The sequence below is a fragment of the Polyangium sp. 15x6 genome, from assembly GCF_029960785.1.
In the GTDB taxonomy this organism is placed as follows: domain Bacteria; phylum Myxococcota_A; class Polyangia; order Polyangiales; family Polyangiaceae; genus Polyangium.
In genome coordinates, this window is record NZ_JASBQE010000088.1 from 1 (window position 1) to 52488 (window position 52488).

Sequence of the window (52488 nt, forward strand, 5' to 3'; positions counted from 1 at the left end):
CTTCGCTCCGCAGTACGCCGACGTCGACCTCCACATCTCGCCCTGCTTCGGGGTTTGTCCACGGGACATGCCCCCCGCCTTACACCATCGCGCGATGGTTTGGTAGAGAAAAACACCAGCCATCTAGAGCCGCTCGGGGACCCACGTCTAGGCATTGCAGGGGCGGTAGGGGTCGTGGATGGGAAGCCCTTGTCGAAGCAGGAGGATCCGTATGCGTACGACGATCCTCCAGGGGGCGATGGGAAGAAATCGGGCGTGAGAGGTTCGATCGGTGCGGGGCCGGTGATGGTGCTGGGGGTGGCGTCATGGGCCCCTGCCTTTGGTGCGGCTATTTCTGGTAGTTTGCGATATCGCGCGCTATCGCTCGATGCTGATCTTCGCGCTGCATGGTTGGCATATCCCGTCGGCGGTGAACCCATTAGCGCCATGACCGTTGCGGGCTTGCTCGGCCTCTGCGCACACTGGCGGTGGTTATTCGGATGCGCGCTAGGGCACGTTGGAGTCATTCGCGCCGAGATTGCTGGGGACGCGTTCATCGGCTCAACGGAGTCGTTCTTTAAGCCCGGTCTCGGGGGGCGCGTGGGCGTCACGATGCCTGTTTATGAAGGTTTAGCGATACGCGCCTCCGCTGACGCTGTGGGCCTTGCCCGCGGAACCCAGCTACGGCTTGGGTCGAGAATCCTTGCCGATCAACCTCCGATTCTCATTGGTGCCACGCTGTCTGCGGTCTGGCAATTCTGAACCATCACGCAGGTTTGATATGAGCAACGTTTGGACTCGAAAGCGCCTGGCATATCTTGGGGTATCTGCCGGCTGTATGACTACGATTCTCGCGACTGCCTACGGTTGTTCGGCCCCCCCCGACGTAGGGCAGTGGTATTGCAACCCCGAGACAGGCTTCCCTAGCCCGCAGTGCATTCCGGACGCGGGGGCAGACGCCGACGCCAGCCCAGACGCCGAACCACAAGCGGCGTGCGAAGCGCAAGGCGGGGAATGCGTCAAGATTCCCGACGATCCCCAGGCCGGTTTCTGGAGCCCGGTTCCATGGGCCACCTGGTTCGGGCCGGCCTCGGACATGCCGAAGAAGTGCCCCTTCGTTGGCGGCGAGCAGTTCAGGCTCTACGCCGGCCTTACGGCTCCCCCCATGCAGTGCGACGCCTGCGAGTGCCGGGAAGCGACGGGGCAATGCAGCGGCGTCCCGGGGGAGATCACGATCGGGGCTGGTATGTGCGGCGCGGTGGGGGCGCCGTCGCTCCCTTTTGACGGTCCGGGGGGGTGGGATGGGAGCTGCACGAACGCGAACGCGTTGCCCGCGGGGGCGCAGTGTCCACCAGGAAGCGGCGTCCTGTGCGCGCAGTCGATCACGTTCTCCGCGCTTCCCCCTCCGGTAAACGAGAAGTGCGACGTCAAGCCATCGCCTATCATCAAGGTGGGCGGGACGAAGAGCACGGAATGGGAGACGGGCGCGCTCGCCTGTAGGTCGAGCCTTGACACGTCGCTCTGTGGTACGGGGGATCAACTATGCGTCCCGAAGGTACTCTATCCCCACCGTCAATGCATCTGGCGGCTCGGGAAGCACACCAAGTGCCCCAAGCCCTACGATTACGAGCTTCCCCGGACCATGTACCCATTTCAGCCCCAGGAATCGCGCGACTGCACAGCATGCACGTGTGGCGCGCCTCAAGGGGGCACGTGCGGTGCTACGTTGCGGTTGTTCGATGATGGCGCTTGCTCGTCGGAATTCATGAAGCGCCCGATCTCCTCCGTCGGGGGTGCATGCGATATCATTTTCCCCGCGGGCCGGGCGATGGGTGGGAAGGCGGTCACGGATCACGCGTACATCGCCGGCACGTGCGAGGCCGGCGGGGGGGAGCCCATCGGTGAGGCGGTCGAGGACGAAGAGAACGCGGTGACGTTCTGTTGTCGAGAATCGTACATTTTTGATTTTTGACGAGTAGGCATCGCGTACATGGCGGCAACTTGTACGGCGGCCATTCTTGGGTTCTTGGCGGGGCTGCGCCGTCGAGCATGGTTGCGTCGAGCGCCCCGAGGGCTGCGCCTTGCGCCTTGCGTCCCGCCGAGTGTCGAGAGCGCCCCGAGGGCTGCGCCGTCGAGCGCGACCGCGCCGAGCACCCCCGGGGCTGCGCCGAGCGCCGAGAGCACCCCGAGGGCTACGCCGAACGCCCCGCAAGGCTTCCGCCCGTGATCGGAGGGACCATGCAAATCCTGTTGAAGATCGCGCCGTTAGTCCTCACCATCGCCTCAAAAACGGTACACAAACAGATTTCGCTTGCCGCTCCCGCTCCCGCTCCTCTTGTTCCTACGAACACTCCTAAATGATGTGCAAGCCTCTCGACACTCCCTCCACGCGAAAATGCATTCCGTACACCACCCCACCGCCTTGTCATAAGCTCGTCACTTGCCAGCCCGCTCTTCCTGAGCAATAAGAGGTCGCCACCCCTCGCTGGAGATACCATGGTGAACAAATCGCACTTCCTTGCAATCGGTCTCCTCGCCGCCCTCTCCGTCCCCGCCTGCGCCGCGCAGGACTCTCCACTCCCCGAAGAAACGGAATCGGCCCCCTCCGCCGCCACGGCCACCCGCATCTATGCCTCCGAGGGCGACCTCGACTTCTCCTTCGAGACACTCGGCACCTTCGAAGAGCGCGACGGCGTCCGCGCCCTCATCTTCCGCGGCACCGCGAACCGCTACCTCCAAAACGTCTTCAGCTTCGTCCCCGATGACGCCTTCGCGCAAGCGAACATCATCAGCGAACGCCGACTCGAACTCGTGATCCACGAAGGCCACGAGCTGAATACCCTCCTCTCCGGCCTCCCCCTCTTCGTCTCCATCAACACCTTCACCGGCTCCCCAAACCAGTACACCGCCCGCGTCGAGATCTCCGCCCGCTTCTACGATTTCCTCGGAGCCAGCGACCTCTGGATCGACGAAGCCGTGCAGCCCTACTACGTCGTCAACAACATCGATAACATCGTCTATCGCGGCGGCGTCGACGTCGCCGGAAACCCCCTCACCGTCACGGCACCCGACGGCGCGCCCTCGGTCTTCCCCATTGACGCCGACAGCTACCGCCTCGACTGGTCGTACACCAATCTCCACAACGCCATCGATCCCCACACGCAAACCATCTCCTTCAGCGCGACGCGCCCCAACGGCACCGTCGCGAACAAGACCGCGCGCCTCGTCGCGCGCGTGACGGGCCTCGCCCTCACCTCCGGCGACCCTTACAACGTATGGCCGACGCCTCCGTGTGAGCCTGCGGTTTATGCCTGCTACCACAGCCAACCCGCCGGCACGACCGACTTCGCCGCGTGTGGCACCTACCGCCAGGTGCAGCGCTGCGTTTATGCGAACGCGTGCGACGTGGCCCAGGAGCCACTCTCGCTCTCCCCGATCGACGCCTCCTCCCTCGAACCGGCGCGCGCGGCTTGGAACCAGGGATCCAGCGGCTACAACTGGCGCAACATCCAGCCCATTGCCGCCTACGATACGCCGGAGTGCCCGGAGACGCCGGCCACGATCGCGAGCATCATCGACGAGATCGCCTCCGCCGATCAGAACCAGCCGCCCGCCGAATACGGCACATTCACCGATCGCGCCGGCCTCTCCTCCACCATGTTCTTCAGCTCGACCGGCGGCAGCGCCCTGCTCGCCGCAATCGACGCCTACGCGGGCGGCGGCGACATCGAGGCGTGGCACTACAGCGAGCAGGTGTCGTGCCACAACTGCACCGACAACATCGCGCGCATCGTGCTCTTCTACCCGCAGAGCGGCGTGGTCCTCGTCCTCGACGGCAATTACGGCTACGATTCCTGAGCCGAAATTCCGCTCGTAGCTGTCGCGCTCGGCATACCCGAAGACTGGACAGCCCACCCATTCCAGGCAAACGCCTGCGCGGCGCAAGAAAGACCGCCCCCGCCGCCCTTCCTCCGCAGAGGCCACCCCGACGCAGGGGCCCCCACCCCCCGAGCGAAGGAGCCCGCCGACCGAAGGACCCCGCGCACCGGATCGACCTCTGAGAGGTGCTGGGGCTTGGCCGCTCGTCGCCTCGCGTTTGCCTTGGGACGTTCACATGTTCGGGCTCACACGTGTCTCTGGCGGGTGCGTCGGAAGACCCCGACGACGGCTACGACGTAAACGAGGAGGAAGGGACGAGCGCAACCCTTCGACGCGGTCCTCGGGGCGCGAGGACCTCGCACGGCGCAGCCGAGCTCGCCTCGCCTCTTGCTTCGGAAGAATCAGCTCTTGCGAGGGCGGGACCCCTCCCGCCTGGCGTAGATGCTCGGTAACATGCCGTATACGAGCGGCACGAATGCATAGACCACAATACTAAGGACGGTGCTCAGGAACGAGAGCCCTACGGCGACCAAATAGATCAACGGTGTGGTGAGCGAGCGGCGTAGATGGATCTTGACGTCCTCTAGTTCAACGTCGGGATCGACCAGCCGCCGGTTCGTGGTCGCGTAACGCCACGTCGCATGGTGGACGAGGCTGATGGCGAGGAGGTGCGCGCCGTAGAGCACCACGACCGCCTGCTGCTCCAGGTACCGGCCGATCAGCGTCGTGGTGAAGGGGACGGTCGCGACGAGCATGAGGAACAGCATGGTCATCCACAAGAGGGCTTGATCGGCGCGCTTGATGAAATGAAATTGCTCGTGCTGCGCCACCCAGGACATCCCCAGCATGACGAAGCTCACGAAATAACCAAGGAAATTCGGCCACAAGCGGAGCAGCGCACGGGGTATGTCCAGGGCTGTGGGTTGCTCGATCTCCGGCACGGGTATCTCAAGGACGAGGATCGTCATCACGATGCCGAAGGCCGCATCGCTCAGGGCCTCGATCCGACTGGTCCGGAGGCTCGACGCGGATTCGTGCGGGACGGGTGGGAGCGCCATTGGATGGGATAAGCTTACCAGATGGGTGCGCACACGCGTAGCGGCGGTCTCGCCGTTTCGTGGCGGTGAGCCCTTCGCGCCCCGACGGCCTGGGCGGAGGCGTTCGGTGAACGGCTTGTCTTGGAGCGTCGCGATGCGGTCCCGACGTTCCCCGAACGTTACTGCATTCGAGCCGGACGCGCGCGCGAGGGGAGTGCGTTTTCGAGGATCTGTCTGGCCACGCTCGTGAGCTGCGCCCGGAAGCTACCGGTGTTGTAGCTCTGCCCGTACCGTTCGCAGATCGCGCGCACGCGCGGCGCGATCTCCGGGTAGCGGCAGGCGGGGAGATCGGGGAACAGGTGGTGTTCGATCTGGTGGCTGAGGTGGCCACTCAACACGTGGAACAGGCGACCTCCTTTGATGTTGGCCGACCCGTGGATCTGGCGCAGGTACCAGGCACCGCGTGGTTCGTCCTGGATTTCCTGCTCGTGGTACATGCGCACCCCTTCCGGGAAGTGCCCGCAGAAGATGATGGCGAAGGCCCACACGTTGCGGGTCCCATTGGCGATGAAGTTTCCGAGCGCGACCCGTGGCGCATTCGCCAGCGCCAATGCCGGAAAGAACACGTAGTCTTTGAACAGTTGTCGCGAGCCCTTGGCCAGGAACGGCCGCGCACGGGTCCACAGCACGGCGACGGACTGGCGGCCGGCGATGGTCTCGTCGAGGCGCAGCGCATGAGCCCCGATGCCCCACTGGAACAGGAATGCGAGCCCCACCGCCACGAATGGCTGGATGATATGGGCCGGATTCCACGGCTGTTCCGACGTCACCCGAAGAAAGCCGTAGCCGACGTCGCGGTCGCGACCGAGGATGTTGGTGAACGTGTGGTGCTCGAAGTTGTGGTACTCGCGCCACTGGTGGGCGGCGCAGGCCATGTCCCAATCGTAGGTTTCGCCGTCGAGCTCGGGATCGTGCGTCCAATCGTACTGGCCGTGCATCACGTTGTGCCCGATCTCCATGTTCTCGAGGATCTTGGCCAGGCCGAGTGCTCCGCTGCCGAGCGCGAAGGTGGCGGGATCGATCCCGACGTGGAGGAGCAACCGGCCGGCGGCCTCCGCGTAACGCATGGTGCGCACCACGCTGCGAATGTGATCGACATCGCGTTGTCCGCGCTGGTCGAGAACTTCTTGGCGGAGTGCATCGAGCTCGCGGCCGAAGGCGTCGATTTCGTGAGGGGTGAGGACGCGGTTCATCGGAGGTCCTGGATCAGAGGGCGAGCGTGAGATCAGAGCGGGCGACGGACACGCAAAGGCGGATGACGTCGTCGGGTTCGTTGGAGATCGCGCCGGTCAGGACGTTTTCGACCACCCCGCTCCGCTTGGCGCACCGGCAGGTGTTGCAGATGCCCATGCGGCAGCCGTATTCGAGGCGTTCACCGGCCTGCTCCAGCTCGTCGAGCAGTGTCCCGCGACCCGTGGTGGTGATGGATCGTTTCGAGCGACCGAGGTGAATCAGCGCTCCTGCGCCGGGCGCCGCTGCGGCAGGTTTGGCGACGACGAATCGCTCGTGATGCAACCGTCCTTCAAAACCCAGGAACGCGGGCGCGACGGCGTCCATCATGCCGGTCGGACCACAAAGGAACGTCTCGCGATGGGCGAGGTCGGGGACCAACACCCAGAGCTGTGTGGAATCGAGTCGTGGCGACTCGTCGTCGAGGTGGAGCACCACCCGGAGCCCGGGGTGCAACGACGAAAGGCGCGCGAGCTCGCGGGCGAAGAGTACGTCTCGTCGCGAACGCGCGGCATGGAGATAAGTCACGTCTTTTAGCGCGCGCCGATGGGCAAGGTCGCGGAGAATCGCGATCAGCGGTGTAGCCCCACTGCCGCCGCTCAGGAGGAGGAGTTTCGCGGGCGTGGCCTCGGGGAGGACGAAGTCGCCTGAGGGCGCGCCGAGGCGAACGAAGTCGCCTGCGTGCAGATGCGTATGCATCCAGTTCGAGACGCGGCCGCCGGGGACTCTCTTGACGGTGAGCTCGACGTGGGGGTCGTTCGGTGGCGAGGAGATCGAATAACAACGACGGAGGCGTATGCCGTCCACCTCGATCTCGACCGGTACCCATTGCCCTGGCAGGTGACCGGGCCATACCCGGGGTGCGAGCACGAACGTTTTCACGTCGTGGGTCACGTCGGCCACCGAAAGGACGCATGCGCGAAGCTCGGCACGCGAGGCGACCGGAGCGAGCTCGTCGACCCAGAACCGGAACGAACGGTCGAGGAGCAACGCGCGGCTGACTCGCTGCGCGGCCCGAAGGGCGAACGAAGCCGTACGCGCCACGCGCGGCGCGCTCGTCGCGAGCGTGTTCATCTGCAGTCCTCGATGGGCGCTGGTCCTACACGTCCACCCTGCCACCCTGCCGACAAACCTACGACGCCGCAGGTACGTGGACAAGATGCGATGCGTCACGATTCGTTCAGGAATGGGTCGAGCGCCTGTTTTCCTCGTGTGGCTCGGCCGCTCTGCCGGGCTACCCGCCACAGCGAGCGGCGCTCGTCGGCAAGCGGTGGGACGAGACGCAAACGGCAGGCGGCTCCGGGCTTCCCACGCTCGAAGCGCCCGAAAGGCTGCTGTCGATCGGTCATCAGGCGAGCCTCCTCCGCGAAGGAGCAGCCGGTCAGCGTCCGACGGATCCTCGGCGGTGCCGATCCATTCCCGGCCGAAGTCGGACAGTCACGGCGGCTTCGATATCTGGGAGATCCTGCATTCCGGGCCCCGCTGGTTGCGTTTGGCGAAAGCTCAACGATGCGGCCATTCGTCACCTCGACGCAGCCCATGGCCCAAACGACTTCCTGCTCGCCGCGATCGACGCCTTCGCGGGCGGCGGCGACATCGAGGCGTGGCACTACAGCGAGCAGGTGTCGTGCCACAACTGCACCGACAACATCGCGCGCATCGTGCTCTTCTACCCGCAGAGCGGCGTCGTCCTCGTCCTCGACGGCAATTACGGCTACGACTCCTGACCCGAAAGACCCCTCCCCAGGACGATCCGCCCCCCGCGCCCGCTCCCGCCCCCACTTCCGTTCCCGCACCCGCGTTTGTCATGTGAGCCGCGCCTCGCCTGTGGTAGGAAGTTGAGCCGTGTCGAGCCGAGGCCGCGCCGCGGGGCAAGAGCAGAGCGACCGGAACATCCCCGAGGGCGCCGCTCCCTCCACGACCCTGACGCACGCCGACGGCCAGGCCTCCACGAGAGGCACCGTCCGCCGCTTCCGCCTCACCGTCGTCGAGGGACCCGCGCGCGGACTCGCCTGGCAGTCCACGGGTGACCGCTGCTCGGTCGGCTCCCACCACCGCAACGACCTCATCGTCGACGACCCCACCGTCTCCCGGTTCCACTGCGAGATCGTGGTCGACGAGGGCGGCGTCCGCGTCCGCGACCTCAAGAGCCGCAACGGCACCGTGCTCGACGGCGTCGCGGTCCTGGAAGCGTTCCTGCGCGTCGGCAGCCTCCTCCGGCTCGGAAAGACCGTGATCCGCTTCGAGCTCGCCGCCGAGACGAACCGGCTCTCGGTCTCGCAGGAGACCCGCTTCGGCTCGCTCACGGGCGTCTCGCCGGCCATGCGCGCGACGTTCGCGATGCTCGCCCGCGCGGCGGAGAGCGACGTCACGGTGCTCCTCGAAGGCGAGACCGGCACGGGCAAGAGCCAGGCGGCGCACTCGGTTCACAAGAAGAGCGCCCGCAGCGAAGGGCCGTTCGTCATCGTCGATTGCGGCGCCATCCACGGAAATCTGCTCGAAAGCGAGCTCTTCGGGCACGAGAAAGGCGCGTTCACGGGGGCCACGGAGCGGCGCGTCGGCGCGTTCGAAGAGGCGTCGGGCGGGACGTTGTTCCTCGACGAGATCGGCGAACTGCCCGTCGACCTGCAACCGAAGCTGCTCCGCGCGCTCGAGGCGCGGGAGGTCCGCCGCGTGGGGTCGAACGCGTACCGGCCGGTCGACGTGCGCGTGATTGCCGCGACGAACCGCGATCTGCGGACGGACGTGAACGTCGGCCGATTCCGCGCCGATCTGTATTTCCGCCTCGCGGTCGTGACGATCGGAATGCCGCCCCTGCGCCGGCGGCCCGAGGACATCCCGGCGCTGGCCGAGGAGATCATCGCGTCCCTGCGCGCGCCCGAGGGCGCGGCCGAGCAGCTCCGCACGCCCGAGTTCATGGCGCAGCTCCGCAATGGTGCCTGGCCCGGCAACGTGCGCGAGCTGCGCAATTACGTCGAGCGTTGCTTGATTCTCCGCACGATCGAGCCGGCCGTCGAGACCACGGGCGCGACGGAGGAAGGGTTCGTCGTGGATCCGACGGCGCCGTACACCTCGGAGCGGGAGCGCGCCGTGGCCGATTTCGAGCGGCGGTATTTCACGGCGCTCTTGCGCCTGCACGATGGCAAGGTCGCGCGGGCCGCGGGCGCGGCGGGGATGGATCGGACGTATCTGTATCGGCTGCTCCGGCGCCACGGGATCGAGCCTTAGGGGACGGATCGCATGGAGGGCCATCCGGAGAGCCAGCGCGATCGCCCGGAGGATGCTTCGCCGAGGCAGCCGGAGGCCGATCCCGCGTTCGCCCGCACCGCGCGGGCCATGACCGGGCCCAATCCGGAGCCGCCCTCTCGCTCGACGCTCTCGGCGACGTCGCCGCCGATCGCCTTCGGCGCGCCCGCGATTCCGGTGGAGTCGCTCTCGCTCGGGTCGGGCAGCGTCATCAAGCAATACGAGATCATCCGCGAGCTCGGCCAGGGCGGCATGGGGCGGGTGTTTCTCGCGCGCGATACGAGGCTCGCGCGGCTCTGCGCGATCAAGCTGCTCGTGGGATACACGGGCAAACGCGCCGAGAGGTTCCTCGCCGAGGCGCGGGCCACGGCGCGCTGCAAGCACGAGAGCATCGTGGTCGTCTACGAGGTCGACGAGCTCCAGGGGTATCCCTACATGGTGCTCGAATACCTCGAAGGCCGCACGCTCCGGGCGTGGATGACGGAGCGCGAGCGCGCGAAAGGGGTCTCGCCGAGCGTCGCGGCGGAGATCATGGTCCCCGTCCTGCGCGCGCTCGTCTGCGCGCACGAAATGGGCATCGTGCACCGGGATCTCAAGCCGGAGAACATCCTCCTGACCGAAGGCGGGCAGGTGAAGGTGCTCGATTTCGGGATCGCCAAGCGCTTCACCCTCGACAATACCGGGACGATGACGATCGCGGCGCGGCGCCCGGGCGACGACGTCACGACGACGGAGGACGGGACCGTGGTCGGCACGCCGCCGTACATGTCGCCCGAGCAATGGCTGGGGCTCGACGTCGATCCGCAATGCGACGTCTGGGCCGCCGGGATCATCCTGCACGAGCTCGTCACGGGCGCGCACCCGCTCGCGCCGGTGAGCATGGCGCGGCTCGTCGGCGTGCAGGTCCTCGAATTGCCGATGCCGAGCGTGCTGGAATCACGCCCGGACCTCGGGGCCCTCGGCGCGCTCATCGATCGATGCCTGAAGAAACGCAAGACGGAGCGAATCGGTTCGGCGCGCGAGCTACTCACGGCGCTCGAATCCCTCGTCGACGAGCCGACCACGGTGGCGCTGTCCGACGACGACAATCCGTTCGCCGGCCTCTCGGCCTTTCAGGAGTCGGACGCCGCGCGGTTCTTCGGGCGCGAGCGCGACATCGCCGGCGTGCTCGGGCGCCTGCGCAACCAGCAGCTCGTGGTCGTGGCCGGGCCCTCCGGCGCGGGCAAATCGTCGTTCGTGCGGGCGGGGATCCTCCCTGCATTGAAGCGCTCGGGGGGCGCCTGGGAGGCGTTCATTCTGCGCCCGGGTCGAAAGCCGCTCACCGCGCTCGGCGATGTGCTGGTCCAGATCGCCGATCCGCCTACCGACATTCGAGGGAGCGTGCCCCCTGCCACCGACGCCGAGGAGCTCGCGGCGATGCTCCGCAGCCGCCCCGGCTATTTCGGCGCGCGGCTCCGCGCGCGGTGCCGCCGCGCGGGGCAGGACCATCACATTCTGCTGTTCGTCGATCAATTCGAGGAGCTTTATACCCTCGGCGCGAGCCAGGACGAATGGAAGGCGTTCATCGCCTGCCTCGAAGGCGCGGCCGACGACGCGTCCTCGCCGCTGCGCGTGCTCCTCGCCATGCGTTCGGATTTTCTGGATCGGCTCGTCGACAATCGCCCGTTCATGACCGAGGTGACGCGCGGGCTCGTCTTCTTGCCACAGCTCGGCCGCGAGGGGCTGCGCGCGGCGCTCACGAAGCCCATCGAGGCGGCGGGATATCGATTCGAGGGCGACGAGCTCGTCGAGCAGATGCTCGATACGCTGGAGAACACGCGGAGCGCTTTGCCGCTCTTGCAATTCACGGCGACGAAGCTGTGGGAGGCGCGGGATCGCGAGCACAAGCTCCTGTCCCGCGAGAGTTATCGCGCGCTCGGCGGGGTCGCGGGGGCGCTCTCCACGCACGCGGACGCGGTGCTCGCCACGCTCTCGGGGCCGGAGCAGGCGCTCGCCCGGTCGATTCTGCTGCGGCTCGTCACGCCCGAGCGCACGCGCGCGCTCGTGAGCCTGGCCGAGCTCCGCGAGCTCGCCGAGGGCGGGGAGGCCACGGAGCAGGTCGTGCAGCACCTCGCCGCCGCGCGGCTGCTCGTCATCGAGACGGGCGGCGATTGGGAGGGGTCGACGGTCGAGATCGTGCACGAATCGCTGGTCGAGCGGTGGGCGAAGCTCCGGCACTGGCTCGACGAGAACGAGAAGGACGCGCAATTCCTCTCGCGCCTGCGCGCCGCGGCCCAGCAATGGGACGCGAGCGCCGAGGCCGAGGGGCTCGTTTGGCGGGACAGAGCTGCCGAAGAAGCACGGCAATGGCTCGCGCGCCGCCGCGCCGCGCAGGGAGCAGGCGCGCCTTTCCGGCTCGGTCGGCGCGAGGAGCGATATCTCCTCGCCGTCGTGGCGCAGGCGGATCGCGAGCGGAGCTTGCGGCGGCGGGTGGCGATGGGCGCCATTGCGGCGCTCGGCGCAATCACGGTGGTCGTGTCGTACCTGGCCCTCCGCGCCGGGGAGCATGCGCGGCGCGCCGATCAGCAGGCCTCGCACGCGGACGCGGAGGCGGCGCGCGCGCAGGCCGAGGCGAGGCAGGCGCGGAATGCGACGCGTATCGCCGCGGCGCGCGAGCTCTCGGGGGATCCGACGACCGTGCTCGCGCTCCTGCGCGAAGTCGAGCCGCCCGAGGTGCCACGCGGCTGGCCGGAGCTCGCGCGCTGGGCGCTCCAGAGCGGGCCGGCCCGCGTGGTGCTCATGCATCCGGCCCTCGTCATGTCCGCGGCCTACAGCCCCGACGGCAAACGGATCGCGACCGCGTCGGAGGACGGAATCGTCCGCGTGTGGAATGCCGACGGCCGCGGCGAGCCTTTGCTGCTGCGGGGCCAGGAAAGCGTGCAATCGGTCGCGTGGAGCCCCGATGGCCGCCGCATCGCGGGCGCGTCGTGGGACAAGACCGTGCGGATCTGGAATGCGGACGGCTCGGGCCGCCCGATGATCCTTTCGGGTCACGAGGACGCGGTCCGAACCGTGACGTGGAGCCCCGATGGAACGCGGCTCGTCTCGGCGTCGCGGGACCGGACGGCGCGCATCTGGCGCAGCGACGGCACGGGCGAGCCCGTGATCCTCCGCGGGCACGAGCAAAGCTTGCGCTCCGCGGCCTTCAGCCCCGACGGCGCGCGTGTCGTCACGGCCTCCGAGGACAGGACGGCGCGGGTGTGGAATGCGGACGGCTCGGGCGAACCCGTGGTGTTTTGGGGCCACCTCGCGGCGGTCAATTCGGCGACGTTCCGGCCCGACGGCGAGCACATCGTCACGGCCTCGTGGGACAGGACCGTTCGGGTGTGGAATGCGGACGGCTCGGGCGAGCCCCAGGTGCTCACGGGCCATAAAGACGGCGTGTATTCGCTCGCGTTCACGTCCGAGGGCGAGCGGATCCTCACGGCCTTCCAGAATGAGGGCCTGCGCCTCATGACCGCGGAGAACTCGGGGGATCCCTTGGTGTTCCGTGGCCACGAAGACGCCATTCAAAGGGCCTCGTACAGCCCCGACGGCCAGTTCATCGTGACCGTCTCCTCGGACAAGACGGCGCGGGTCTGGAGCGCGGACGGCACGGGCAGGCCATTGCTGCTCAAAGGGCACCAGCGCATGGTCTACCGGGCGTCCTTCAGCCCCGACGGCCAGCATATCGTGACGGCCTCGTGGGACAACACGGCCCGGGTGTGGAATGCGGACGGCGCGGGCAAACCCCTGGTGTTGCGGGGCCATGAAAATGTGGTCCACTGGGCGGAATGGAGCCCGGACGGCAAGCGCATCGTCACGGCCTCCGAGGACAAGACGGCGCGGATCTGGAATGCCGACGGGAGCGGCGAGCCGCTCGTGCTTCGGGGCCATCTGGCCACGGTGAAATCCGCCTCCTGGAGCCCGGACGGCAAGCGCATCGTCACGGCCTCCGAGGACAAGACGGCGCGGATCTGGAATGCCGACGGGAGCGGCGCGCCGCTCGTTTTGCAGGGCCATCAGGCCGCGGTCAACGTGGCGTCGTGGAGCCCCGACGGCCAGCGCATCGTGACGGCGTCCCGCGACAAGGCCGTCCGGGTGTTTCACGCGGATGGAAGCGGCGAGCCGCTGCTCCTGCTCGATCACCAGGGGAATGTGCGGAGCGCGATGTTCAGCCCGGATGGGAAGCGGATCGTCACGGCCTCGCACGACCGGACGGCGCGAGTCTGGAATGCCGACGGGACGGGGACGCCGCTCGTGTTGGAAGGGCATCAGCACTGGGTCAATTCGGCGGAGTGGAGCCCGGACGGGAAACGGATCGTCACGGCCTCGCAGGACAAGACGATACGGATCTGGAACGCGGACGGGAGCGGCGAGCCGCTCGTTCTGCGAGGATCCGATTTCGTGCTGAATTCGGCGGTGTTCAGCCCCGACGGGAAGCGGCTCGTCACGGCGTCGGACGACAAGGCCGCGTGGGTGTGGACCGACCTCGAGCCGCTGGCCGGCGTCCTCGATCCCAAGTTATGGTCGGCGACGACGTACTGCATGTCGGTCGAGCGGCGAATCGCGCTCCTCAACGTGCCGGAAGCCACAGCGCGGGCCGAGCAAGAGGCCTGCGAGCGCCGCGTCTCCGGGGCGCCGCGCTGATCTGTCGACAACCCGTCCACACCTGTCGACGTCGGGTCCACGCCCGCGGGGGGCGCGGCGAGGAAGCGCCGCGATCGCGCGGGGAAACGGGGGTGGCACGATCGCTGCTGAGCGCCTCGCATCCGTCTCGACCGAGGTGTCCCAATGCGCAACGTTCTCGCCCCCCTCTCGCTTTTTTTTCTTCTCGGCTGTAGCAATGCCACGAGCTTCGTCCGGAGCGACACCACGCTCGGGCGTGTCGTCGTGTACCGCAATGGCGTCGCGTACTTCGAGCGGTACGCGGAGATCGACGGGGATTCGCTCCGTCTCAGCGTGCCCGACGACAAGGTCGACGATTTCTTGAAATCGCTCACCGTGATCGACGCGACCACGGGCAAACCCGCGCCGATCGCCTATCCGACCGTGGGCTCGGGATATGCCGGGCAGCAATATGACGGGCAGGGGGGAAACCTCGTCAACATGGAGATCCAGCTCCAGGGCGCGCGGCCGCACAAGCTCCGGCTCTCGTACGTGACCGAGGCGCCCTCGTGGAAGCCGAGTTATCGCATCGCCGTCAATAAGGACGGGAAGATGAAGGTCGATGCGTGGGCCGTCGTCGACAACACCTCGGGCGAGGACTGGAATCAGGTCAAGCTCGGGGTCGGCTCGAGCTCGGCGCTCTCGTTCCGCTTCGATCTGCGAACGATCCGCGTGGTCGAGCGAGAAACGTTGCAATCGGACGGCCTCTTCGCGCAAGCACCCCCGATGGGCGGGGCGACACACGGGGGGCAGCCGGGGCAGCCTGGGAAGCGCATTCTCGCGAACCTCGACGACACGAAGCTCGCGAATGTCGCGGGGAGTACGAGTCCCGGGAGTACGAGTCCCGAGAGTGGCTTCGTCGTCGACGGGCTGAGCGCGAGCGAGGAGGTCGTCGTGGCCGGGAGGCCGCCGACGATCGATGTGGGGAGCAGCCGCACCGCGGCCAGCTCGGATTTCACGAGGCGCATTCCCACCCGCTCGTTCGAGTCGCTCGTCGGCGTCGCGCCCGGGGCGCAGGGCGCACCGGCGCGGGAGCCCGCGCCGCCGCCGCCGCCGCCCCCGAAGACCCAGGAGCAGATCCAGATCGAGCAGCTCGCGAACAAGTATCGAAACAACCGCAGGCAGGTCGTCGTCGAGGGGTATGCCGACGCGAAGGACGGGGACAAACAAGTGGCCTCGCTCGACCGGGCGAACCGCGCGCGCGAGCAGCTCATTCGCGCGGGGCTGCCGGCCTCGCAGATCGTGGCCGTGGGCAATGGCTTCCAGGAGGGCCGCAAGGGCGGCGTGAGCATCGTGGAGGCGCCCGAGCCCGAATCCGCCATGCAAAGGACCGCGAGCCTCGATCCTGCCGCGGCGACGAGCGGCGAGCCGATCGGCACGGCGCATTTCGAGTCGACGATCCCGATGACCGTGCCGCGCACGACGAGCGCGATGGTCTCGATCCTGAGCACGGAGACCGAGGGCGGCTTCGTGTATTTCTACGACCCGGAGAGCACGCGCGGCAATGCGGCGTTCCCGTTCAAGGCGGTGCGCCTGAAGAACCCGACGGATTCGGTGCTGGAGAGCGGGCCGGTGACGGTGTTCGGTGAAGGTCGGTTCATCGGCGAGGGCATGAGTGATCCGATCCCGGCGCGTTCGTTCGCGTTCATTCCTTTCGCGCTCGACCGGCAAATCGTGGTGGAGCGCAAGGACGACGAGGCCGACGCGATCACGCGGATCCTCTCGGTGCAACGGGGCGTGTTTTCGACGGAGGTGAAGCACACGCGGCGGAAGACGCTCGTCATGACGAACCGGTCGCAGGACAAGGCGACGGTGTACGTGCGGCATACCGTGGCGAAGGGATATACATTGGCCAAGGCGCCGCCTTCGCAGGAGCGGATGGGCGAGTCGTATCTGTTCAAGGTGGAGATTGAGCCGGGCCAGAAGGTGGACGTCGATATCGACGAGGAGACGCCGGTCTTCCGGACGACGGATCTGCGCAACGAGGTGGGGATGGAGATGGTGCGGGTGTATCTGTCGGGCCCGGCGGCGAGCGGGAAGCTGAAGGAGAGCGTGGGGACGCTCCTGGATCTGCACAAGGAAATGGCGAACCTGGAGCAGCGGATCACGACGACCCGGGAACAGCTCGCCGAGTATCGGCAGCGACTCGACGAGCTGCACGCGCAGGTCGTGACGCTGAAGATGGTGAAGAGCGGGGGGCCCTTGATGCAGAACCTGGAGAAGAAGATGCAGGAGGTGAGTGATCGGATCTCGAAGGCGACGATTGATCTCGTGGCACTGCAAGAGAAGCTGATGCTCGCGAGGATAAGGTTCCAGGACGGGGTGGCAGAGCTGTCGCTTTAGCGAGAGCGTGAGCGCACCCAGAATTCCGGGAGACCAAACACCAGGAGTGAGCGTCAATCGTTTGTCGCCTCGCATTCGTCCCGCCCGCGCGGATCTCCTTTCTCGCCAGCATTGATCTCGGATACTGTACGTTGCCGAAGTCTGGCCCTATGCAGTGCCACCGAGAATGCTGGCCGGAGAGAGGACGAGCGTGAACGACGAGCCGACCTACGAAGCCCTACGAGCCGAGAACGCGGCCCTGCGCGCGCGGGTGAACGAGCTCGAGCGTGCGCTCACCGAGCGCGAGGTGCTGGAGGACACCCTCACCGAGCACGAGCGCCGCGTTCCGTATCGCAAGATCTTCGATGCCATCCCCGTGGGTCTGGGCGTCTATCGGCGGGATGGCCTGTCGGTTGCGATGAACCGCAATTCACTGGACGTCGTCGGGGGTGTGAAGGACGAGATCATCGGGAAGTTCAACATCCTGACCGATCCGGCATCGATTTCGATGGGGTTCGTCGCCAATTTCGAGCGGGCGGCTGCCGAGCGCGCGAACATCACGATGCCGCCGACTTCCTACGATACCTCGGGGGCCACCTTGGCGACCATCGACGATCGCGTGGTATGGACCGAGACCACCTACATCCCCATCCAGGGCGACGACGGTACCGAGTACGTGGTCGAGTTCAACATCGACGTCACCTCGCAGCAGCGGGCAAAGCACGCCATCGAGCAGACGCAGCGCGCCGAGGCCGAGAATGTGCGCCTCCAGGAGGAGATCATTCGCATGCAGGAGGAGACCCTGCGTGCCCTGTCGACGCCGCTCATCCCTATCGCCGAGAGTGTGGTGGTCATGCCGCTCATCGGTAACGTGAACAGTAAGCGTGCGCAGCAGGTCATCGAGACGCTGCTCGAGGGGGTGACGGCGCATCGGGCGGCGGTCGCCATCCTCGACGTGACCGGCGTCCCCGTGGTGGATGCGGAGGTCGCCAATGGGCTGCTCCAGGCCGCGCAGGCCGTTTCGCTCCTCGGAGCAGAGGTCGTGCTCACCGGCATCCGGCCAGAAATCGCGCGCACGCTCGTCGAGCTTGGCACCGATTTGCGTGGCCTCGTCACCCGTAGCACGCTGCAGAGCGGAGTCGAGCACGCGCTCCGGCGCAGCGCCGGGTCTCGCCTTTCGACGCTCGCAAGGAAAAGGTGATGATTGGATCTGGATTGCTGCGCAAAGCCCTCGCGATTGCCGGGCTCGCGGCCCCCCTCGCCGCCTCCACCCTCGCCCACGCCGCCCCGTCGTACACACTTTTTGAAAGCGGTCAAGTGCGTCCCCTCGCACTCTCGGCCGACGGCAAACACCTCTTCGCGGTCAATACCCCGGATGGTCGCCTGGAGATCTTCCGCGTCAAGACGAGCGGCCTATCACATATCGGCTCGGTCCCCGTGGGACTCGAGCCCGTCGCCGTCGCGGCGAGGAGCGATGACGAGGTATGGGTCGTCAATCACCTCTCGGACAGCGTCAGCGTCGTCGACGTGAGCGATCCGGCGCACGGGCGGGTGGTGCGCACGCTGCTCGTGGGGGACGAGCCTCGCGATATCGTCTTTGGCGGGCCGGGCCGCCGGCGCGCGTTCATCACGACGGCCCACCGCGGCCAGAATCGCCCGAGCGATCCCCAGCTCGCCACGCCCGGCGTCGGCCGCGCCGACGTCTGGGTATTCGATGCCAATGCACTGGGCGCGCCCCTCGGCGGAACGCCGCTCACCATCCTGACCCTCTTCAGCGATACGCCGCGCGCGCTCGCCGTCTCCCCCGACGGCTCCAAGGTATATGCGGCCGCCTTCCACTCCGGTAACCGCACCACGGTCGTCAGCGACCTCCTGGTGCCCGACGGAGGCGAATCGGCCGGCGGCGTGGCCGCGCCCAACACGAACTTCGAGGGCCTCCCGCAGCCCGAGACCAGCATCATCGTCAAGCACAACGGCGTGAGCTGGGTCGATTCGATCGGCCGCACCTGGGACGACGAGGTGCGCTTCTCGCTGCCCGACAAGGACGTCTTCGTCATCGACGCCCTCGCCAATCCCCCGGCACAACTGGCGGGCTCGTCGGGATTTCATACCGGCGTCGGCACCATTCTCTACAACATGATCGTCAACCCGGTGAGCGGGAAGGTCTACGTCACCAACACCGACGCGCAGAACGACAAGCGGTTCGAGGGCCCGGGGATCTATGCGGGCGAGACGCTGCGAGGACACCTGCACGAGAGCCGCATCACGGTGCTGGGTCCGGGCGGCGTGGCTCCGCGGCACCTCAACAAGCACGTCGATTACGCGACCTGCTGCGCGCCGTTACCCAATACGGAGAACGAGCGGAGCCTCGCGCTCCCGCAGGGCATGGCCATCACCAGCAACGGCGCGACGCTCTACGTGGCCGCCCTGGGCTCCAGCAAGATCGGCATTTTCAATACGACGGCCCTGGAGAACGACACGTTCACGCCTTCAGCGGCGGACCATATCGCCGTTTCGGGCGGCGGGCCCACGGGGCTCGTGCTCGACCAGGCGAACGGCCGCCTGTATGCGCTGACCTCCTTCGACAACGCAATCTCGATCATCGACACCGCTGCGCGCGCCGAGGTGGCCCACGTGTCGATGCACAACCCCGAGCCGCCCAGCATCACCCATGGCCGGAGGTTCCTCTACGACGCGAAACTCTCTTCCAGCCACGGAGACTCGTCCTGCGCGAGCTGCCACGTGTTCGGCGATTTCGATAGTCTGGCCTGGGACCTGGGCAACCCCGACGCGGTCACCGTCACGAACCCGGGGCCCTTCCTGGTCGAGGATCCCGGAAACCCCAACTATCGTCCGCTGAAGGGACCCATGACGACGCAGAGCCTGCGCGGCATGGCAAACCACGGCCCGATGCACTGGCGCGGCGACCGCACCGGCGGGAACGACGCGCCGTCCGTCCAGCCGGACAGCGGGATCTTCGACGAGGTCGCGGCATTCAAGAAGTTCAACCCCGCCTTCGTGGAGCTGCTCGGGCGCCACGCCGAGCTATCCGAGGCGGACATGGACGCATTCACAGATTTCGTCCTGCGCATCACCTATCCGCCGAACCCGATCCGCAACCTCGACAACTCCCTCACGCCGGACCAGCAAGCGGGAAAGGCGTTCTTCACCGGCCCCCTGTCCGACGTCACGCATAGCTGCGAGGGATGCCACACCCTCGATCCCTCGGGCAATCCGGGGAGTGAAGCGCCAGGTTTCTTCGGCACCGCGGGCCTGAGCACGTTCGAGGGGACGCCGCAGACGATGAAGGTCCCCCATTTCCGCAACCTTTACCAGAAGGTCGGGATGTTCGGGATGGCCGAGGCGCCCGGAATCGAGCCGGGCGACAATGGTTTCATGGGCGATCAGGTGCGCGGCTTCGGCTATCTGCACGACGGCATGATCGACACCATCTTCCGATTCATGCATTTCGGCTTCGGCGAGAGCGAATTCAACCCCGAGGGGTTCCCGGTCGGCCCGAGCGGCCAGCTTTTGCGCCGGCAGGTCGAGTCGTTCCTGCTCGCATTCGATTCCAACATGGCGCCGATCGTCGGGCAACAAGTGACGCTGTCCCACGCGAGCAACGCGGCCGTCCACGCCCGTCTCAACCTGCTGCGCAGCCGCGCGGAGGCCGGGGAATGTGATCTCGTCGTGAAGGGACACCTGCTCGGCAGCGAGGTCGGCTACCTGTACGCCGGCAGCGGTCTGTTCACGGGCAATCGCGCGGGCTCTCCCCCGATGGCAGACGCCACGCTCCGCCTCGTGTCCTTCCTGCTCGACCTGCCGCTGACCTATACCTGCACGCCGCCCGGCTCAGGCGAGCGCCTGGGTCTCGACCGCGACGAAGACGGCTTCCGCGACGGCGACGAACACGACGCAGGGAGCGACCCGGCGGATCCCAGCAGCACGCCTTGAGCGGGGCGGCTACCGCGTAGCGCCGCGCCGGGGTTTCACCCCGGGCCCCGACCAGGGGTTGTCCACCCCTGGACCCGGACCAGCGCAAGCGCTGGACCCGGGGTCGATGAACTGCGCGATGCGCAGTTCATCGAACAGGCCGAGGCAAGACCGGCGACGACCTTGCCCGTCGAAACCGCAGCGCCGACGTGCCTGCGCGAGCCTGAGGCAGCGCTGCTGTCTCGGCTGGCAACGTGATCCCTGGTCTTGCTCCTGTCCCGTCCGAGAAACCGCGCATCGCGCGGTTTCTCGGCCCTCGGTCCAGGCCGTGCCTGGTCCGGGGTGAAGGGGGCGGACAGTCCCCTTCTGGGGTCCGGGGCAACGCCCCGCGCTGGCCTCGCGTTAAGTCACTTGACTTCCTAAGTCGAGTGCCTTAGACCTGGACGCGGAGGTTGTCTTCCCATGAGCAGCGAAAGCAGCGATCAGGTCTTGGATTATCCCCTCCGTGCCCCGACGGCTCTGGAGCCGCCCGCGGAGTGGGATCGTTTGCGGCAGGGGTGCCCGGTGGCCCACGTCCGGCTGCCGAGTGGGGACAAGGCGGTGTTGCTCACGCGGTACAACGATGTCCGCCAGGTTCTCTCGGACCCGCGGTTCTCGCGCAACCTCGCGCAGGATGGCGCGGCGCGGATCACGACGAACGAGGGAGGTAGCGTCTTCGAGAATCCCGAGGCGGCGTCCTTGGCGGGCGGCGAATCGCATCAAAGGTGGCGGCGGCTCATCAACCGCGCGTTCACGGTGAAGCGGATTCAGGCGCTCCAGACGAAGATCGAGGCGATGGCCAACCACCTCGTCGACGAGATGGTCAAAAAAGGCCCGCCCGCGGATCTCGTGAGCGATTTCGCGTTCCCGCTCCCCGTCTGGGTCATCGCCGATCTGCTCGGCATCGCCGTGACCGACCGCGACAAACTCGCGTACTGGTCCAATGCGATGCTCACCATGACGCAGTTCACGCAGGAGGAGGTCAACCGGGCCCAGATGGAGTTTGCCCAATTCCTCATGGGCCACATCGCCGCGAAGCGGGCGAACCCCGGGGAAGATCTCTTGAGCGAGCTCATCACGGCCACCGACAAGGAGGACGTGCTCACCGAGCGCGAGCTGATGATGACGGCCCAGGGCATCCTGGTGGCCGGGCACGAGACGACCTCGAACATGATCGGGAAGATGATGTCGATGCTCCTCTCGGATCGGAGCCGCTGGGAGCGGCTCCTCGAGAATCCTTCGCTCATTCGCACGGCCGTGGAGGAGTCGCTGCGCTTCGACGCGAACATGGGCTTCGGTTTGCCCCGGTTCATCTCGGAGGACACCGAGGTCGCGGGCCAGCCGCTCCCGCGCGGGACGACCGTGATCTGCAGCATGTCCTCGGCGAACCGCGACGAGTCGTTCTTCGAAGGCGCGAGCGAAATGAAGCTCGATCGTACGCCGAACGCGCACATCACCTTCGGCGCGGGCGCGCATTCGTGCCTGGGGCAGGCGCTCGCGCGGACGGAGCTTCAAACGACGCTGCAGGTGCTCCTCAAGCGGCTGCCGACGCTCGATCTCGCGGTGAAACCGGAAGAACTGCCGCGGCGTGAGGGGCTTCTCGTCGGCGGGATCGAGAAGGTTCTGGTACGCTGGTGAGCATGGCCGGCTCGAGGGTGAGGCAGACGCACGGGAGCGAGACGCGAGAGGTCATCCTGGCCGCGGCGGAGAAGCTCTTTGCGGAGCACGGCGTGGCGGCGGTCTCGAATCGTCAGGTGAGCGAGGCGGCCGGACAGGCGAACAACTTCGCGGTCGGGTATCACTTCGGGACGAAGACCGACCTCCTGCTCGCGATCGTGCGTCGACATGCCCCATCCATCGAGCGGCGGCGCGAGGAGATGCTGGCGACGTTCAAGGGTTCACTCGAGCTCCGTGATGGGCTTGCTTGCCTCGTTTTGCCGATCACGGAGCACCTCGCGTCGCTGGGCAATGCGAGCTGGTATGCGAGGTTTCTCGCGCAGGTGACGACGGATCCGGCCTTGTGGAAGGTGGTGCACGACGAGACGGTCGCCTCGCCGTCGATGCGGGAGACGACGAAGGTCTTCGAGCGGCTCTTGCCGATCTTGCCCGTGGAGGTGCGCGAGGAGCGGGCCGACATGAGCCGGCAGATCATCGTGCACATGTGCGCAGAGCGGGAGCGGGCGCTCACCGCGGGGACCGCCACGCCGCGCGCCTCCTGGGAGGCCGCGGGCGTGGGGCTCGTGGACGCGCTCGTCGGGTTGTGGCTGGCTCCGTTCACGCCGGCGAAATGAGCGTTCGGACAGAAAACGAAGGAAGAAGGTTCGTCATGGGAATGCGCGTGCTCGTGGAATACGAAAAATGCTGTGGCGCGGGGCAGTGCGTGATGGTCGCGCCGAAGGTCTTCGATCAGCGTGACGACGGGATCGTGGTGCTGCTCGACGAGACGCCGCCGCCGGATCAATACAAGGCGGTGCAGGAAGCGGTCACCGTTTGTCCGGGCGCGGCGCTGCGGCTGGAGGAGAGCGCGTAACGCCGCCCGTCCTTTTCCTTGGCGTGGATGGCGATCCCGCTTGCACGGAGGGATTCGCCATTCACGCTCCGGCTCCCGGCGCCGAGGGCCGATCATGAAGTAAACGAGGAAACGCCATGAGCACCTTCCATCCCGACCTGGCCCTCGTCGCGCGCATCTTGCCCCGCATCACCGCCGGCCCTCGGCTTTTGAAGGTCGTGCGCCGGCTCGGCCGAGACACGGGCGCGCCGCGTAGCACGCCGAGCGTGCGCGCGTTCCTTCGTGACATTCCGGGGGCGCAGACGGCGCGCGTCTTCGTGCCCGAAGGCGTCACGCAGCTTATGCCGGCGATGCTGTGGATTCACGGCGGCGGCTTCATCATGGGCTCGCCCGCGCAGGACGACGAGGTGGCGACGACGTTCGCGCGTGAGCTCGGGATGACCGTCGTCGCTCCGTCGTATCGCCTCGCGCCGGAGCATCCCTTTCCCGCCGCCATGGACGACCTGTATGCGGCGCTCACGTGGCTCCACGCGAATGCCGCGGCCCTCGGCGTGCGTGCGGACCGCATCGTCATTGGGGGCGCGAGCGCCGGTGGTGGGCTCGCGGCCGGGCTCACGCTCCTCGCGCGCGACCGGAAGGAGATCCCTGTCGCATTCCAGCTCCTCGTGTATCCGATGCTCGACGATCGGACGGTGGGCAAGACCATTGACGGTACGAATCATCGGCTCTGGAACGAGGGGAGCAACCGCTTCGGATGGTCGTCGTATCTCGGACGCGAGCCCGGCGGGGCGGACGTGCCGGTATACGCCGCGCCCGCGCGCGCCGAATCCCTCGCAGGCCTGCCGCCCACCTGGATCGGCGTGGGGACCTTCGACCTCTTCCACGACGAGGACGTCGAATACGCGAAGCGACTCGAGGCCGCCGGCATCGCCGTCGAGCTCGAAATCGTCTCCGGCGCCTTTCACGGCTTCGATGTGCTTCGGCGCGCGAACGTCTCGAAGACGTTTCTCGCACGTCAAATCGCGGCGCTGCGCCGCGCGCTCGCCTGATCGTCACCCCGCGGCGACGCACCGGAGCGATTCCGGCAGCAGCTTCCCCTTTTCATCGAGCGCAAATCCAAGCGCGAAGTTCGAGCCGCCCTCCTCTTCGCCCTCCTTCGGCTCGGGCGCCTTGCGCACGCTTCCCGGGATGCTCCTCGGCAAATCGTGGTTACCAGGGGGACCCGGGGGCCCCTGACAGCACCGTCAGGGCACGGACAGCGCTGTCAGGGGGGAGGCCGTGGTCTTGATTCGGAAAAACCGCCGTCTTCTCGTGGGCACGCCTCGTGCAAAGCGGCGCGCGCATGGCATTGAAATCTCATCTTGGGCTTGCGATCATCGCAGTCGCGATCGTGATGGGTTGTGAGAGCGAGCCGGAAAAGGGCGTGGAAGGCGGGGCGGGCGGGGCCGATGGCTGCGCGACGCTGCCGGTGGCAGAGGAGGGGGAGCTCTGCGTCGCATCGTCCGCCTTTGGGGGGATTTACATCGAGCAAGCGGAGAAGCCCGACGGGTATTCGATCATTGGATTCGCGGAGCCGGATTCATGCTCGTACTTCCTCGAGGTGGAGAACGTGCTCGAGGAGAATGGCACGCCGGTCTCCTTCCTGAAGGTGGAGCTCCTGGGCGAGCTCCCCGGGACCTGCAAGATCAACCCCGGGCCCGATCTCCCGCCTGTCCCGCACGACGGGAGCTGCGTCGCCGTGGTGCGCACGCGGCGCTTCTCGGCGGCTGGCAAGGAAGATCTGATCGCGGCGAGCGGCGAGGTGATCGTCACGCAGGTCGATGCGTCGACGCTCGAGGCGCGTGTCGAGGCGACGATCGACGGTCGCGCCGTGAACCTCACGCTCGCGGCCCCGCATTGCCCGGTCATGTGCACGTGCGTGGCCAATCTCTCCGGCTGTCCTTGCTGATGACGGACGCCGGCCGGGCGATAGACTCGCCTTCGTGCACCCCCTCGCGCTGCCCGTCGACGCACGCATCACCTTCCTGACCGGCGCGGGCATCTCCGTCGCCTCGGGCCTCCGGCCGTACCGCGGGCCCGGCGGGCTCTGGAACGAGGTGGATGTCGCTGCGTGGGCCACCGCCGAGGCCCTCGCGCGGGATCCGATCGGCTGCTTTCGCGCGCATCGACACTTCGCCGCGCTCGCCGCCGCCGCCCAGCCGAACGCCGCGCACCACGCGATCGCCGCCTTCGCGCGCGCCCGGCCCGAAGGCCACGTCGTGGTGATCACGCAGAACGTCGACGGCTTGCACCAGCGCGCCGGCGCGCCGCATGTCGTCGAGATCCACGGCTCCCTCTTCCGGCTGCGTTGTCCCGAGGAACGTTGCGCCGCGCGGATCCCCGCGCCCGATCCCTCGGCGCGCGTGGACGAACCGCCGCCTTGCCCGCGATGCGGCGCGAAGCTCCGCCACGACATCGTGCTCTTCGACGAGTACCTCGATCCCGCGGACGAACGCGCCGCCAAGGAGGCGCTGCGCGCATGCCAGCTGTTCGTCGCCGCGGGCACGAGCGGCGTCGTGTTCCCCGCGGCGGCGTACGTGCGCGAGGCGGACTACGCCGGCGCGCGCACGATCCTCGTGAACCTCGAGCCGCCTTCGCCGCCGAACCCTTACTTCGACGACGTCGTCCTCGGGCGCGCCGAGGACGTCTTGCCCGCGCTGCTCGGCGCGGACCCGCTCACTTCTTGATGACGGTCTCGCCGCCGAACGTCATCGGGTAGGTGATCATCACCGTTCCGCCGCCGGCCGGGCGCGGGAACTTGACCGTCTTGAAGGCCTTGCGCACGCAGTCCTCGACCTTCGGGTTCTTCACGGTCGAGTTCTTCACGCTCGCCTCGTTCACCGTGCCGAGCGGACCGACGGTCGCTTGGATCGTGACCGTGCCGGCGAGCTTGCCTTCCTTGTCCACGCCGAGCGAGTAACAGCCGTCGAACGCCTTCACGTTCTCGTTCACCGCCGTCTGGATCTGCTCGTTCGTGAGCGTGCCCGAGAGCGGGACGGTGTCCGGGTCCGGGGCCTTCGATGTGCCCTCCGCCGGGCTCGCTTCCGCCGGCTTCGCTTCGGAGGATGCTTGTTCTCCCGTGGTCACGGGCCCAGTCGTGGGCTCGTTCGGCCCCGACCCGCCCGCAGGTGGCGTCGCCCCGCAGCCCGCGAGGACGACGCAAACGATTGGAGTGACGAACCAGCGCATGGCTTCCGACTTCAGTCGAGATGCGCCTCGTTGTCCACCGGGAACGTACCACTCAAGCGACACGCGCGCGCGCCGCGCTTCCGCCCCCGGCGGCACGGCGGTAGGCGGACTCGTACGCGGTCGCCATGACCGAGGTGGTGAAGCGGTCGCGGGCGCGGCTCGCGCACCGGGCCCGGTCGAAGCGCGCGAGTTCGGGCGAACGAGCGACACGGGCGAGGGCCTCGAGGTCGTCCGGGGGGACGAGGAAGCCGGTGACGCCCTCGTCGACGATCTCCGGGAAGGATCCGCGCGCGAAGCCGATCACGGGCGTGCCACAGAGCATGGCCTCGACGGCGATGAGGCCGAACGGCTCCTCCCAGAGGAGAGGACAGACGAGCGCGCGTGCACCCGACAGCAGCCGAACTTTCTGCTCGTGGTCGACTTCTCCATGGTCGACGACGCCCGGGAGGTCGAGCAGCGGCGCGATGTGCTCCTCGAAGAACGCTCGATCCTGCGGGTGAGTACGGCCGCCGAGGTGGATGGGCATGTCCGCGAGGCGCGCGACGTCGACCGCGAGGTGCGTGCCTTTCTCCTCGCAGAAGCGTCCGATGTGCGCGAGGTAGCCGTGGTCGTGGAGGCTCGGCGGGTACCGGCTCGCCGAGACGCCGTGGTGGATGACGCGCGCGCGGAGCAGCGGGACCTCGAGGTCGAGCTGGCGCTGGCTGATCGCCACGTAGGAGACCTGCGGGTGCGAGGCGAAGATCCGGGAGAAGGATTCTTCGCGGTGATGGTGCATCGTGTACACGATCGGCACACGCACGAACGCAGAGAGCGTGACGCCGAGCGGGCTGTTGAGGTGGACGACGTCGAAGTGGCTGCGCGCGATCTCCGCGAACGCCCAGGCGACGTGGTTGAGCTCGTCGGCGGCCGTGGGAGGCCAGACGGGGCGATGGTAGAGCGCGCGCTTGCGGCAGCTGGTGACGGAGTCGCCCGTCGTGAAGACCGTGACCGCGTGGCCGCGTGTTTCGAGTTCTTCGGCGAGCTCGTAGCAGAAGAGCTCGGTCCCGCCGTAGCCGATGGGCGGCATGCGGATGAATGGAGTCGAGATCATCGCGATGCGCATGACTGACCGTGCCTCCCGCGCGCATTCGCCCCCGCTCGCGCGCGAGAGGCCAACGCTACACGTGGCGTGCCAGCGTGGTTTCGTCTGGGGGCCGCTGCGCTGGGGCTTCGCCCCAGGCCCGACCAGGGGCTATCCGCCCCTGGACCCGGACCAGCGCAAGCGCTGGACCCAGGGTCGATGAACTGCGCGATGCGCAGTTCATCGAACAGGTCGAGAAAAGACGGGCGAGCGACCTGCCACTCGAGACAGCAGCCCTGCCGTTTCAAGCGGCAACGCCTTCCCACGGGCCCGTTGGAAGAACTGCGCATCGCGCAGTTCTTCCACCCCGAGTCCAGGGCTTGCCCTGGTCCGGGTCGAGGGGCGGACAGCCCCCGCGGGGTCCGGGGCAGCGCCCCGGCGCGGCGGCCCCAAGAAGAGACCCGTCCTCAGAGCTCGGGCGCTTGCCAGGCTTCGAGGCGACGCCAGACCGCGGCGAGGAGATTCGGCGACGAACGTTTGAGCGCGTAAATGAGGTGCGCCTCCTTCGTCACGGGGACGAGGCCCTGGTTGCGCTCGACGGCGTCCATGATCTTCTCGGCCACGAGATCCGGCGAGGCGCCGCGCTCCATCAAGCGGCGCGAGCGCTCCACCGCTGCGGGCTCGGCCCAGCGGCCGCGGCGGCGGCTCATCTCGTTGATGTTCGTCCGGATGAACCCGGGGCAGATCGCGGTGACGCCGATGCGGTGGCGGCGCAGGTCGGCGCGCAGCGACTCGGAGAAGCCGACGACGGCGAACTTCGTCGTGGAGTACGCGACGAGCAGGCGGCTGCCCGCGATGCCTGCGGCCGAGGCGATGTTGACGACGTGGCCGCCTCGGCCGCGATCGATCATGCGCGGCACGAAGAAGTGACAGCCGTGCACGACGCCCATCACGTTGATGCCCATCACCCAGTTCCAGTCGTCGAGCGTGGTGTCGCGCAGGCCGCCCGTGATCGCGACGCCGGCGTTGTTGACGAGCACGTCGACCGCAGGAAACGCGGCGTGCACCTCGTCCGCGAAGCTCTGCATGGCCGCGGCGCTCGACACGTCGACCTTGCGCGCCAGCACGCTCCGGCCCTGCGCGCGCACGGCGGCGGCGGCCTCGTCGAGCGTCGCCTCGTTGACGTCGCAGAGCACGAGGTCCGCGCCCTCCTTCGCGAACGCGAGCGCCGTCGCCCGCCCGATGCCGCTGCCCGCCCCCGTCACGAGGACAACCTTGCCTGCAAAACGCCCGCTGCTCATGGGCATCGACGGAAGCGCCCCGGCGCGTGGGCGTCAAGTCATGTGCCGAGCGTGGTGAGCAGCGCCTCCACGGCCGGCGGCCAGATCGCCTGCGCCTCCGTGAGGAGCTCTCGTTCTTCGAGGACGCGGTAAATCGCGAGCGCGCGGCGCAAGAACGAGCGCGCCTCCAGCCGTTCGGCCGACGTGCCCTCCGCGAGCACCGTGGCCGCGCGGAAGCAGAAGAGCGCGTGATCTCCCTGGATCGCCGCCATGTCCGGCTGCTCGGCCGCGAGCCGCGCGGCGAGCTTGAGGCCGGTGCGGAACGCTTCGAGCGCGCCGCGCGAATCCCCCATCGCGCGGAGGACGTGGCCGATGCGGCCGTACGTCGCGTAGAGGTCACGCCGCGCCTCGTCGTCGTACGTGGACTCGGCGAGGTCCTCGCGCAGCGCGAGACAGGCGCGATAGGCCGCGAGCGCCTCCGGCTTCTCGCCCATCGCGCGCAGCACCTCGCCGATGCTCTCGTGACAGCGCGCGAGCGCGCCGCGGCGGGTGACGTCGTCCGGCGCGTCGCGCGCCAGCCGATCACGCACGACGAGGGCCTCCTTGTACGCCGCGAGCGCGCCGGGGCCATCGCCGGCGGCGAGCAGCGCGTCGGCGTAGCGGTCACGCGTGATCGCGAGGAGGGAGCGGTGATCCTGATCGTCGGGCGCGTCCCCGGCGAGGCGCTCGGCGAGCGTCATCCCGCGCTGAAAGGCGGCCGCGGCCGCGGCCTCGCGCTCGTCGTCGAGCAGGTAGTCTCCGACCATGACGTGGCAGAGGGTGACGCCCGTGAGCACGCCGGCAATGGCCTCGCGGAAGATCTCGTCGCGGTGCTCGGCCTCGTCGAGGGCGCGGCCATCACGCGGGTAGAGGGTGCGATCCGCAAGCAGGCCCGCTTCCTCCGGGGCACCCGCGCGGGCGCGGAGCGGGATCACCACGGCCCGCTTGTTACGCTCCATCGTGAGCCCCTCGCGTAGGATTGCCTCCACGAGCGAGCCGGACGTGAGGGCCTCGGGGCTCACGAGCACCAAGATCACGTCGGCCGTGTGGAGGAGGGCGCGCGTGTCCGTCGGGGGGGCCGCCGGCACGGATTCCCGCACGATCCCGGCGTCGACGAAGGCTGCGAGCCGCGCGCAGAGCTCCTCGCGGATCACCTGATCCCCGGGGGCGGAGGACACGAAGAGCTCGACGGCGTGGTGCATGACCGGACTCGCGGCCATCTTACCAGCGCCCGCGCCTCCGAGGCCGCCGTTCCCGTGCTCTCTTTGAAATCGAGAGATCCGAGCCGATCCCTGGTAAATTCGCCGCCTACAGCGACCAACCCCGAGGACACGGGCCCGATGCGACTCTTGATCACCGCGATTTCTGCGCAGGAAGGCGCCACGAGCGCGTCCCTTGCGGCTACGGGCGCAGGGCAGCTCAGAAGCCGCCTCGGTCGCGAGGATGCCGCGTTCGAGGTCGTGGAGGCCGATCCCGGCCGCGACCTGGCCGAGCAGATCGAAGCCTTGCTCGCCGAGCGCGGGCCGAGCTTCCGCGACCCCGTGATGCTCTACGTGGCGTGCCCCGCGCTGCTCTCCATCGACGGCGAGCTCTTCCTGTCCCTCGATCCGCAGAACCCCACCGTCGGCGACGCGCTCGCGGACGTCGCAGCCGTGCTGCGCGACGGCGCGCCCGGACCGAAGCTCGTCGTGCTCGAGCTCGTCGACGCGAAGCTCGGCCTCGATCCCACGCGCGCCGAGGTGCTCGTGCGCGCAGCCGAAGCCGCGATCGATCCGACGGTGAGCGGCATCGAGCTCGTCCTCGGCGCGCGCCCGCGCACGGCCGACGCCGCGGGCCTGCCGCTCGCGCAGGCGATCGTCGCCGAGCTCGACGCGCTGCCGAACGGGCGGGCCTTGACCTCGCGTGGCCTGTTCGATCGGCTCGCGAGCAAGCTGCGCGAGTCGGTGCCTTGCCTGCACCACGCGCGGGCAAAGGTGAGCTTCGAGCTCGCCCCTGGCAAACCAGGCCGGCGCGACTCGACCTCGACGATGCCGGCGCCGCGCCTCGACGTGCTGCCGCGCAGCGTGACGCCCGCGCCGCCGCCCGTGATCCCACCCGCGCCGCCGCCGCCCGCCGTGATGCCGCCGCCGCCCGCCCCGGTGCCAGCGCTGCGCGACGCCGAGGTCTCGTTCGCGCTGCCGCGCCCGCCGCGCACGTTCCGCCCGCCGCCGCCACCGACCGACGTCGATCTCACCTGGACCGGCGAAAGCGAGGACTGGGGCAGCATCCCGCGTGTCATCCCGCTCGCGCGTCCGCTCGCCGCGCCACCAGGCGCCTCGCTGCCGCCGCCGCCGCCGATGCCAAGCGGAGGCAGCACGTCGATCCGCGGGACGGACGGGCCGATCTCGAGCCCGATCTCAGGCCGCGAGATCTCTCCGTTCGCGCGCTACACCGTCGAAGGCGAGCTGCTCGCGTCGCAGGGCGAAGTGAACGGCGCGATCACCGCGTTCCGCAAGGCGCTGTCGGTGCTCGGGCCCGGCGGCGATCCGCACTCGCGCGCCGAGATGTACGTGCGCATCGGCGAGCTCCGCTCGCGGCACGGCCAGCCCGAGGACGCAATCTCGGACTTCGAGAAGGCTCTCGCACTCCGGCCAGGGCACCTCCCCGCACTCGAATCGCTGCTCCAGCTCTGCGCGTCGGAGCGCGACTGGCGCGGCGTGATGAGCGCCGAGGAACGCCTGATCGCAGCGCTGCCGAGCGACACGCTGCGCTTCGAGCGACTCATCGAGTTCGCCGCACGCTGGGAAGGCGAAGCAGACAAACCAGCACGCGCACGTCTGCTCTTCGAACGAGCACGCGAGATGCGCCCGCACGATCCGATCGTACGCGAGCAGATCCGCCGCCTCACGCTGAAGTCGTTGCCGCCATCGCCGCGGGAGTGAGCCCCCAGAAGCCGCTGCGCTGGGGCTTTGCCCCAGGCCCCACCGGGGCTATCCGCCCCTGGACCCGGACCAGCGCAAGCGCTGGACCCAGGGTCGATGAACTGCGCGATGCGCAGTTCATCGAACAGGCCGAGTCAAGACTGGCGACGACCCTGCCAACCAAGCCAGCCGCGCTGACCGTTCGACGGGCAACGCTGTCCCTGGTCTTCCAACGGGCCCGTTGGAAGAACTGCGCGGAGCGCAGTTCTTCCACCACGAGTCCAGGGCTTGCCCTGGTTCGGGTCGAGGGGCGAACAGCCCCCGCGGGGTCCGGGGCAGCGCCCCGGCGCAACACCTCGGCGCGGATGTTCGCTTCAGGCGATCGCTTCGGCCTCGTACATCTTGATCTGCGCGGCGGTCATTGCCTTCTCGCCGCGTAGTCCCTTGTGGTGCTTGCGGAACAGTTCGGAGCGTGGGTAGGCGAGGAAGGCTTCGCGTGTGGCCCAGCGGGAGACGGCGAGTAGGGCGCCGTCGTCTTGCCAGAGCTCGATGCCGAGGAAACCTTCGAACTGGTCGAGGTCGTGCGCCGTGTCGCGGAAGGCCCGCTTGATGCGTGAAAGCTCGTGCTCGGGGGCCTGGATGGTGTTGACCACGACGTACATGAGGTGACTCCTTCGAGGCGGAGCGCGTGTGGCGCGAGCACGGTCGGGGCAAACCGCGTTCCACCCCGGACGCGGAAATGCCGGTAGCATGGGCGCGCGAGCGTTTGCCATGACCACCTCCCAGAGCTTGCTCTCCAAGAAACTCCAGATCAAACCGAGCACGCGCGTCCTTGTCCTGGGCGCTCCGAACGGCCGCGCGGAGCTGCTCGAACCTTTGCCCGAGGGCGCGAGCGTCTCCAGGACGGCGCGTGGGTCGTTTGACGTCGTACTTTTTTTCGTCGAGAAGGTGAAGGAGCTCGAGAAGGGCGGATCGAAGGCGATCTCTGCGGTCCGTGATGGCGGCGTCCTCTGGATCGCCTACCCGAAGAAGAGCTCGAAGGTCGAGACGGACCTCACGCGGGACGTCGGCTGGAACGTCATCGACGAGGCGGGCTGGGGCGGCGTCGCGCAGGTCGCGATCGACGAGACGTGGTCGGCGCTGCGCTTCAAGCCTGAGGCCACCGTCGCGCGCAAGGCGAACTCGGCTGCGGCGCCGGGCGCGATGAAGAAGAGCGCGGGCGCCTCGAAGAAGGCGGCGCACGTGCCGGCGCCTGCGGATCTGGCGGCGGCGCTCGCGAAGAGTGGCGCGGCGAGCATCACCTGGGACTCGCTCGCGCCCTCGCATCGCAAGGAGTACGTCGGCTGGATCGAGGAGGCGAAGAAGCCCGAGACACGCGCGCGCCGGATCACGTCGGCGGTCGAGATGCTGGCGGCCGGCGTCAAGGACCGGAACGCCAAGTACGCGCGGTGAGACTCAGCTCTTCTCCGACGGATGCCATCGCCGGAGCAAGAGCCAGCCGCCCAGGTTCGTCGCGCCGAACAAACCGAGCCCGAGCGCCGAGGCGCAGAGGACGGCTGCGAAGAGCAGATCGGTCCGGAGCTGCCGCGGCGCGCTCATGATCAGGATGCCGAGCCCGGGCGTCCCCTCGGCGAAACCCGCCACGAATTCACCCACGATGGCCCCGATCACCGCGAGCCCGCCCGCGATACGCAGGCCCGTGACGATGCTCGGCAGGGACGAGGGCAAGCTCAAGAGCACGAGCGTGCGGAGCTTGCCCGCGCCGTAGAGGCGGAAGAGATCACGCAGCGCCGGCTCCACGGATCGCAGCCCGGAGAGCGCGTTCGCCACGACCGGAAACACGCTCACGATGAACGCCGATACGCTGACCGCGCGCTCGCCCGGCCCGAACCACAGCACGAGCAGCGGCGCGATGGCCACGATCGGGACCGTCTGCAGGAAGACGGCGTACGGGTAGAACGCGCGCTCGAGTAAGCGCGAGGCGGAGAGCGCGACGGCCACGAGGACCCCGATCACGCCGGACAGCGCGAATCCGAGGAGCGCGCTCTTCGCCGTGGTCAAGGTCGCGAGCGCCAGCGTCGTCGCGTCGGCGGCGAACGCGGCGGCGATCTGGCTCGGCGGGGGCAGGAGATACACCGGCACCGCGAGGACCCGCACGAGCACCTCCCAGGCGCCGAGCATGAGCACGAGCGAAAGAACCGGCGGGGCCGCGGCGGCGAGGGACCTTTTCATGGCGCCTCTCCGGCGAGCAGCGCGTCCTGGAGCGGGCCGAGCACGCGGGCGAAGCGGGGATCGCTGCGCAGGGAGGCGTGGCGCTCGCGGGGCAACTCGATCGGGGTGTCGAGCAGGATACGCGCCGGGCGGCGGGAGAAGACGATGCAACGCTCGGCGAGGTAGGCGGCCTCGGCGTTCGAATGCGTGACGAAGAGGACGGTCATGCCGAGGTCGAGCCAGAGCGCGCGGAGCTGATCGTCGAGCCTCTGGCGCGTGAGCTCGTCGAGGGCGGCGAACGGCTCGTCGAGCAGGAGGATGCTCGGGCGCGTGACGAGGGCGCGTGCGAGCGAGACGCGCATCTTCATGCCGCCCGAGAGCTCCGCCGGATACCGCGCCGCCGCGTCGCCGAGCCCGACCTGCTGGAGCGCGGCGAGCGCCTGCGCGCGCCGCTCGTCGCGAGGGACGCCCGACAGCTCGAGCGGCAAGGCCGCGTTGTCGAGCACGTTGCGCCAGGGCAGGAGGTGGGCGTCCTGAAAGACGTAGGCGATGCGCGGCCGCGCGGCGCCGTCCGGCGAGACGAGCTGAACCGAGCCCCCGTCGGCCTGGTCGAGGCCGGCGACGAGGCGCAGGAGCGTGGACTTGCCGCAACCGGAGGGGCCGAGCAGGGCGACGAACGTGCCGGCGGCGACGTCGAGGTCGAGCCCGTCGAGCACCACGCCGCTGCCGGCGAAGACGCGCCGCGCGCGCTCGACGACGATCCGCACGCCGCCCGGAGGGGCCGCCTCCTCTGCGATTCCGGGTTCGAGGACCAGGGCCGTCATGGGGCGATTTCCCGGTAGACGTCGAATCCGTCGATCGTCCGGACGAGTGTGTATCGATTCTCGAGGAGCGCCTGGAGCTCCGGGAAGCTCGTGAGCGCGTCGGCCGAGCCCATTCCGTCTCCCGTGACCATGGCGACGACGTCGTAATGCTGCACCACGACCGCGGCGGGCGGCTTGCTCCGGAGATCCTCCATGAGAATGCGCCGGTGCTCTTCCTTGGCCCAGGGCACGCGCTGCGGGATGTCGTAGATGTACCGCGTCGAGGAGGCGCGCTCGGCCATGTCGTAGAGATTCGGCACGAAGCCCCAGACGAAGATGGGGCGATTCGCGGGGACCTCCTGGCGAAGGAGATTCGCGACCTCGCGCAGCGCCACGATGTTCACGTCGCAGAGGCTGTTCAGCTCGTCGAGCCCGCGCTGGTCGCGGAATCCCTCGGCCGCGATGGCGAGGCGCTTCTGCGAGCGCACGAGGAACGAGCCGGGGACGTCTTTCGTCGCCGATCGGCCGAACGGGACGAACAGGACGAACAGGACGAAGGCCGCGAGGCCGAGGGCGCCGCGCGCCCGCGCCCACTGGAAGGCCGCGTGATACCCGAGCGCGGCCGCGAGCGCGGTGAGCGGCCACGTGGCGCCGTAATGGTACGGGAAGAACTTCCCCTGCATGGCCACGCCGACGAGGTGGATGACCACGATGCCGAGCGCGAGCAGGACGAGCGGGCGCTCCTTCGCGCCGACGCCGAAGCCGAGCGCGAGGAGCAATCCCACGGTCGGGACGCTGCCGTATTGCTGAAGCCACTCGGTGAACGCGTAATACAGCATCCCCGTGAGGGTCGCGCCGTGCCAGCCGAGCGCCGTGTAATGGGGCGTGAAGACGAAGAGGACACGGTAGAGGTCCCCGAGCGCGCCGCGCGCGGCGAACCACGCAATGCAGAGCGCGAGCGGGATCGCCCCGCCCGCCGCGAGGAGGAGCGAGGGGCGGACCAGGTTCCGCGCGGCGACTTTGAGGCGCTCGATCGTGGGCTGTTCGGCGTCCGTATCCCACCACGCGGGCAGGAGCGCGAGGATCGCGGCGCCGCCCACGAGCGGCGGCTTGAGGAGGAAGGCGAACCCGAAGAGGAACCCGGCGGCGAGATACGAGCGCGCCTTCGTCGCCGCGTGCGAGGGCAGCCCCGACGGGCCGAGGCCCGGGACGCAGAGCAGCGCGGCGATCGTGAGCATGCCGCCGAACGATTCGGGCTGCGCCGTGTGCCAGAACTCGAGCTGCGCGTGGATGAAGACGGCGATCGTCGCGGCCACGAGGCCGATGAGGCCGCTGCCCCAGAACCTGCGCGTCAGCCGGACCATGCCGAACGACATGAGCGACAGGCCGACGATCTCGAGCACGCGGATGCCCCACTCGGCCGAGCCGAAGAGGAGCCGGGCGAGGGCGTAGATCAGGAAGATGCCGGGGGGCTTGAAGTCCCAGGCGTCGCGGTAAGGCATGCCGCCTTCGACCACGGCGCGCGCGACGAGGGTGTAGATGCCCTGGTCGCGTCCGTGGCCGAACGTGAGCATGTCGAGGAACAAGACCGCCATGATCCCGAGGCACAGGGCGACGAGCGCGCGCTCTGCGTGGGTCGCGAGGCGCGTCGGGTTCGCGGACGCGGGGGGCGGCGTGGCCCGCTCGGGGGCGGCTTCCGGTTCGTCGGCAGCGAGTGTCACCGGAGCGACGTTCTAGTCGGAACCGGCGGAGGCTCCAACCAATTTGGGCCGTCAGATGCGGTACGTCCGCTCGATCGCGCGGACGAAGAGCGGCGCGACGGACTCGATGGCGGAGGGCGCGAGCTGCTGGCTGCCGGGGTGCGAGTCGGTGCCGAGGATGTGCTCGAACATGCCGCTCGCGCGGAGTTTTTCGAGCGCGCCGGCCGGCAGGACGAGGTGGCTCGCGACGGCGTGGCAGCGCGTGGCGCCGGCCGCGAGGTAGGCCGCGGCGGCCTGGATGAGCGAGGATCCCGTGCGGATCATGTCGTCGTAGATGACGACCTCGCGGCCGCGGACGTCGGCGTTGACGCCGGTGACGGCGAGCTTGCCGGTCTCGGGATCGCGGCGTTTGTAGACGAACGCGGGCTCGACATCGAGGTCGCGCGCGAGGCTCTGGACCCACTTGGCGCGGCCGGCGTCGGTGGCGCCGAGCAGGTACGAGCGGCCGTCCATCGTGCGCTGGATGAGCTTCGTGACGAGGGACGCGCCGTAGAGGTGGTGCGTGACGTGGCTGTCGCCGAAGTAGTAGGGGATGCCGTCGGTGTGGAGGTCGAAGAGGTAGACGCGCGTGCCGCCCTCGCAGGGGGGGATGGCCGAGACGAGGCGGGCGCGGGTCTTGGCCGTGACGACCTCGCCGGGCAGGACGGCGCGCTCCATGGTGGCGTAGCCGAAATACGGCATGACGATGGAGAGGGAGCGGGCGCCGCCGGTGCTGATGGCGCAGCCGAGGTCGTAGAGCTCGAGCCAGTCGAGGTCGGTGGGGGTGCCGCCGAGCAGCACGACGTCGCGGCCCCACGGGTCCTCGGCGACGCGGAGGTACCGCTCGCCGTCGGGGAAGGTCTTGTGCACGATCTCGCCGCGATCGAGCTCGCCTGCCGCGAGGAAACGGGGCTCGAGGTAGGCGTACGAGGAGATCGTGAAGAGGAGCTTTCTTGCCATGGAACCCGGGTTCTCCTCGCCCATCTTGGCGCCGTTGTCACGTCTCGAAGGAGGAGTTCATGAGAAAAATCGCGTTGCTCGGCCCGGTCGCGTCCGCCCTCGTCACGCTCGTCACGCTGATCTTCGTCCCCGGCGTAGCGCGCGCGGACGAGCCCGCGCCGGCGGGCTGGGATGGACGGTTCGTCGTGGGGATGAGCGCGCTCGGTGTGTCGGCGGTGTCGCTTGGGTTCGGGATTCTGTCGACGTATCAGGTGCACGAGGCGAACGAGGCGATTCGAACGAGCGTGTTCGCGGCGCAGTTCACGCAGGAGCAAAACGTGTGCGTGGCGGCGGAGACGTCGGCGGATCCGGGGGCGGGGGTCATCCGGGAGACGTGTGCGCGGGGGAATACGTACAACACGCTGCAATACGTGATGTATGGGCTGCACGTGGGGGCGGCGCTTGCGGGGACTTATTTGGTCGCGACGAGCGTGATGGCGGCGGAGAAGAAGGGGGCGGGGAGGGGGATCGCGGTGGTGCCGGTGGTTTCGGCGGGGTTTGGCGGGGTGGTGGTGCGGGGGGCTTTTTGAGGGTCAGCGGATGGGGCGGAGGTGGTCGTAGCTGCTGTCGAGGGGCTTGTAGGTCGCCACGAGCGTGGCCGACAGGTTCTCCGGGTTGATGTCCTTCACGCAGTAGTACGTCTGGTCGAGGCGAACGCAGTCACCCTCCAAGATCGTGGAAGCCGGGGGCTCGAAGCCCTTGCCCCACCAATTCGGGGCCGATTCGGGTACACCACAGGCCCATGCCATCCACGCAGAGTCCGGCTTGATGGTGACGCTGCGTAGCCAGACATTGCAACCATTCACGCGCGTGGACTTATCGAGTTCGACCGTAACCTCGGAGGGCTCGCCGCGCCCGCACGAAGCGAGCGCGAGGGCCACGAACATGTAGAGAAAGCTTCGCATGGCTCCTCGGTTGCGGCAGGACGTCAGCGGATCGGCCGGAGCTGGTCGTAGCTGCTGTCGATGGGCTTGTAGGTCGCCTTGAGCGTGACCGACAGGTCCTCCGGGTTGATGTCCTCCACGCAGTAGTACGTCTGGTCGAGGCGAACGCAGTCACCCTCCAAGATCGTGGCGGGCGGGGGCTGGGAACCCTCTCCCCACCAGTTCGGGGCCGATTCGGGCACGTCACAGGCCCATGTGAAGAACCCGGCGTCCGGCTTGATGGTAACCTCGCCCAACAAGACATTGCAGCCATTCACGCGCGACACCTTATCGAGCTCGACCGTGACCTCGGAGGGTTCCGCGCGCCTGCAGGAGGCCAGGATGAGGGCGGCAATCATGAGGAACGAAAGTCGCATGGTCAATTCCCGTGTTGGAGGCGTTTGTCGCAGCTACCGAAGCTTATTTCTTCTCTGGGCGCGCAGTCGAGGCACCTCCTGCGCATCTCGTTGCAACAATCGTGGCAAGCAGAGCGGGTAGTCAGGTGATCGCAACTGTTGTGACAAAGAGAGGTATACTCGTTGCACTTCAGCGGGTCCGAGCACACGGTTACCGTTACGCTCGACCCACCACCACAAGCCGCCAGCAAGCTTGCAAGCAGGACCATCACCGGAAGCACGCGCATGGTTCGAACCCCGCCCGAGGCAGATACCTCCCGCAGCCTGCCGGCCCTCAGCCGGAGCGTCAACCGCTTTCCCCGCCTGGATCGCCCCTCGCGCCCCGCGCAACCGCCACGATCCCCGCCTGGATCCGCCCCGTCGCTCCGCGGAGCGGGCGCACTCCCGACGCGGATCCGCCCTCGCGCCCCGCGCGACAACCTGTTTCCCGACCCGGATCGCCCCTCGCGCCTCGCGCAACCGGCGCGCTCCCCCCCTGGAGTCACCTCCGCGCGCCACGCAACCACCTCGATCCAGGTCCGGATCACCTCTATTGCGCGATCTACCTCACGAACCGTCGCCGCTCTCCGCGTCGTCGCCGTCCCCCGCAGCCCGCTTCCGCCTCGCCCGCGTCGGTTCCAGGAAGGCCGCGACCCGCTTCGGCTGCCCCGGGAACAACTTCTTCAGGTCGCCTTCGAGGCGATCGAGCTCCAGGTTGATGTCCTCCACGTAAAGCTCCTCCGACGTACCCTGCAAGGCCAGCGCGCGCAGCCCATTCGCGCGCTCCTTCGCGGCCCCGTCGAGCTTGTCCGTCACCGCCCCGAGCCGCGGTGACCATTTCAACGCGAGGGGCTCGTCCGGGTTCCGCCCGAGCTCGTCGGTCCATTCACGGCCCTGCTTCACCTCGCGATCGACCCCGAAATCCTGCGCCGCCGACGGCGAGACGTCCTTGAAAAACCGCGTATAGGGCGCCGCATCCCGGCGGCCGCCCGTCTTGTCGACGACGTCCCTGCCAAATGCCGCGACCTCCGGATCCCATTGTGCATCCGCGACCGCGAGCCGCGCCCGCGCGCGGCCGAGGGAGCGCTCCAGCTTGCGGCGCTCCGCCGCGAGCGCGTCGCCCTTGGCCGTGAGCGATTCCCACAGGGGCGCGAGGTGCTTCGTGGCTTCGTCGCTCGCGAGGCCGTCGGCGATCGCGGCGCAGGTGTCGGCGGCAGGCTGGGCGGATGTGTTCGGGCGTAGATGTGTAGCCATGTGGGGAACGTAACCGATGCGGCAGGGGACGTGTCAAGTGGGAAGGGGGCCCACGCGTCTCGGCCGCCGCGCGCGTGGCGTTGCAGCGCGTAGCTCGAGCAGCGACAAGCTCACGATCTCGGCGGCGTGCTTGTGGACTTCCTCGATGAGGAGCGCCGTGAGCGGGTCGCCGGCCGGCACGCCATGGAAGGCATGTCGGCCGTGCGTGCTCTTGATCTTGTCCGCGGTGACATAAAGGCGATGATCACTGCCGACGAGGTAAAGCCCGACCTTCTCCCGCATCGCAGGATCGGCGTGGAATTTCTCGGTTTCACGGCGCGTCAGGGCATGAAAGATGGTCGCCGTCGCCCGGCTCTCCTGCTCGGTCCAGAAAAACGAGCTCACATAAAGGACGCCGTCGCTCCGGCGGGCGTATGCCGTCGTGAACCTGGGGTCCAATTTCGCAATTCGCTCGTTGCTCATGGTGTTTCGATTCCCCCTCGCTCGGGCGACGATCCCGGGCGCGACAGCGTCGCCCCCGGCGCGGCGGGCGCCGCGGGTTTCATGGCGTTCTCCGCATAAAGAGCCAGCGCCGAGCGCCCCTTGCGCGGCGCCGGCATTGCGTGGTTCACGTGGGCCTCGGGCGCCCTCGGCGGAAGGGGAGGCGCCGAAAGGAGGAGCGCCGGGACCCGCGCGATTTCGACGGTCTCGCCGTCGTGAACCGGCGGTATGGGATCGACCGCGGGGGCGCACGCGAGCGCGGGGGGGCGATCCGGGCATCGCATGGGGATGAAGGGAGGGCGTGGACGAGAGCACGAAAGCCGCCGCGCCCATACCGAGGAGCGCCCGCGTAGGCGCGCGATGGGCCCATCGGACGAGGCGTCGCCACGCGGCCCCGAGCCGCGCGCGCGCCGCGCGCGCGAACAGGGCGACGAGCAGGAAGGGCACGAGGGCAAAGGTCCGGCGGCCGGGCCGCACCTCGTCGAGCTGCGCGAGGCGTTTGCGCATCGACCGCAGCGCCGCGGAGATACGCGAATGGACCGTGCTCGGGGCCATTTCCTGTTCGGCGGCGAGGTCGCGAATTCTCCGGTCGTGGATCACGTGCTCGACGATCAGGTGACGTTGCATGTCGTCGAGCCGTCCGAACGCAATCGCGAGCCTCGAATGCTCCTCCAGGAAGAAGGACGCGCCTCCCGCGTCGGGCGCGTTCTCCAGCGCCTCCCGCTCGGGGACGATGTCGGGCGCGTTCTGCTGTTTGCGCAGGTGGCGGAGCGTGATGTTTTTCGTGATGGAACAAATCCACTTGCCCATCTCCTCGCGATTCGCTGGATCCGGGCGCCTCGATTTCGGCTTGCGACAGGCGACCACAAATGCATCATTGACGAGGTCGGCGACATGATCACGATATGCCCCGCATCGACGCGCGACGCTCCGCATCTGCGCGATGTGGTGCGCGATATCCACCGCCGAGATTCCGAGCGCCTCGCCGGCGCCCGCGCGCGGCGCCGTCGGATCCTCGACGGTGTCCGTCGAGGTTGTCGGGGGAGCGGGGGGGCGGTGCTCTGCCTGCATGTCTGTAAATCCCAGGAGAGGGGCTTTGGTCCGAAAAAATTCGAAGAGGGTTCGCGATATTTTCCCCGAACCTCCGGGCTCGTGTTGCGTGCGGGGCGACGGCGATCGTGGTTTGGATCGCAGCGTCGCCCGCCCGGGCCGACGAGCTGCTCCATCACCGGCTGGTGTTCGAGGGGGATCGGTCGCTGCCGCGCTGCGACGAGGCCCTCACGTTCAAGGCGCTGCTCGTCGAGCGGGTGCCGTTCACGGTCTTCGACTCGCCGACGTCTCGCACGCTCGTCGTGCAGGTGCGGCGTGCGCCGAACGGAGACAAGACGACGGACCTCACCGTCAAGGACGAGGCCGGGCAGGTGCTCGCCACGGATCACCACGTGTACGAGCTCACGACCGAGTGCTTCGAGGTGCTCTACTGGACGGCGATCGACGCGGCGAAGCTCATGCGCGCGACAGGGACGGTGGCAACGCCGGAGGAACCACCGCCCCCGCCGTGTCCCCCGAGCGCGCCGCCGCCGCCCTCACCGCCGCCCAAGCCAGCCCGAGAGCCCGAGCGGCCGGCACCGGTGCCGAGCGTCGTCCCGCGAAGGTACTTCCTGGGGGGCGGGGCGTCGGTCGTGTACAACCTCGCGCCGGAGATCGTGGTGGGGCCACGGTTGCTGTTCGGGATCGAGCGCGGGGCGTTCGTCGGGGAGGTGGATGCGAGGTGGCTCCCGCTGCTGGAGACGCGGCCGGTAGGTGCCACCGCGTTCGATGTTCAGACGATGTCCGTCTCTGTCGCGGGGTGCCTGAAGCGGCACTGGCTGCTCGGGTGCGGCATCCTGATGGGCGGCGCAGCGCGCGTCCAGGTGTGGAACCGCGAAGACTACGAGCCAGCGTACAGCGGGTTTTTCGGGGTGGGTATCCGCGGAGCCGTCGAGGCGCCACTCACGAGCTGGTACGGCATCTTCCCGTCGCTGCCGCTTCACATGAGCGGCGGAGGGTCCCTCGTGTTTTCTATCGAGTAGCCATCATGTCGTGGCCGCCGGGCAGCATACCGTTATGGGTTTGTCAAGGGTCAGTTCGCCGATGACGTCCCCGCCGTTCGGGATGCAGGTGCCCTTCGTATAGTTGAGGAGCTCGGCGGTTTTCTCGCTGAGCTGCGTGCCGGGCATGACGTCGGTGCACGGCGCAACCATCCCGGTGAAGACATCGTTCGAGAACGTTTCCGCCATGCATGCGGACTCCCCGAAGACGCGGTACTTCACCTTGCACGTCCCGCCGGTCGGCGCCCCGCAGGAGCAAGCCGAGCACTCGCGCTCGTCCTTCACCACGCCGTAGAGGACGTGCCGCTCCCCGGTCCACCCCTCGGGGCAGAGGTGCTCCCCCTCCTGGAAGATACAAGAGGAGTAGTCGTCACCGGCCGGCCCGCAGAACTTCCCGGTTTGCCCCGGGCAGCTCGGCCAGGGTTCGGCGCTCGTGCACACCCGACCGAGGGGTGTTTCCGGTCCACCGTTCCAGAACTTTGGGATCTCCTGCTCTGGCTCTCCTTTTGTATGTGCCTTGCAGGGCTGCTCCGCGATCACCGGAGGCGAGACGGTGATCGACCGGACGCACGGCACGCCGCCGCAAAGTGTTGCGGAGGGGATCGCTTTGTCCTGATTGCAGGTGCCGTCCCAGTTTGTCGGCGGATCGAAGTTTGTCTTGACACCTCCGCCGGGATCTGCGCAGGCCGCCGAGCTGACGGTCCACGTCTCCGGCAGCGTGCACGTCCCCTCGGGCTCGTCGCACGAGCACTCGCCACAAGGAAGAGGAGGAGGCGCAGGCGTGCCCTCGAACGCGAGGATGGGCGTGTTGGCCGGGCACGCCGGCGGCTCGCGCCAGTCGGAGAAAAAGGCCGCGTGTCTCCAGTCTTTGGGGGCCTCGGGAACGCAGGCGTCGCCCGCACAGAGCGACATGCCGCCATCCTCTTCGCCTCCGTCCGTGCCCCCATCCGAGCACCTCGGCGGCAGCGGCGGCGGGCCGTCGCATGCGTTCGGGCAATCCCAGGGGATGGGCCTGGGCTTGGTGAACCCCGGGTTGTCCGGGTCCGGGCACAACTCGGGAAAAGCGCACGGACAGCAACGCGGGTCGCGATTCGCGTCCTCGGGGCAGCCGTACTGTTGAAGCTCCCACTCAGCGTTGCAGCCGAGGAAGGCGATCCCCGCGATCGTCCCACCGAGCGCAAGGAGCAAGCCGAAACGAAGAACAGGTCGCATGCTCGTCTCCCTACTGTGTTGACTCCGCCGGAGGTTTCCCACCGAGATCCCGGACCACCTGAAGCTCCGACTTGCCCGTACGCGGCGCGGCCGATCCGGACGAAGTCGGCGGAATCCGGACGACGATGGTCTTGCCGGATCGGGGTGGAGTCTTCGCCGACGAGGCGAAGGGCGCGGCGCTCGCGCTCGCGCTCGTGCTCGCACTCGCGCTGGGCGCGACGGGCGGCTCGGGCAACGCGTTCAGCGCCTCGCAAGACCAGGCGCCGAGGAGCACATACGCGCGGCTGCAACGGACGTCGACCGTGCCGCCCGTCGTGTTGACCTGGAGCGTGTGCGCCCAAGGCACTCGCTCCCACTTCATCGGCATCGCCTCGCACCCGCGAGGCTGCCCCATGCAGGCGGTTTCGCTCGCCAACCGATCGACCTCGATCGTCGTCGCGAACACGTTCACGACGCCGAGGATGCACGCGACGAATATCAGCGTGCCGCCGACGAACTCGACCCAGAAGACGAACCACGCAGAAGGTCCGCTACTTCTCGCACGCGGAGGTGGCTGTTGCTTTTGTTCCATGATGGCACCGTCAACGCGAACAGGCGTCACGCCTGTCCGCTCCGTAGTAGGTCAGGGTGCAACACAGCGTGTACTCGCTCTGCGGTACGCCATTCTCGTCGAGCTCCGCGATCGGCGGGCCGTTTGGCTCGTACAGACACGACGCGTTCCGCAGGGGCTCGACGGGGTAGATCCCGCGGAGGGGCAAGTCCTTCGGACACCGGTGGACGCCCAGCCGACTCTTGCAAAGACGCGCTTCGTCGGGCAGGCGCAGGTGAGGGCCGAACGTCATAGCGACCTTTCTCGGCTCGCGGAGGCCCGCCTCCTCCTCGCGGCTCGGTGCGCATGCAGCGGACACGAGGAGCGGCGCGACGAAGGAGAAGGCCGTGAGGTACAGCGGAAACCGTGCAGAGGGTGATGACCGAGGCATGTTCCAGGTCAAACCCGTACCCGGAAAAACCCACCTCCGCAATCCGTTTCTGTACGTCCCCCGGATCCTCCGACAAACTCCCACACGACGGCACCGCCCGGAGCGCCCGCTTGCCTCCCGGCCGGCCCCCCGCGCCTCGGTCTCATGTCGAAGCCGTTTCGCTGGGGCGTTGCCCCAGGCCCCACCGGGGCTGTCCGCCCCTGGACCCGGACCAGCGCAAGCGCTGGACCCGGGGTCGATGAACTGCGCTTCGCGCAGTTCATCGAACAGGCCGAGGAAAGACGCCTGCCGAGCAAGACCGCCGCGCTGACCTTCCGATCGGCAACGCTATCCCTGGTCTTCCAACGGGCCCGTTGGAAGAACTGCGCATCGCGCAGTTCTTCCACCCCGAGTCCAGCGCTTGCGCTGGTCCGGGTCGAGGGGCGGATAGCCCCCGCGGGGTCCGGGGCAGAGCCCCGGCGCGGCGGCCTCGCGCGTGGGGTCTTCATGCCGCGCCTCGCTTCCGGTATCCTCCCCTCGCCGTGTCCTTTCCGCTCCTCGTCCTCCACCTCTCGGACCTGCATTTCGGCCCGCATGGTCGCTTCGGGGGCCAGGACGGCGAGCGGCTCGCTTCGCGCTTCGCCGCCGCGATCGACGCCGCGCGTGAGGAGCTCGGCATTCGGCAGGGCGTGGGGCTCGTCGTGGTCACGGGCGACATCGCCGAGGCGGCGCGCAAGAACGAATACGAGGCCGCGCTCGGGTTTTTTGGGCACCTCGACGCGCTCCTTCGCGTCCCGCGGGATCGATTCGTGTTCGTCCCGGGAAATCACGACGTTTCCTGGGCCGAGACACGCAAGGTCCAGATCGAGCAAGAAGACGAGGGGTTCGACGATGCCGAGCTCGAACGGCGGCTCGCCCTCGTGCGCCTCGCGCGCTTCGAAGGGTTCGTCGCGGCGTTCCACGGGCGCCCGCGCGCCGAGCTGCCGAACGTGACCTCGATCGGCCACGGCGCCGTCGTCCACCATTTCGCCATGCCGGACGGCGGGATCGCCGTCGCCGCCCTGAACTCCTGCGAGCGCGAGTCGCACGCGCGGCAGGGCGGATCGTTCGGCGAGGCGCAAGCTCAGCGGCTGCTCGATCATCTGCGCGGCTTGCCCCCGTCGTGGATGTCGATCCTCGCCGTGCACCATAATCCCATCACGCCCGTGCCCGAGGCCGTGGAGAGCTGGGTGGAATGGCTGCGCGGCCACCCCGGGCCGCTCAAGCCCGAGACGATCGAGCATTTCGCCGCCGACGCCGCCGGCTTCGAGGGCAAGGAGCATCTGCGCGCCGTCACCGAGGACGCGCGTGTCTCCGTGGTCCTGCACGGTCATCACCACGGCGCCGACGCCCACGCATTCCCTTTCCGGCGCGGGGAAAAAGGGCACACGCTCGTGCTCTCGTCCGGGAGCTGGGGGCTATCGCCGGGGAAGTTGCCCGAGAGCCAGCCGGCCATGGTGCACCTCCTGGAGCTCGATCCGACCCGACGGCAAGCGCGGTCGATCCTGCGGATCTACGCGCCCCGCGCCCGCGCCGAGGGGCAGGTCGAGCCGGGCACGTTCGCGGTCGATCCCGCGAGCCCGCGCGGCGCCACGCTCGATCTGTACGTGCCAAAAGGGTTTGGCGAAGAAAAACTGGTCGCGGCGTCGTCCGAGGCGGTCGAGGTGTCGGCGTTCGTCGAGGCCTATCGCCGGCGCTTCAGCGCGCGTTATGTGCGCTGGGACCTCGGCGGCGTGGGCGTGACGCAGCCGAGCGGGGGAGGGCCGCCCGTCTCGGCGCGGCTCGACGAGATGTTCGTGCCGCCGAGGCTCGGGACGAACACGGACCCGGACCGGCTCGACGACGGCGCGCCGCTCGATCCGTTCGCGCTCGCCACGCGCGCTGCGGCGCTCGTCATTCGAGGGCCGGCCGGCTGCGGCAAGACCACGATCCTGCGCCATTGCTTTCGCAAGCTGCTCGCAGAGGGCGGAAAGACCTGCGTGCCGTTTCTGATCGAGCTCCGCGAGCTCGGGCGCGCATGGGAGCGGGCGGCGCCGAGCGAGCGGACGCTCGAAGCCTATCTCGCGGGCCGGCTCGCCGAGGTGCGCGGGCGCGACGAACGAAAGACGCTCGCCGCGCTCTTCGACGATCCCACGGGGCCGCGGCCGATCCTGCTCGTCGACGGCTGGGACGAGCTCGGCGATCTCGGCGACGAGGTGCGCGAGAAATTGATGGGCCTGCTCGGCACGTGGCCGCGCGTGCTCGCGGTCGTGACGAGCCGTCCTTATGGCGAGAGCCGGCCTGCGGGCGCCGAGGGGTTCGACGTGCTCGACGTGCAGCCGCTCTCGGACGAGGAAATCCGGGCGTTCGCGGCGCGCTTCCACGGGCGCGTGCACGGCGAGGACGAGGTGTCCGCCCGCGTGGCGAGCGAGCGCTTCGTCTCGGCCCTCGCGTCGAGCGCCGAGGCCTGCGCCCTCGCGCGGACGGCGCTCCTGCTCGTGATGATGCTCTTCGTGCACCGGTCGAGGCCGCTCCCGGACAAACGGCACGAGCTCTACCGCGTGTGCCTGGACAACCTGCTTTCGGCGCGGCCGCGCGCGAAGGAGGCGGAGGGGGCGCGGGCGCCCTCGGCGATGTTCCGGCCCGAGGATGCGGCCGAGCGGATGCGCGTGCTCGCGGAGCTCGCCGATCGGGTGCAGCGCGATGGCTATCGCGAGCAGAGCCGGAGCCCGATCGTGCGCACGGAGGACGAGCTCTGCGCGCTCTTGCCGTCGCGCTTTTCGCACGAGGAGCGCCGCGGATTCATCGCGTGGCTGGTCTCCTCGGCGGGGGTGCTCGTGGATCGCGCCGACGGGACCTTTTCGTTTGCGCACCTGAGCTTCCAGGAATACCTCGTGGCGCACCACTGGGCCGCGGTGGTGGAGGGCGCGGAGGCGCGGGTCGCGCTTTGCCGGCGGTATTTGCACGATCTCGCGTTCTGGGAGACGCTCCGGCTCTGGGCGGCGGTCGTGGAGGACCGGAATCCCGAGCATCTCGCGGCGGTGCTGGAAAATCTCATCGAGGGGAACGCGGACGGGTTCTGGCTCGCGGGCGTGATGTTCGCGGACGGGCTCGGCGAGGGGCATTTCGAGGCGTGGTGCGCGCGGCTCTCGGCCCATTTCCACGTGCACGAGCAGGTGCGCGGGTTCGCGGCGGCGCGGGCGTGGGCGGCGAGCCGGCAGGAGGGGCGGCGGCAGCGGCTCGCGGCGGCGTGGCCGGAGGTGGCGTCGCAGGCGCGATGGCTGCCCGGGGTCATCGCGGCGTCATGGTGGCAGGAGGCGCGGCTCGGGCGCGAGGAGGCGGAGCCGCCGGCGATGTCGCGATTGCTCTCCGCGGCGGGCGAGGGGCAAGGCGTGGCGCGCGGTCGGGCGCTCGGCGGATCGAGCCCCGTTTGGCCGGGGGATCCGCCGGAGCTTTCATTATTGCATTTGTGGCCGGGTCCGCGGGGGCTCGCGGCGGCGCGGCTGCAGACGTTGATCTCGCTCGGCGGCAAGCGCGAGCACCTCGGGCGCGCGGCCCGGCGGGCGCTCGTGCCGGAGCGGGAGGAGCGGGATCTGGCGCGGTACATGGCGCGGTATCTGGCGCGGTCGTGGGCGAAGGATGCCGCGCACGACGACTGGGTGCGGACGTGGGCGCTCGACCTCGCGCGGGATTGGGCGATGGATCTGTCGCGCTCGTGGGCGCGGGAATGGGCGCGTGATTTCGCGCTCGATCTGGCGCGGTACTGGGCGCGGTATCTGGCGCGGTACTGGACGAGGGACCTCGCGCGGGACTGGGCGTTCGATCTGTCGCGCTACTGGGCGCGGGACTGGGCGCAAGACTGGGTGCTCGACATGGCCTGGGTCTGGGCGCACGAGCTCGAATTGCCCGAGGAGCCGTGGACGCTCGATTTCGCGGCCGCGGAGCTCGCGGGGATCGGTCGAGCCGGGACACGCGCGGTGCTCGCGTTCTCGGAGCCGAAGGATCCGCTCTTGCGCCTGTTTCACGAGGCCTGTCGCCTCTCGTTGCGCCCGCGCTCGGAATCGATGCCCTTCCGCCGCGCGCTCGCGGAGCTGCCCGAGGGGCTCGATCCGCTCTGGCCGGCGCTCGCGCGGCACGTGGCGCGCGTGTCGACGCCCGAGGACCGGAAGCTTTTGTGCGAGCTCGCCGAGCACCCGGAGAGCCGCGAAAAACCGCTCTCCTGGGGGCTTCGTTATTACGTGCGCGGGGACCTCGTGCTCGACGACGGGACCGAGGTCGAGCTCGACGAGCTCTGCGACGAGGCGGGGATCGCCCGATTGCCGTGGCTCGTGGACATGCCGGACGAGCTCGAGGTCGACTTCGATTGAGCGTCAACGCCTGGCGAGAAAGCCAGCGAGGAGGGAGGCCGCGCCGCAGGCGGCCATGACGCCCGCCATCGGGCGCATCGAGCCGTCGTTCAGGAGGCCCACGAGCGACGACGCGCAGGCCGCGATGCCGAATTGAATCGACCCGAGCAGGGCGGAGGCGAGGCCCGCCCGGGCCCCTTGCTCCTCCATCGCGAGCGCGGTCGCGTTGGGCCCGATGAAGCCGATGCTCGCCAGGAATCCGAACAGCATCGCGGCCACCGCGGGCAAACCCCCGACCCCGGTCACCGCAATGGCGCAGAGGCCCACGCCCACCGTCGCCGCCGCGGCCGTCCCGCGCGCGAGGAGCCGGCCCGGCGCGAAGCGCGCGAGGAGCTTGTGGTTGACCTGGGACGCGGCGATGAACCCGGCCGCGTTCGCCCCGAAAAACCACCCGTACCGCTGCGGCGAGACGTGGAAGAGGTTGATGAGGACGAAGGGCGAGCCCGAGATGTACGCGAACATGCCCGCCTGCGAGAACGCGCCCGTGAGCGTGTATGCGACGAAGGAGCGGTGCCCAAGGAGCGCGCGGACGTTGCGGGCGAGGGACGGGACCTCGATGCGCGTCCGCGTGGTCGAGGTCTCGGGCAACGCCGCGGCCATCAGCGCGAGGCAGGCGGCGCCGAGCACGGTGAGCACGACGAAAATGGTCCGCCAGCCCGCGACTTCCAGGGTGATGCCGCCGAGGAGCGGCGCCAGGATGGGCGCCGCGCCCATGACCAGGATGAGCATGGAGAGCAGCCGAGCTGCCGCGGCGCCCACGTAAAGATCCCGGACCACCGCTCGCATGACGACGGGTCCGGCGGCGCCGCCCAGCGCTTGCAGGAACCGGAGCGCGATGAGCGCCTTTGCATTCGGCGCGAGCGCGCATCCGGCCGACGCGAGCACGTACAGCGTGAGCCCGAAATAGAGCGGGCGCTTGCGGCCGAACCGATCCGTGATCGGTCCATACCCGAGCTGGCCGATGCCGAGCCCCGCGAAATACGACGCGAGCGTGAGCTGCGTCATCGAGGCGGTGGTGCCGAGATCCCGCTCGATCGAGGGCAAGCTCGGCAAGTACATGTCGATCGTGAGCGGCCCGAGCGCCGCGAGCGCGCCGAGGATGAGCGCGAGCAGGCCCGGGCGATCACGGTGGGAGAGGTGATCGTCGGAGGGGAGGGAGGTCGCCATTCAACTCTTCTCGAGCGTCACGAGCACCGTCTTCAAATGGGCCTCCGCGCCCGGCTCCGGCGGGAAATCCTCGGGATCGGGCCACTCCTTCACCTGCGCCGCGCCCCGCCCCGCGTCGCGCGCGGCGTCCTGCAGGACACGCTTGAACTTGGCGCGCGGGATCCCCTTGTGATTCGTGCACGCGAGGAGACGTCCGCCCGGCGCGAGCACGCGGAGGGCGCTCGCCGCGAGCTTCTTGTAATCGCTCTCCGCAGAGAAACGTGTCTGCTTCGTGGTCGCGAAGCTCGGCGGGTCGAGGATCACGAGGTCGAACGGTCCTTCCTTGGCCGCGCTCTTCTCCAGCCATTTGATCGCGTCCGCCTCGACGAGCACGTGCGCCGCGGGATCCGCGCCGATCCGGTCGAGGTTGCGCCGCGCCCATTCGAGCGCGCCGCGCGACACGTCCACGCTCACCGTCCGCCGCGCCCCGCCCGCGGCAGCCGCGACCGTGAAGGGGCACGTGTAGGCGAAGAGGTTCGCGACCGACAAACCCGAGGCCATTTCCCGCACGCGGCGACGGTTTTCCCTTTGGTCCAGGAAGATCCCCGTGGACAGACCGTCGCCGAGCCGCACCTCGTACGGCACGCCGAGCTCGTGCACGATCAGCGGGTCGGGCGCGGGCGCGCCGCGGACAGGGTCCTTCGGGGCGAACTGCGGCTCGCGCGCGTCGACGATGCGGCTCGCGTGTTTCGGGCGGATCTTGAGGTAGATGCCCGTCGCGCCGAGCCGGAAGGCCGCGTCGAGGATACGCTCCCGCGCGGCCTCGGCGTCCTCGTCGTAAAGCGAGACGACGAGGAAATCCCCGTATCGATCCACCGTGACGCCGGGCAATCCGTCGCCCGCGGCATTCGCGAGGCGGAACGCGTCCGTGCCGGGGAGGCGCGCGATCCACGCGCGGCGCTCGGCGGCCTCGCGCAGGCGGCGCTCGATGGCGTCGACGTCGGAGAGCCCTTGTTTCCCTTCGAGAAAATCCGAAAAGAAGACGGGTAGGGGGGCGCGGAGCGTGAGCGGGCGGCCGCCTTCCGGGTGGTCGAGGACGAGCTCTTCGAGGTGCAAGGCGAGCCGAGGGGCCGGATCGCCGCCGCGCGCCACGTCGCCCACGATCGGGGCCTGCTCGGCGCCGAGCTGGGCAGGCAGATCCACGGGACAACCGACCTCGGGCGTGAGCGCGAGGAGCGTGCGATCGCCGTGCCTGTCGAGGACGCGGAAGAGCACGGTGGACGGCTGGCCCGCCCGCGCCGAGGGCGGCAAGACGCGATGGCCGCCGTCGCCCGGCGCGAGCCGATGCCGCAAGACGCCCCTGTCCGGCCCCTTGCCGCGGCCGAGCATGCCCGGCGTGCCGCGGACGAGCGCGACGTAAGTGCGGCGCGCGCGGCGGCGCTCGATTTGCTCGGCGATGGATCGGTTCGCCTCGCGGCGGCGCGTGAAGACGAGCACGCCCGACGTATCTCGTTCGAGGCGCTGGTGGACGCCGAGATAGACGGGCGCGCCCGGCTGCATGGCCTCGTAATAGGCCGTGAGGCGGCGATGGACGTCGTCGCTGCGCTCGGGCGCGTGGGTCGGGATGAACGGGGGCTTGTCGATGGCGACGAGGTCTCGGTCCTCGTGGATCAGACGGCCCGGCGGGGAGAGCGGCCAGAGGTCGAGCGGCACGGCTTCAATTCTGGGTCACGTTGGTGCCCGGCGGAGGGGTGAAGGTGAACTCGGCGGGGTCGATCGTGGCGGGTTGCGTCGAGCCCTCGAAATCGAAGCGGTTTCGGTTGCCCTGGGCGTCGACGAGCATGACGCGGCGGATGACGCCTGGATCCTTCTTCTCCAGGAGCGCCTTGTCCACGTAGAAATACACGGAGTCGTAATGGGGCGTCGCTTGCCGGGGTTTCCCGAGCAGGACGGGGCCGCCCTCGAACTTGGATTTGTCGTGGAACGAGAAGTTGAACGAGGGCCCGAGCCCCTTGCCCATCAAGAAGGCGAGGGCGCCGGGGTACTCGGTCTTGTCCACGGGCTGCACGAACATCTGGTTGTCCTCGCCGATGTACACCTTGAGCGACGTGCCGTCGGAGACGATGCGATTCTTGCTCGGCAGGTCGTACCGGAAGGAGATCTTGTTCGGCCGCTCGAAATAAAAGACGCCGGTCGATTTCTTCGTCGTGCCCGCCACCTTTTGCGTGTGCTCCTGCTTGAACTTCGCGAAGAAGGTCTTCTTGTCGAGGAAGACCTGATCGATCGACACGGCCACGGCGTCGGCCGAGCCAGGCGCAGGCGCGGCCGTCGGTGCGGGCGCGGCGGCGGCGGAGGCGGTGGTGGGCGGCGCGGCGGCGGAGGCGGTAGCGGGCGGTGCGGCGGCGGACGCGGTCGCGGTCGGGCGC

41 protein-coding genes are annotated in these 52488 nt (G+C 68.6%); 18 read left to right on the forward strand and 23 right to left on the reverse strand.

All coding sequences use genetic code 11. The annotated features are described in order from the left end of the window. Positions 1 to 1744 precede the first annotated feature (1744 nt). On the forward strand, positions 1745 to 1951 hold the full coding sequence (locus tag QHF83_RS40575) for a hypothetical protein (RefSeq protein WP_282423454.1): 207 nt from the start codon (positions 1745 to 1747) through the stop codon (positions 1949 to 1951). A 524-nt stretch (positions 1952 to 2475) separates the two neighbouring features. Next, positions 2476 to 3837: a hypothetical protein gene (locus tag QHF83_RS40580; protein ID WP_282423455.1), complete on the forward strand. Its 1362-nt coding sequence runs from the start codon at positions 2476 to 2478 to the stop codon at positions 3835 to 3837. 422 nt (positions 3838 to 4259) lie between these two features. Here QHF83_RS40580 and QHF83_RS40585 read toward each other — a convergent pair whose 3' ends face one another. The 3 genes from QHF83_RS40585 to QHF83_RS40595 form a co-directional block, all read right to left on the reverse strand. After that, on the reverse strand, positions 4260 to 4916 hold the full coding sequence (locus tag QHF83_RS40585) for a TMEM175 family protein (RefSeq protein WP_282423494.1): 657 nt from the start codon (positions 4914 to 4916) through the stop codon (positions 4260 to 4262). A gap of 158 nt (positions 4917 to 5074) precedes the next feature. Further along, positions 5075 to 6148: an acyl-CoA desaturase gene (locus QHF83_RS40590; protein WP_282423456.1), complete on the reverse strand. Its 1074-nt coding sequence runs from the start codon at positions 6146 to 6148 to the stop codon at positions 5075 to 5077. 13 nt (positions 6149 to 6161) lie between these two features. Next, positions 6162 to 7259, reverse strand: coding sequence for a ferredoxin reductase (locus QHF83_RS40595; RefSeq protein WP_282423457.1), 1098 nt, complete (start codon positions 7257 to 7259; stop codon positions 6162 to 6164). 849 nt (positions 7260 to 8108) lie between these two features. Between QHF83_RS40595 and QHF83_RS40600 the strand changes: the two genes are divergently transcribed. From QHF83_RS40600 to QHF83_RS40640, 9 genes are all read left to right on the forward strand, one after another. Next, positions 8109 to 9413: a sigma 54-interacting transcriptional regulator gene (locus QHF83_RS40600; protein WP_348980514.1), complete on the forward strand. Its 1305-nt coding sequence runs from the start codon at positions 8109 to 8111 to the stop codon at positions 9411 to 9413. Positions 9414 to 9425: 12 nt separating this feature from the next. Beyond that, a complete protein-coding gene (locus QHF83_RS40605; RefSeq protein ID WP_282423459.1) occupies positions 9426 to 14099 on the forward strand; it encodes a protein kinase in 4674 nt (1557 codons plus the stop codon). Positions 14100 to 14243: 144 nt separating this feature from the next. Next, on the forward strand, positions 14244 to 16460 hold the full coding sequence (locus QHF83_RS40610; RefSeq protein ID WP_282423460.1) for a DUF4139 domain-containing protein: 2217 nt from the start codon (positions 14244 to 14246) through the stop codon (positions 16458 to 16460). Between the two features lie 190 nt (positions 16461 to 16650). Further along, positions 16651 to 17640: an STAS domain-containing protein gene (locus tag QHF83_RS40615; protein WP_282423461.1), complete on the forward strand. Its 990-nt coding sequence runs from the start codon at positions 16651 to 16653 to the stop codon at positions 17638 to 17640. Beyond that, positions 17640 to 20393: a beta-propeller fold lactonase family protein gene (locus tag QHF83_RS40620; protein WP_282423462.1), complete on the forward strand. Its 2754-nt coding sequence runs from the start codon at positions 17640 to 17642 to the stop codon at positions 20391 to 20393. The genes QHF83_RS40615 and QHF83_RS40620 overlap by 1 nt, the downstream gene beginning before the upstream one ends. A gap of 441 nt (positions 20394 to 20834) precedes the next feature. After that, complete coding sequence (locus tag QHF83_RS40625; RefSeq protein ID WP_282423463.1) at positions 20835 to 22049, forward strand: cytochrome P450; 1215 nt, start codon at positions 20835 to 20837, stop codon at positions 22047 to 22049. A 2-nt stretch (positions 22050 to 22051) separates the two neighbouring features. Beyond that, positions 22052 to 22702, forward strand: a complete 651-nt coding sequence (locus tag QHF83_RS40630; RefSeq protein ID WP_282423464.1) for a helix-turn-helix domain-containing protein — start codon at positions 22052 to 22054, stop codon at positions 22700 to 22702. Positions 22703 to 22743: 41 nt separating this feature from the next. Beyond that, complete coding sequence (locus tag QHF83_RS40635) at positions 22744 to 22941, forward strand: ferredoxin (RefSeq protein ID WP_348980515.1); 198 nt, start codon at positions 22744 to 22746, stop codon at positions 22939 to 22941. Between the two features lie 116 nt (positions 22942 to 23057). Then, positions 23058 to 23969: an alpha/beta hydrolase gene (locus QHF83_RS40640; protein ID WP_282423466.1), complete on the forward strand. Its 912-nt coding sequence runs from the start codon at positions 23058 to 23060 to the stop codon at positions 23967 to 23969. 3 nt (positions 23970 to 23972) lie between these two features. Here the strand turns inward: QHF83_RS40640 and QHF83_RS40645 are convergent, their stop codons facing one another. After that, positions 23973 to 24098 (reverse strand): hypothetical protein, encoded by a 126-nt coding sequence (locus tag QHF83_RS40645; protein ID WP_282423467.1) that lies wholly within the window; start codon positions 24096 to 24098, stop codon positions 23973 to 23975. A gap of 164 nt (positions 24099 to 24262) precedes the next feature. Between QHF83_RS40645 and QHF83_RS40650 the strand changes: the two genes are divergently transcribed. Both QHF83_RS40650 and QHF83_RS40655 read left to right on the forward strand, forming a co-directional pair. Continuing rightward, positions 24263 to 24868 carry a hypothetical protein gene (locus QHF83_RS40650; protein ID WP_282423468.1) on the forward strand — a complete coding sequence of 202 codons (606 nt, stop codon included), beginning with the start codon at positions 24263 to 24265 and terminating at the stop codon, positions 24866 to 24868. Between the two features lie 34 nt (positions 24869 to 24902). Continuing rightward, entirely contained in the window at positions 24903 to 25646 is a 744-nt protein-coding gene (locus QHF83_RS40655; RefSeq protein ID WP_282423469.1) for a Sir2 family NAD-dependent protein deacetylase, read from the forward strand. Here QHF83_RS40655 and QHF83_RS40660 read toward each other — a convergent pair. The 4 genes from QHF83_RS40660 to QHF83_RS40675 all read right to left on the reverse strand — a co-directional run bounded on the left by QHF83_RS40660 (position 25636) and on the right by QHF83_RS40675 (position 29729). Beyond that, on the reverse strand, positions 25636 to 26046 hold the full coding sequence (locus tag QHF83_RS40660) for an AgmX/PglI C-terminal domain-containing protein (protein ID WP_282423470.1): 411 nt from the start codon (positions 26044 to 26046) through the stop codon (positions 25636 to 25638). The genes QHF83_RS40655 and QHF83_RS40660 overlap by 11 nt on opposite strands. 154 nt (positions 26047 to 26200) lie before the next feature. Continuing rightward, positions 26201 to 27250, reverse strand: a complete 1050-nt coding sequence (locus tag QHF83_RS40665; protein WP_282423471.1) for a glycosyltransferase family 4 protein — start codon at positions 27248 to 27250, stop codon at positions 26201 to 26203. 425 nt (positions 27251 to 27675) lie between these two features. Next, the gene (locus QHF83_RS40670) at positions 27676 to 28509 is read right to left on the reverse strand and encodes an SDR family NAD(P)-dependent oxidoreductase (protein ID WP_282423472.1); all 834 of its coding nucleotides are present in this window, start codon (positions 28507 to 28509) and stop codon (positions 27676 to 27678) included. Between the two features lie 38 nt (positions 28510 to 28547). Next, the gene (locus QHF83_RS40675; protein ID WP_282423473.1) at positions 28548 to 29729 is read right to left on the reverse strand and encodes a tetratricopeptide repeat protein; all 1182 of its coding nucleotides are present in this window, start codon (positions 29727 to 29729) and stop codon (positions 28548 to 28550) included. A gap of 138 nt (positions 29730 to 29867) precedes the next feature. Between QHF83_RS40675 and QHF83_RS40680 the strand changes: the two genes are divergently transcribed. After that, complete coding sequence (locus QHF83_RS40680; protein WP_282423474.1) at positions 29868 to 31448, forward strand: tetratricopeptide repeat protein; 1581 nt, start codon at positions 29868 to 29870, stop codon at positions 31446 to 31448. Positions 31449 to 31801: 353 nt separating this feature from the next. Here the strand turns inward: QHF83_RS40680 and QHF83_RS40685 are convergent, their stop codons facing one another. Further along, a complete protein-coding gene (locus tag QHF83_RS40685; protein ID WP_282423475.1) occupies positions 31802 to 32089 on the reverse strand; it encodes an antibiotic biosynthesis monooxygenase in 288 nt (95 codons plus the stop codon). A 109-nt stretch (positions 32090 to 32198) separates the two neighbouring features. Between QHF83_RS40685 and QHF83_RS40690 the strand changes: the two genes are divergently transcribed. After that, entirely contained in the window at positions 32199 to 32879 is a 681-nt protein-coding gene (locus QHF83_RS40690) for a YdeI/OmpD-associated family protein (RefSeq protein WP_282423476.1), read from the forward strand. A 3-nt stretch (positions 32880 to 32882) separates the two neighbouring features. On the opposite strand, the gene QHF83_RS40695 is transcribed toward QHF83_RS40690, so the two are convergent. From QHF83_RS40695 to prs, 4 genes are read right to left on the reverse strand one after another with little or no spacing between them, the layout of a single operon-like run. Then, a complete protein-coding gene (locus tag QHF83_RS40695; protein ID WP_282423477.1) occupies positions 32883 to 33659 on the reverse strand; it encodes an ABC transporter permease in 777 nt (258 codons plus the stop codon). Continuing rightward, a complete protein-coding gene (locus QHF83_RS40700) occupies positions 33656 to 34462 on the reverse strand; it encodes an ABC transporter ATP-binding protein (protein ID WP_282423478.1) in 807 nt (268 codons plus the stop codon). Before QHF83_RS40700 ends, QHF83_RS40695 begins: the two co-directional genes overlap by 4 nt. Continuing rightward, complete coding sequence (locus QHF83_RS40705) at positions 34459 to 36162, reverse strand: glycosyltransferase family 39 protein (protein WP_282423479.1); 1704 nt, start codon at positions 36160 to 36162, stop codon at positions 34459 to 34461. Before QHF83_RS40705 ends, QHF83_RS40700 begins: the two co-directional genes overlap by 4 nt. 51 nt (positions 36163 to 36213) lie before the next feature. Further along, the gene (gene prs / locus QHF83_RS40710; protein ID WP_282423480.1) at positions 36214 to 37140 is read right to left on the reverse strand and encodes a ribose-phosphate diphosphokinase; all 927 of its coding nucleotides are present in this window, start codon (positions 37138 to 37140) and stop codon (positions 36214 to 36216) included. 59 nt (positions 37141 to 37199) lie between these two features. On the opposite strand from prs, the gene QHF83_RS40715 reads away from it, so the two are divergent. After that, the gene (locus QHF83_RS40715) at positions 37200 to 37709 is read left to right on the forward strand and encodes a hypothetical protein (protein ID WP_282423481.1); all 510 of its coding nucleotides are present in this window, start codon (positions 37200 to 37202) and stop codon (positions 37707 to 37709) included. A gap of 3 nt (positions 37710 to 37712) precedes the next feature. On the opposite strand, the gene QHF83_RS40720 is transcribed toward QHF83_RS40715, so the two are convergent. From QHF83_RS40720 to QHF83_RS40735, 4 genes are all read right to left on the reverse strand, one after another. Continuing rightward, complete coding sequence (locus tag QHF83_RS40720; protein WP_282423482.1) at positions 37713 to 38084, reverse strand: hypothetical protein; 372 nt, start codon at positions 38082 to 38084, stop codon at positions 37713 to 37715. 23 nt (positions 38085 to 38107) lie between these two features. After that, entirely contained in the window at positions 38108 to 38479 is a 372-nt protein-coding gene (locus QHF83_RS40725) for a hypothetical protein (RefSeq protein ID WP_282423483.1), read from the reverse strand. Between the two features lie 585 nt (positions 38480 to 39064). Then, positions 39065 to 39751 (reverse strand): hypothetical protein, encoded by a 687-nt coding sequence (locus tag QHF83_RS40730; RefSeq protein ID WP_282423484.1) that lies wholly within the window; start codon positions 39749 to 39751, stop codon positions 39065 to 39067. 33 nt (positions 39752 to 39784) lie between these two features. Continuing rightward, positions 39785 to 41302 (reverse strand): sigma-70 family RNA polymerase sigma factor, encoded by a 1518-nt coding sequence (locus tag QHF83_RS40735; RefSeq protein WP_282423485.1) that lies wholly within the window; start codon positions 41300 to 41302, stop codon positions 39785 to 39787. A gap of 107 nt (positions 41303 to 41409) precedes the next feature. Here QHF83_RS40735 and QHF83_RS40740 point away from each other — a divergent pair, with 107 nt between their 5' ends. Further along, positions 41410 to 42303 carry a hypothetical protein gene (locus tag QHF83_RS40740; protein WP_282423486.1) on the forward strand — a complete coding sequence of 298 codons (894 nt, stop codon included), beginning with the start codon at positions 41410 to 41412 and terminating at the stop codon, positions 42301 to 42303. 3 nt (positions 42304 to 42306) lie between these two features. Here QHF83_RS40740 and QHF83_RS40745 read toward each other — a convergent pair whose 3' ends face one another. The 3 genes from QHF83_RS40745 to QHF83_RS40755 are packed head-to-tail and all read right to left on the reverse strand — an operon-like array spanning position 42307 to position 44375. Continuing rightward, on the reverse strand, positions 42307 to 43533 hold the full coding sequence (locus QHF83_RS40745; RefSeq protein WP_282423487.1) for a hypothetical protein: 1227 nt from the start codon (positions 43531 to 43533) through the stop codon (positions 42307 to 42309). A gap of 10 nt (positions 43534 to 43543) precedes the next feature. After that, on the reverse strand, positions 43544 to 44104 hold the full coding sequence (locus tag QHF83_RS40750; protein WP_282423488.1) for a hypothetical protein: 561 nt from the start codon (positions 44102 to 44104) through the stop codon (positions 43544 to 43546). A 10-nt stretch (positions 44105 to 44114) separates the two neighbouring features. Continuing rightward, on the reverse strand, positions 44115 to 44375 hold the full coding sequence (locus tag QHF83_RS40755) for a hypothetical protein (RefSeq protein WP_282423489.1): 261 nt from the start codon (positions 44373 to 44375) through the stop codon (positions 44115 to 44117). Between the two features lie 659 nt (positions 44376 to 45034). Between QHF83_RS40755 and QHF83_RS40760 the strand changes: the two genes are divergently transcribed. Next, positions 45035 to 48877 (forward strand): NACHT domain-containing protein, encoded by a 3843-nt coding sequence (locus tag QHF83_RS40760; RefSeq protein WP_282423490.1) that lies wholly within the window; start codon positions 45035 to 45037, stop codon positions 48875 to 48877. Between the two features lie 3 nt (positions 48878 to 48880). Here QHF83_RS40760 and QHF83_RS40765 read toward each other — a convergent pair whose 3' ends face one another. The 3 genes from QHF83_RS40765 to QHF83_RS40775 all read right to left on the reverse strand — a co-directional run. Then, positions 48881 to 50083, reverse strand: a complete 1203-nt coding sequence (locus tag QHF83_RS40765) for a multidrug effflux MFS transporter (protein ID WP_282423491.1) — start codon at positions 50081 to 50083, stop codon at positions 48881 to 48883. Then, entirely contained in the window at positions 50084 to 51775 is a 1692-nt protein-coding gene (locus QHF83_RS40770; RefSeq protein WP_282423492.1) for a class I SAM-dependent methyltransferase, read from the reverse strand. Between the two features lie 4 nt (positions 51776 to 51779). Continuing rightward, positions 51780 to 52488: outer membrane lipoprotein carrier protein LolA (locus tag QHF83_RS40775; protein ID WP_282423493.1), on the reverse strand; the 709-nt coding region annotated here is incomplete at its 5' end.

What these genes read in the sequence shown, in the direction of transcription:
- QHF83_RS40575 (WP_282423454.1), top strand. Translation starts at nt 1,745, where the DNA reads ATGAAGCGCCCGATCTCCTCCGTCGGGGGTGCATGCGATATCATTTTC.
- QHF83_RS40580 (WP_282423455.1), top strand. Translation starts at nt 2,476, where the DNA reads ATGGTGAACAAATCGCACTTCCTTGCAATCGGTCTCCTCGCCGCCCTC.
- QHF83_RS40585 (WP_282423494.1), bottom strand. Translation starts at nt 4,916, where the DNA reads ATGGCGCTCCCACCCGTCCCGCACGAATCCGCGTCGAGCCTCCGGACC.
- QHF83_RS40590 (WP_282423456.1), bottom strand. Translation starts at nt 6,148, where the DNA reads ATGAACCGCGTCCTCACCCCTCACGAAATCGACGCCTTCGGCCGCGAG.
- QHF83_RS40595 (WP_282423457.1), bottom strand. Translation starts at nt 7,259, where the DNA reads ATGAACACGCTCGCGACGAGCGCGCCGCGCGTGGCGCGTACGGCTTCG.
- QHF83_RS40605 (WP_282423459.1), top strand. Translation starts at nt 9,426, where the DNA reads ATGGAGGGCCATCCGGAGAGCCAGCGCGATCGCCCGGAGGATGCTTCG.
- QHF83_RS40610 (WP_282423460.1), top strand. Translation starts at nt 14,244, where the DNA reads ATGCGCAACGTTCTCGCCCCCCTCTCGCTTTTTTTTCTTCTCGGCTGT.
- QHF83_RS40620 (WP_282423462.1), top strand. Translation starts at nt 17,640, where the DNA reads ATGATTGGATCTGGATTGCTGCGCAAAGCCCTCGCGATTGCCGGGCTC.
- QHF83_RS40625 (WP_282423463.1), top strand. Translation starts at nt 20,835, where the DNA reads ATGAGCAGCGAAAGCAGCGATCAGGTCTTGGATTATCCCCTCCGTGCC.
- QHF83_RS40630 (WP_282423464.1), top strand. Translation starts at nt 22,052, where the DNA reads ATGGCCGGCTCGAGGGTGAGGCAGACGCACGGGAGCGAGACGCGAGAG.
- QHF83_RS40635 (WP_348980515.1), top strand. Translation starts at nt 22,744, where the DNA reads ATGCGCGTGCTCGTGGAATACGAAAAATGCTGTGGCGCGGGGCAGTGC.
- QHF83_RS40640 (WP_282423466.1), top strand. Translation starts at nt 23,058, where the DNA reads ATGAGCACCTTCCATCCCGACCTGGCCCTCGTCGCGCGCATCTTGCCC.
- QHF83_RS40650 (WP_282423468.1), top strand. Translation starts at nt 24,263, where the DNA reads ATGGCATTGAAATCTCATCTTGGGCTTGCGATCATCGCAGTCGCGATC.
- QHF83_RS40665 (WP_282423471.1), bottom strand. Translation starts at nt 27,250, where the DNA reads ATGCGCATCGCGATGATCTCGACTCCATTCATCCGCATGCCGCCCATC.
- QHF83_RS40670 (WP_282423472.1), bottom strand. Translation starts at nt 28,509, where the DNA reads ATGAGCAGCGGGCGTTTTGCAGGCAAGGTTGTCCTCGTGACGGGGGCG.
- QHF83_RS40675 (WP_282423473.1), bottom strand. Translation starts at nt 29,729, where the DNA reads ATGCACCACGCCGTCGAGCTCTTCGTGTCCTCCGCCCCCGGGGATCAG.
- QHF83_RS40680 (WP_282423474.1), top strand. Translation starts at nt 29,868, where the DNA reads ATGCGACTCTTGATCACCGCGATTTCTGCGCAGGAAGGCGCCACGAGC.
- QHF83_RS40685 (WP_282423475.1), bottom strand. Translation starts at nt 32,089, where the DNA reads ATGTACGTCGTGGTCAACACCATCCAGGCCCCCGAGCACGAGCTTTCA.
- QHF83_RS40690 (WP_282423476.1), top strand. Translation starts at nt 32,199, where the DNA reads ATGACCACCTCCCAGAGCTTGCTCTCCAAGAAACTCCAGATCAAACCG.
- QHF83_RS40695 (WP_282423477.1), bottom strand. Translation starts at nt 33,659, where the DNA reads ATGAAAAGGTCCCTCGCCGCCGCGGCCCCGCCGGTTCTTTCGCTCGTG.
- QHF83_RS40700 (WP_282423478.1), bottom strand. Translation starts at nt 34,462, where the DNA reads ATGACGGCCCTGGTCCTCGAACCCGGAATCGCAGAGGAGGCGGCCCCT.
- prs (WP_282423480.1), bottom strand. Translation starts at nt 37,140, where the DNA reads ATGGCAAGAAAGCTCCTCTTCACGATCTCCTCGTACGCCTACCTCGAG.
- QHF83_RS40715 (WP_282423481.1), top strand. Translation starts at nt 37,200, where the DNA reads ATGAGAAAAATCGCGTTGCTCGGCCCGGTCGCGTCCGCCCTCGTCACG.
- QHF83_RS40720 (WP_282423482.1), bottom strand. Translation starts at nt 38,084, where the DNA reads ATGCGAAGCTTTCTCTACATGTTCGTGGCCCTCGCGCTCGCTTCGTGC.
- QHF83_RS40725 (WP_282423483.1), bottom strand. Translation starts at nt 38,479, where the DNA reads ATGCGACTTTCGTTCCTCATGATTGCCGCCCTCATCCTGGCCTCCTGC.
- QHF83_RS40730 (WP_282423484.1), bottom strand. Translation starts at nt 39,751, where the DNA reads ATGGCTACACATCTACGCCCGAACACATCCGCCCAGCCTGCCGCCGAC.
- QHF83_RS40735 (WP_282423485.1), bottom strand. Translation starts at nt 41,302, where the DNA reads ATGCAGGCAGAGCACCGCCCCCCCGCTCCCCCGACAACCTCGACGGAC.
- QHF83_RS40745 (WP_282423487.1), bottom strand. Translation starts at nt 43,533, where the DNA reads ATGCGACCTGTTCTTCGTTTCGGCTTGCTCCTTGCGCTCGGTGGGACG.
- QHF83_RS40750 (WP_282423488.1), bottom strand. Translation starts at nt 44,104, where the DNA reads ATGGAACAAAAGCAACAGCCACCTCCGCGTGCGAGAAGTAGCGGACCT.
- QHF83_RS40755 (WP_282423489.1), bottom strand. Translation starts at nt 44,375, where the DNA reads ATGACGTTCGGCCCTCACCTGCGCCTGCCCGACGAAGCGCGTCTTTGC.
- QHF83_RS40765 (WP_282423491.1), bottom strand. Translation starts at nt 50,083, where the DNA reads ATGGCGACCTCCCTCCCCTCCGACGATCACCTCTCCCACCGTGATCGC.